Source organism: Acinetobacter sp. YH01022 (assembly GCF_013420235.1).
In the GTDB taxonomy this organism is placed as follows: Bacteria; Pseudomonadota; Gammaproteobacteria; order Pseudomonadales; family Moraxellaceae; genus Acinetobacter.
Genome location: NZ_VOYP01000025.1, coordinates 1 through 45,440, shown reverse-complemented (window position 1 = coordinate 45,440; position 45,440 = coordinate 1). Strand labels below are relative to the sequence as shown.

At 42.7% G+C, this 45,440-nt stretch carries 48 protein-coding genes and 2 pseudogenes; 22 read left to right on the top strand and 28 right to left on the bottom strand.

Features of this window, described 5'->3' with window-relative positions; translation table 11 throughout:
- Positions 1-104: pseudogene (locus FTT87_RS10415) on the top strand (IS5/IS1182 family transposase); the annotation flags it as partial.
- A gap of 81 nt (positions 105-185) precedes the next feature.
- Here FTT87_RS10415 and FTT87_RS10410 read toward each other — a convergent pair.
- The 11 genes from FTT87_RS10410 to FTT87_RS10360 form a co-directional block, all read right to left on the bottom strand.
- Positions 186-839: a tRNA-(ms[2]io[6]A)-hydroxylase gene (locus FTT87_RS10410; RefSeq protein WP_180082531.1), complete on the bottom strand. Its 654-nt coding sequence runs from the start codon at positions 837-839 to the stop codon at positions 186-188.
- Positions 840-857: 18 nt separating this feature from the next.
- Positions 858-1,583: a pyridoxine 5'-phosphate synthase gene (gene pdxJ / locus FTT87_RS10405; protein WP_180082529.1), complete on the bottom strand. Its 726-nt coding sequence runs from the start codon at positions 1,581-1,583 to the stop codon at positions 858-860.
- A gap of 25 nt (positions 1,584-1,608) precedes the next feature.
- Positions 1,609-2,313 (bottom strand): DNA repair protein RecO, encoded by a 705-nt coding sequence (gene recO, locus FTT87_RS10400; protein WP_180082527.1) that lies wholly within the window; start codon positions 2,311-2,313, stop codon positions 1,609-1,611.
- 12 nt (positions 2,314-2,325) lie between these two features.
- A complete protein-coding gene (locus FTT87_RS10395) occupies positions 2,326-2,517 on the bottom strand; it encodes an NF038104 family lipoprotein (RefSeq protein ID WP_166167159.1) in 192 nt (63 codons plus the stop codon).
- Positions 2,518-2,547: 30 nt separating this feature from the next.
- Positions 2,548-3,576 carry a GTPase Era gene (gene era / locus FTT87_RS10390; RefSeq protein WP_180042271.1) on the bottom strand — a complete coding sequence of 343 codons (1,029 nt, stop codon included), beginning with the start codon at positions 3,574-3,576 and terminating at the stop codon, positions 2,548-2,550.
- Positions 3,576-4,274: a ribonuclease III gene (gene rnc, locus FTT87_RS10385; protein ID WP_086196140.1), complete on the bottom strand. Its 699-nt coding sequence runs from the start codon at positions 4,272-4,274 to the stop codon at positions 3,576-3,578. Before rnc ends, era begins: the two co-directional genes overlap by 1 nt.
- A complete protein-coding gene (locus tag FTT87_RS10380) occupies positions 4,246-4,620 on the bottom strand; it encodes a DUF4845 domain-containing protein (RefSeq protein ID WP_166167165.1) in 375 nt (124 codons plus the stop codon). Before FTT87_RS10380 ends, rnc begins: the two co-directional genes overlap by 29 nt.
- Positions 4,621-4,642: 22 nt before the next feature.
- On the bottom strand, positions 4,643-5,470 hold the full coding sequence (lepB, locus tag FTT87_RS10375; protein WP_180042269.1) for a signal peptidase I: 828 nt from the start codon (positions 5,468-5,470) through the stop codon (positions 4,643-4,645).
- A 20-nt stretch (positions 5,471-5,490) separates the two neighbouring features.
- Entirely contained in the window at positions 5,491-7,308 is a 1,818-nt protein-coding gene (gene lepA / locus FTT87_RS10370; RefSeq protein WP_086196143.1) for a translation elongation factor 4, read from the bottom strand.
- Positions 7,309-7,481: 173 nt separating this feature from the next.
- On the bottom strand, positions 7,482-7,943 hold the full coding sequence (locus FTT87_RS10365; protein WP_180042267.1) for a thioesterase family protein: 462 nt from the start codon (positions 7,941-7,943) through the stop codon (positions 7,482-7,484).
- Positions 7,944-8,080: 137 nt separating this feature from the next.
- Positions 8,081-9,463, bottom strand: coding sequence for a Do family serine endopeptidase (locus FTT87_RS10360; RefSeq protein ID WP_180042265.1), 1,383 nt, complete (start codon positions 9,461-9,463; stop codon positions 8,081-8,083).
- 226 nt (positions 9,464-9,689) lie between these two features.
- On the opposite strand from FTT87_RS10360, the gene nadB reads away from it, so the two are divergent.
- Complete coding sequence (gene nadB, locus FTT87_RS10355; protein ID WP_166167177.1) at positions 9,690-11,333, top strand: L-aspartate oxidase; 1,644 nt, start codon at positions 9,690-9,692, stop codon at positions 11,331-11,333.
- A 67-nt stretch (positions 11,334-11,400) separates the two neighbouring features.
- Here nadB and FTT87_RS10350 read toward each other — a convergent pair.
- The 4 genes and pseudogenes from FTT87_RS10350 to pabC all read right to left on the bottom strand — a co-directional run bounded on the left by FTT87_RS10350 (position 11,401) and on the right by pabC (position 14,366).
- A pseudogene (locus tag FTT87_RS10350) lies at positions 11,401-11,815 on the bottom strand (PaaI family thioesterase).
- 75 nt (positions 11,816-11,890) lie between these two features.
- Entirely contained in the window at positions 11,891-12,496 is a 606-nt protein-coding gene (tmk, locus tag FTT87_RS10345; RefSeq protein WP_180082229.1) for a dTMP kinase, read from the bottom strand.
- 9 nt (positions 12,497-12,505) lie between these two features.
- Positions 12,506-13,552: an endolytic transglycosylase MltG gene (gene mltG / locus FTT87_RS10340; protein WP_180082230.1), complete on the bottom strand. Its 1,047-nt coding sequence runs from the start codon at positions 13,550-13,552 to the stop codon at positions 12,506-12,508.
- Between the two features lies 1 nt (position 13,553).
- The gene (pabC, locus tag FTT87_RS10335; protein WP_180082231.1) at positions 13,554-14,366 is read right to left on the bottom strand and encodes an aminodeoxychorismate lyase; all 813 of its coding nucleotides are present in this window, start codon (positions 14,364-14,366) and stop codon (positions 13,554-13,556) included.
- A 160-nt stretch (positions 14,367-14,526) separates the two neighbouring features.
- Here pabC and FTT87_RS10330 point away from each other — a divergent pair, with 160 nt between their 5' ends.
- The 7 genes from FTT87_RS10330 (at position 14,527) to FTT87_RS10300 (ending at position 21,215) form a co-directional block, all read left to right on the top strand.
- Positions 14,527-15,531, top strand: a complete 1,005-nt coding sequence (locus FTT87_RS10330) for a sulfate ABC transporter substrate-binding protein (RefSeq protein WP_180082232.1) — start codon at positions 14,527-14,529, stop codon at positions 15,529-15,531.
- Between the two features lie 178 nt (positions 15,532-15,709).
- Positions 15,710-16,723 (top strand): sulfate ABC transporter substrate-binding protein, encoded by a 1,014-nt coding sequence (locus FTT87_RS10325; RefSeq protein WP_180082233.1) that lies wholly within the window; start codon positions 15,710-15,712, stop codon positions 16,721-16,723.
- Positions 16,724-16,750: 27 nt separating this feature from the next.
- Positions 16,751-17,356 carry an alpha/beta hydrolase gene (locus FTT87_RS10320; protein WP_180082234.1) on the top strand — a complete coding sequence of 202 codons (606 nt, stop codon included), beginning with the start codon at positions 16,751-16,753 and terminating at the stop codon, positions 17,354-17,356.
- 85 nt (positions 17,357-17,441) lie between these two features.
- Positions 17,442-18,275, top strand: a complete 834-nt coding sequence (gene cysT / locus FTT87_RS10315; RefSeq protein WP_180082235.1) for a sulfate ABC transporter permease subunit CysT — start codon at positions 17,442-17,444, stop codon at positions 18,273-18,275.
- Positions 18,272-19,165, top strand: a complete 894-nt coding sequence (gene cysW, locus FTT87_RS10310; RefSeq protein ID WP_086196155.1) for a sulfate ABC transporter permease subunit CysW — start codon at positions 18,272-18,274, stop codon at positions 19,163-19,165. Before cysT ends, cysW begins: the two co-directional genes overlap by 4 nt.
- A gap of 11 nt (positions 19,166-19,176) precedes the next feature.
- On the top strand, positions 19,177-20,238 hold the full coding sequence (locus FTT87_RS10305; protein ID WP_180082236.1) for a sulfate/molybdate ABC transporter ATP-binding protein: 1,062 nt from the start codon (positions 19,177-19,179) through the stop codon (positions 20,236-20,238).
- Positions 20,239-20,291: 53 nt separating this feature from the next.
- The gene (locus FTT87_RS10300; RefSeq protein WP_086196157.1) at positions 20,292-21,215 is read left to right on the top strand and encodes a CysB family HTH-type transcriptional regulator; all 924 of its coding nucleotides are present in this window, start codon (positions 20,292-20,294) and stop codon (positions 21,213-21,215) included.
- A 772-nt stretch (positions 21,216-21,987) separates the two neighbouring features.
- Here the strand turns inward: FTT87_RS10300 and carO are convergent.
- A complete protein-coding gene (gene carO / locus FTT87_RS10295) occupies positions 21,988-22,740 on the bottom strand; it encodes an ornithine uptake porin CarO (protein ID WP_180082237.1) in 753 nt (250 codons plus the stop codon).
- Between the two features lie 302 nt (positions 22,741-23,042).
- Here carO and dapD point away from each other — a divergent pair, with 302 nt between their 5' ends.
- From dapD to FTT87_RS10270, 5 genes are all read left to right on the top strand, one after another.
- Complete coding sequence (gene dapD, locus FTT87_RS10290) at positions 23,043-23,864, top strand: 2,3,4,5-tetrahydropyridine-2,6-dicarboxylate N-succinyltransferase (protein ID WP_180082238.1); 822 nt, start codon at positions 23,043-23,045, stop codon at positions 23,862-23,864.
- A gap of 130 nt (positions 23,865-23,994) precedes the next feature.
- On the top strand, positions 23,995-24,705 hold the full coding sequence (gene queE, locus FTT87_RS10285; RefSeq protein WP_180082239.1) for a 7-carboxy-7-deazaguanine synthase QueE: 711 nt from the start codon (positions 23,995-23,997) through the stop codon (positions 24,703-24,705).
- Positions 24,706-24,744: 39 nt separating this feature from the next.
- Positions 24,745-25,416, top strand: coding sequence for a 7-cyano-7-deazaguanine synthase QueC (gene queC / locus FTT87_RS10280; RefSeq protein WP_086196161.1), 672 nt, complete (start codon positions 24,745-24,747; stop codon positions 25,414-25,416).
- A 13-nt stretch (positions 25,417-25,429) separates the two neighbouring features.
- Positions 25,430-25,843, top strand: a complete 414-nt coding sequence (locus FTT87_RS10275; protein WP_166167210.1) for a hypothetical protein — start codon at positions 25,430-25,432, stop codon at positions 25,841-25,843.
- Between the two features lie 155 nt (positions 25,844-25,998).
- Positions 25,999-26,457, top strand: a complete 459-nt coding sequence (locus FTT87_RS10270; protein WP_180082240.1) for a peroxiredoxin — start codon at positions 25,999-26,001, stop codon at positions 26,455-26,457.
- A 76-nt stretch (positions 26,458-26,533) separates the two neighbouring features.
- Here the strand turns inward: FTT87_RS10270 and FTT87_RS10265 are convergent, their stop codons facing one another.
- Positions 26,534-27,133: a LysE/ArgO family amino acid transporter gene (locus FTT87_RS10265; protein WP_180082241.1), complete on the bottom strand. Its 600-nt coding sequence runs from the start codon at positions 27,131-27,133 to the stop codon at positions 26,534-26,536.
- Between the two features lie 119 nt (positions 27,134-27,252).
- Between FTT87_RS10265 and FTT87_RS10260 the strand changes: the two genes are divergently transcribed.
- Complete coding sequence (locus tag FTT87_RS10260) at positions 27,253-28,143, top strand: LysR family transcriptional regulator ArgP (protein ID WP_180082242.1); 891 nt, start codon at positions 27,253-27,255, stop codon at positions 28,141-28,143.
- Positions 28,144-28,184: 41 nt separating this feature from the next.
- Here the strand turns inward: FTT87_RS10260 and FTT87_RS10255 are convergent, their stop codons facing one another.
- Both FTT87_RS10255 and FTT87_RS10250 read right to left on the bottom strand, forming a co-directional pair.
- Positions 28,185-28,754 carry a YceI family protein gene (locus FTT87_RS10255; RefSeq protein ID WP_180082243.1) on the bottom strand — a complete coding sequence of 190 codons (570 nt, stop codon included), beginning with the start codon at positions 28,752-28,754 and terminating at the stop codon, positions 28,185-28,187.
- Positions 28,755-28,805: 51 nt separating this feature from the next.
- Complete coding sequence (locus FTT87_RS10250) at positions 28,806-29,381, bottom strand: nicotinate-nicotinamide nucleotide adenylyltransferase (RefSeq protein ID WP_180082244.1); 576 nt, start codon at positions 29,379-29,381, stop codon at positions 28,806-28,808.
- A 104-nt stretch (positions 29,382-29,485) separates the two neighbouring features.
- On the opposite strand from FTT87_RS10250, the gene FTT87_RS10245 reads away from it, so the two are divergent.
- On the top strand, positions 29,486-30,286 hold the full coding sequence (locus tag FTT87_RS10245; protein WP_086196168.1) for an enoyl-CoA hydratase-related protein: 801 nt from the start codon (positions 29,486-29,488) through the stop codon (positions 30,284-30,286).
- Between the two features lie 103 nt (positions 30,287-30,389).
- Positions 30,390-31,151, top strand: coding sequence for a nitroreductase family protein (locus tag FTT87_RS10240; RefSeq protein ID WP_180082245.1), 762 nt, complete (start codon positions 30,390-30,392; stop codon positions 31,149-31,151).
- A gap of 196 nt (positions 31,152-31,347) precedes the next feature.
- Here the strand turns inward: FTT87_RS10240 and FTT87_RS10235 are convergent, their stop codons facing one another.
- Positions 31,348-31,665 (bottom strand): NGG1p interacting factor NIF3, encoded by a 318-nt coding sequence (locus FTT87_RS10235; RefSeq protein ID WP_180082246.1) that lies wholly within the window; start codon positions 31,663-31,665, stop codon positions 31,348-31,350.
- 398 nt (positions 31,666-32,063) lie between these two features.
- On the opposite strand from FTT87_RS10235, the gene FTT87_RS10230 reads away from it, so the two are divergent.
- From FTT87_RS10230 to FTT87_RS10215, 4 genes are all read left to right on the top strand, one after another.
- Positions 32,064-33,208, top strand: a protein-coding gene (locus FTT87_RS10230; protein WP_180174823.1) for an IS3-like element ISAba14 family transposase whose coding sequence is annotated in 2 segments (ribosomal slippage) — positions 32,064-32,328 and positions 32,328-33,208 — 1,146 coding nt in all. Because the reading frame shifts where the segments join, the coding sequence is not laid out codon by codon here.
- Positions 33,209-33,340: 132 nt separating this feature from the next.
- Positions 33,341-34,201, top strand: a complete 861-nt coding sequence (gene aac(3)-IId / locus FTT87_RS10225; RefSeq protein WP_000557454.1) for an aminoglycoside N-acetyltransferase AAC(3)-IId — start codon at positions 33,341-33,343, stop codon at positions 34,199-34,201.
- Positions 34,202-34,213: 12 nt separating this feature from the next.
- Complete coding sequence (locus tag FTT87_RS10220) at positions 34,214-34,756, top strand: AAA family ATPase (RefSeq protein WP_000587837.1); 543 nt, start codon at positions 34,214-34,216, stop codon at positions 34,754-34,756.
- Positions 34,757-34,965: 209 nt separating this feature from the next.
- Positions 34,966-35,670 (top strand): IS6-like element IS26 family transposase, encoded by a 705-nt coding sequence (locus FTT87_RS10215; RefSeq protein ID WP_180174822.1) that lies wholly within the window; start codon positions 34,966-34,968, stop codon positions 35,668-35,670.
- A gap of 370 nt (positions 35,671-36,040) precedes the next feature.
- On the opposite strand, the gene FTT87_RS10210 is transcribed toward FTT87_RS10215, so the two are convergent.
- The 7 genes from FTT87_RS10210 to FTT87_RS10180 form a co-directional block, all read right to left on the bottom strand.
- Complete coding sequence (locus tag FTT87_RS10210) at positions 36,041-36,607, bottom strand: recombinase family protein (protein WP_004812033.1); 567 nt, start codon at positions 36,605-36,607, stop codon at positions 36,041-36,043.
- Positions 36,608-36,792: 185 nt separating this feature from the next.
- Positions 36,793-37,692, bottom strand: a complete 900-nt coding sequence (locus tag FTT87_RS10205) for a cation diffusion facilitator family transporter (RefSeq protein ID WP_005028603.1) — start codon at positions 37,690-37,692, stop codon at positions 36,793-36,795.
- An 86-nt stretch (positions 37,693-37,778) separates the two neighbouring features.
- Positions 37,779-40,919, bottom strand: a complete 3,141-nt coding sequence (locus FTT87_RS10200; protein WP_096902762.1) for an efflux RND transporter permease subunit — start codon at positions 40,917-40,919, stop codon at positions 37,779-37,781.
- Positions 40,909-42,138: an efflux RND transporter periplasmic adaptor subunit gene (locus tag FTT87_RS10195; RefSeq protein WP_180097451.1), complete on the bottom strand. Its 1,230-nt coding sequence runs from the start codon at positions 42,136-42,138 to the stop codon at positions 40,909-40,911. Before FTT87_RS10195 ends, FTT87_RS10200 begins: the two co-directional genes overlap by 11 nt.
- Before the next feature lies 1 nt (position 42,139).
- On the bottom strand, positions 42,140-43,465 hold the full coding sequence (locus tag FTT87_RS10190; protein ID WP_035269736.1) for a TolC family protein: 1,326 nt from the start codon (positions 43,463-43,465) through the stop codon (positions 42,140-42,142).
- Between the two features lie 48 nt (positions 43,466-43,513).
- Positions 43,514-43,924: a cation efflux protein, CzcI-like gene (locus FTT87_RS10185; protein ID WP_197704863.1), complete on the bottom strand. Its 411-nt coding sequence runs from the start codon at positions 43,922-43,924 to the stop codon at positions 43,514-43,516.
- A gap of 136 nt (positions 43,925-44,060) precedes the next feature.
- Entirely contained in the window at positions 44,061-44,324 is a 264-nt protein-coding gene (locus FTT87_RS10180; RefSeq protein WP_180097448.1) for a hypothetical protein, read from the bottom strand.
- 380 nt (positions 44,325-44,704) lie between these two features.
- Between FTT87_RS10180 and FTT87_RS10175 the strand changes: the two genes are divergently transcribed.
- Positions 44,705-44,818 (top strand): hypothetical protein, encoded by a 114-nt coding sequence (locus FTT87_RS10175; RefSeq protein ID WP_180174821.1) that lies wholly within the window; start codon positions 44,705-44,707, stop codon positions 44,816-44,818.
- Positions 44,819-45,174: 356 nt separating this feature from the next.
- On the opposite strand, the gene FTT87_RS10170 is transcribed toward FTT87_RS10175, so the two are convergent.
- Positions 45,175-45,440, bottom strand: a 266-nt coding sequence (locus tag FTT87_RS10170; protein ID WP_009517034.1) for an integrase core domain-containing protein, incomplete at its 5' end; no start/stop codon positions are given.

Sequence of the window (45,440 nt, the reverse complement as noted above, 5' to 3'; positions counted from 1 at the left end):
AAACATTTAGAATATTAAGTGAACGCTATCGAAATAGACGGAAAAGATTCGGTTTACGCATTAACTTAATCGCTGCACTGGTAAACCGGATAAATTTTCAATAATGACTTTCGCAAGAGATCTAATAAATCATAAGATATAAAAAATCCTCTATTTGAATAGAGGATTTGTTAGATCAAAAGTATTTAAACAGCTTGACGCGGCACACCACTATGAAAACGGAAAATATCATCTTCGGAGAAGATTAAATTCTTTTCTACTTCACGAATATGCTCGATGCGCCCCTGAATGTCTTCTTCCGGATCTTTCATTTTAGATGTTTTGGCAACATCTAAGGCCAGTGCCAGATAATCTTCATAATGGCGTGATTCAGATTTAAGCAGGTAGCGATAATAGCGTCCTAACTCTTCATCAACCAGTGGCGCAAGTGCATAAAAACGCTCACAGGAACGTGCTTCCACAAAAGCACCGATAATCAGCACATCGATTAAAGCTTCAGGTTCATAAGTACGGATTTCCTTACGCAACATGCCTGCATAACGACCTGCACTCACTGCTTTCCACTCCTGCCCGCGTTTGGACATAAATTCCAACACCTGCTCATAATGCAGCATTTCTTCACGTACCAGTTGTGCCAGCTTGACCTGCAAATCGGTAAAAAAGCTGTAGCGGAACATCAGGTTCATGGCTGTGCCAGCGGCTTTTTTTTCACAATTGGCATGATCCTGCATGAGCAACTCTAGGTTATTCACAGCTTCATCTAGCCACGCTTTTGGCGTTTCACATCCCAGGAAACCAATCACAGGTTTCATGAGATCATCATAATGGGTTGTCGACATAACTTTTAAACTTAAATCTTAACGTGCTGCTTTAATCACAGCTTTCATTTGTTGAACAGCTTGGGCCAAACCGACAAATACTGCATCGGCAATAATGGAATGACCAATATTGAGCTCATGAATTTGTGGAATTGCAGCAATTGGGGTGACATTTTTCAGGTTCAAACCATGCCCGGCGTTCACAATTAAACCTTTAGATGCAGCATATTCCGCACCTTTAACAATACGCTCAAGTTCATACTGCTGAGCTTCTGCAGTTTCAGCATCGGCATAAGCACCTGTGTGTAACTCGATGGTAGGTGCACCGCAAGCGACAGCTGCATCAATTTGGGCAAAGTCAGCATCAATAAATAAAGACACTTCACAGCCAATAGCAGACAAGGCCTGAGTCGCTGCTTTAACATCTTCAAAATGACCCACCACATCAAGACCGCCTTCAGTGGTCACTTCCTGACGCTTTTCTGGAACGAAGCACACATGATGAGGCTTGATTTCCTTGGCAAATTCCACCATTTCAGCCGTCACAGCCATTTCCAGATTCATATGCGTTTTCAGCACAGGACGCATACGACGTACATCATTATCCTGAATATGGCGACGGTCTTCACGTAAATGCAGGGTGATACCCTCTGCACCGGCCTGTTCGCAAATTAAAGCAGCATTTACCGGATCTGGATAAGTGGTTCCACGCGCCTGTCGCAAAGTCGCCACATGGTCAATATTTACACCAAGTAATGCAGCCATAACAATTACCTAACTATGTTTAAAATTAAGATTGAGTGTTTTGAATCCACAATTGACGGCTTTTCAGCGGTCGGTCGCCCAAAAGTGCAGTGATGATCTGCCGATACAGCTTAGTCAACAATTGTAACTGTTCAGGATTAAAATCCCTACCCTTTTCATAATCACGCATCGAAAGAATCTGCTGTCCAGATAAAGTCGAACGTGATTGTTGTACTGTAGGAATAAAACCATCATTGAGCTGAAACAGATAAGATTGTGATTCCTGAATTTTATGTTGCTGTGCATCCACTGTAAAATCAAGTGCATAGCCCAGTTCTTCTAAAAGTGCATGCTCGAACTGACGTAAGATTTGTCTTAAAAAAAGATCAGGATACTCCTGCTGTGCCAATTGTTGCAATTGCTGCAAGGTCTGATGATATTGCACAAAGGTTTGTGGCATTTCCACTTCAACCGGGCACAAGCGCAGGATAATTTCATTCAGATAGAAACCGGAAAAGAAGGCATCGCCAAAAAAGAAAATCGGCTGATTGACAATTTCTAGTTTGGTAAAATTTTTCAGCTCAGATTTACCCGAAGCTTGCAGGCAAATCGGTTGATATTGTGGCGGCGGCGTTTGTCTTAATATTCCATCCACGCGACCATGCTCCTGAGTAAACAGATACACAATATGGCTGCGCTCACGGTATTTACGATGATGGATTAAATAACCATGCAAGGTTTCATTGCGCATACAGGCTTAAGTCTAATCCTTTTTCTTTTCAGAATCAGATTCTTCATCATCCCCATCTGGAATGACGGCACCCACCACAGCTGCCGTACCTTTAACCACGCCTTTAGTGGTTTTATAAGCCACTTTGACAGGAACCGTAACAATCTTGTAAATACAGCCTTGCAGGAACAATACACATGCCACAACAGTCAGTACTTTCATCATTACAGCTCCTTTCAAAGTAAAACCTAGATTTTAGATATCACTATAACCCAAGCTTTTTAATGCACGCTCATCATCAGACCAGCCACCTTTAACTTTCACCCAAAGGGTCAGCATGATTTTCTGTTCGAACATTTTTTCCATATCAGCACGCGCATCCATACCAATTTTTTTCAGCTTAGAACCTTTTTCACCAATTACGATGGCCTTTTGACCAGGACGGTCAACAAAAATGGTGGCATCAATATAGGTACACGCCGCTTTTGGACGACCTGTTTTCGCATTAATGGTCGCTTCTTCAGTCTTGAAAGATTCAATTTGCACGGTCAAATCATACGGCAGCTCTTCACCTAACTGACGCATGATTTTTTCACGAATCACTTCCGAAGCAAGGAAGCGTTCTGAACGGTCGGTGATTTGATCCAGTGAATAGAGTGGCGGCTGGAATGGCAAATACTTTTCGATGGTATTACGCAAATGTTCCAGATTGGCACCACGTAAAGCCGATACCGGTACGATTTCGGCAAAATTCATTAACTTTGCACGTTCCTGAATCAAGGGTAAGGCCTGATTCTTGTTTTCAAAAGTATCCAGCTTGTTGATGACCAGAATCACCGGCATTTCTGCATTTTGCAGTTTTTCCAGCACCAGTTCATCGTTTTGCGTCCACTTTTGCGCGTCAACCACAAACAGCACCAGATTGACATCACGAAGTGCAGAATGAGCGGCACGGTTCATCATTTTATTGATGGCACGTACTTCTTTTTTATGCATCCCCGGCGTATCCACAAAGACTGCCTGAGATTTTTCTCGGGTATCAATCCCCACAATCTTGTGGCGCGTAGTTTGTGGTTTACGTGAAGTGATTGAAAGCTTTTGACCCAGCAAATGGTTCATCAAGGTAGATTTACCCACATTCGGGCGTCCTACAATCGCAACAAAGCCACTTTTAAAGTCCGAAGGAATCGTCGTTCCTTGTAAACTGAAGAATTGATTAATTAAATCGTTACCGCCGTCTTGCGGTTCGTGATCAGCATCGATGTGATCGGAATGAGTAGTCATTAAGACTTTTGCTCCAATTGTTTTAAGATATCTGCCGCAACTGCCTGTTCAGCAAAGCGACGACTTGAACCCTCACCACACAATACAGGCAAGCCTTCAATCGTACATTCCACCTTGAAATGCTGATTCGGAGCATCGCCTTGAATATCTACAACGTCATAAACAGGGAGAGGTTTTTTACGTGCCTGTAAATATTCCTGTAAGCGTGATTTAGGATCTTTCAGCTGGTCTGTAGGTTCTATATGGTCTAAATATGGCGTGTACCATTTTAGCACGATGTCTTGCAAGACATTTAAATCGTGACAATCAACATAAATTGCACCAATAATCGCTTCCACAGTATCAGCAAGAATAGATTCGCGATGATGTCCACCCGATTTCAACTCACCCGTGCTGAGAATTAAACACGAACCGAGTTTCAAATCGTTTGCAATTTTGCCTAATGCTTCCTGACGAACCAGTGTGGCACGCATACGCGTTAAACGCCCTTCATTTTCATGCGGATAGGCTTGATACAAATAATGGGCAATGATCATCCCCAACAATGAATCGCCTAAAAACTCCAGACGTTCATAGTTAGTTTTATGACTAACCGATCGGTGGGTCAGTGCAAGCTGCAATAATTCAGGTTGTTTAAACTGATAACCGATACGGTTGACTAAGCGCATATCACTTAGTTTGGACTGACCTTTGATCAAAACTTTTCTCGAACTTTAACACTAAATCTATATTGAGTAAGAACGGCTTTCTTATCTCATACTCTTTTTTCACTTGCAGTCCATCAATATTGGTCACCTGAGCGATTTCATCAAATTTAAGATCGCGAACATTGTTCATCTCTAAACGTTGACTCATCTGACTTGCAAACTTTGAAGGATCGGTATCGGCCGGGCTACTTTGCAGCAACTCTGTAATCTGGCTATCTACAACCCGATCATCCCAGTACGGTGCCCAAACAGCGATGGCAATTTTTGCTAAGAAAGCAAAGCCAATGATTGCAATTAAAACTGCAATATAAGATGCCCCTTGTTGATTTTTACGCATTTGTTATTTTTTCCAATCATGCTCAATCAATTGCACCGTTGCGCTTAAACGACGGTAATTTAAATCCAGGTTCTTTATGCATCCAGATATAAAATGCACGACCTGTTAGATTCTGTTCCGGAACGAAGCCCCAAAAACGGCTGTCAGCACTCTGATCACGATTATCCCCCATCGCGAAGTAATGACCTTCAGGTACTTTCACTTCCCAATATAAACCATTTTCAGATGAATATTTACCATTTTCAACATAGTTGATAAAGGGGGCCTGACGGGCCACATTTACACCTTCAAGCTCACGCATTTTAAAGGTATGCTTGCCTAATGTTTCTTGATGGTAAATTGAAGTTGGTGTATCGAGAATATCTTTTTCTCGGCTAAATTCCACTGGAACTTTCGCCACTTTTTGTCCATTGATAATCAGTTGTCCATGATCATAAACAATATGATCTCCCGGCAAACCTACTACACGTTTGATATAACTGATGGTCGGTTGTGGCGGATAACGGAACACAATCACATCGCCACGTTCCGGTTCACCAACGTCAATGACTTTGGTATTGACAATCGGTAGACGCACACCATAGTTAAACTTATTGACCAGAATATAATCCCCCGTTTCCAAGGTCGGAACCATAGAATCGGACGGAATGTTAAACGGCTCATACAGGAATGAACGCAGCACCAGAACCACTGCCAGGACTGGCCAGAAGTCATATGCCCATGTGATAATGAAATTTTCATTCCCCTTACCTAAGGTTTGTCTTTGTTTGAAAACAAACTTATCCAGTAGCCACACCAAGAAAAAAATCAGCGTGACGGGAACGAGAATTAAATTAAAATCAAAATCCATGAGCTATATGACCTCTATTATTATCTTTCTACTTTCAACACAGCAAGGAACGCTTCTTGCGGGATTTCAACACTACCCACCTGCTTCATACGCTTCTTACCTTCTTTCTGTTTAGAAAGAAGTTTTTTCTTACGTGATACGTCACCACCATAACATTTCGCCAATACGTTCTTACGCATCGCTTTTACAGTTGAACGGGCAATAATTTGCGCACCGATGGCAGCCTGAATCGCCACATCAAACATTTGACGCGGAATCAGGTCTTTCATTTTTTCAACCAGGGCGATACCACGGTGACGTGCATCCTGACGGTGACAGATCATGGCCAAGGCATCAACTTTATCGCCATTAATAAGGACGTCAACCTTCACCAGCGATGAGCTTTCAAAACGGATAAAGTTGTAATCGAGTGAGGCAAAACCGCGCGAACATGATTTCAATTTATCAAAGAAATCCATGACCACTTCGGCCATTGGAATTTCAAAGGTAATTGAAACCTGGTTCGCCATGAACTTCATGTCTTTTTGTACACCACGGCGTTCCACGCACAAGGTCATCACGTTACCCAAGTATTCTTGTGGTACAAGGATATGACATTCTGCAATAGGTTCACGCAAATCTTCTACCGTTGAACCATCTGGCATTTTTGATGGACTGTCGATATAGATCGTTTCACCATTCTTCATCACGGCTTCGTAAATTACGGTTGGCGCAGAAGAAATGAGGTCAAGATCGTACTCACGCTCTAGACGCTCCTGTACGATTTCCATGTGCAACATACCAAGGAAGCCACAGCGGAAACCAAAACCTAAGGCATCTGAACTTTCAGGTTCAAAGAATAATGCCGAGTCATTGATTTGCAGTTTATGAAGTGCTTCACGGAACGGTTCAAAATCGCTTGAATCAATCGGGAATAAACCCGCATACACCTGCGGTTTAACCTTTTTGAAACCAGGTAAAGTTGCAACATCAGGAGTAGTCGCAAGGGTAATGGTATCACCGACAGGCGCACCAAAAATATCTTTAATCCCTGCAATGATAAAGCCAACTTCACCCGCTTCAAGCATGCCTGTTTCAGTATGTTTAGGATTGAAGATACCGACCGAGGTAATGATGTGCGATTGGCCAGTTGATTTAATCAACATTTTATCGCCCTTACGCACACGCCCCTGTTTGATACGCACCAAAGACACTACGCCGAGGTAGTTATCAAACCATGAGTCAATAATCAAGGCTTGTAGCGGTGCTTCACGATCACCTGTAGGTGCAGGAATAACATTCACCAGCGTTTCAAGTACGCCTTCAATGCCAAGACCTGTTTTCGCTGAACAGGTCGGTGCATCAGTTGCTTCAATCCCGATGATGTCTTCAATTTCTTGGATCACACGCTCAGGTTCAGCTTGCGGCAAGTCAATCTTGTTGAGTACTGGTAAAACTTCGAGTCCCTGTTCAATCGCGGTATAGCAGTTTGCTACAGACTGGGCTTCAACCCCTTGCGCAGCATCAACAACCAGAAGCGCACCTTCACATGCTGCAAGCGAACGTGATACTTCGTATGAAAAGTCCACGTGTCCTGGAGTGTCAATAAAGTTTAATTGGTATTCTTGACCGTTCGGATGAGTATAATACAACGTCACTGATGCCGCTTTAATGGTAATACCGCGCTCACGTTCCAATTCCATAGAATCCAGAACCTGAGCCTGCATTTCGCGATCTTGCAAACCTCCACAGGTTTGAATAAAGCGATCTGCCAGTGTCGATTTACCATGATCGATATGCGCAATAATCGAGAAGTTACGAATGTTTTTAATATCAACAGATTTTTTAGCTTGCGCCATGGGCTACCTTGAGAAAAAAACACGCCATGCAACCAATAGTTAATGCATGGCAAAAGCTGAATAGAAATTGCGTAGGATTATAGCAGATGGATTTTTCAATGTATCCTAAATAATGAGTTCGTTTTTCGCTTTGACAGTTATTTTCAAAATAAAACCGGATTGTAGTCATGTACTCAATTTGAAGCCATCGCATCATACTGACTAAAATCCAGCGGATTCACCTGTTCCGATATCGGCTGGTAGGCTTGGCTAAAAGTGGGAGACATGCGTTTTGGCCGACCTGTGGCAATTTCCACACAGGCCCATTTGGTATTCCCCATAAATAAAACGCTTTGGTCTTGGGGACGATAAAACACATATTGCCGGAAAGAATACAAGGCATTGATATCATCCAGCCAGGTACGCAAGATAATCTTTTCGCCTTCAAATGCCGCTTTACGGTATTGCACATGGTGCTCTACCGCAACCATGGCATGCTTCAGTTCCATGTATTCATTCAGCCCCAAACCCAGGGCCTCAATATGTGCAGTAGCGACATCCTGCATCCAGTGCATATACACTACGTTATTTACATGTCCCAGACTGTCAATATCTTTTGCTTGAACGGTGATTTCCAAATCAAAAACTGTGCTCATCTATTTTACCGACCCTTACACTATGCAAAAAATGACCTTCAAGGCTACACAGTCTACGTAATTTTGTATCGCAGTAAAATTGCAAAATATAAAAAACCACTCAGCTGTAGAGTGGTTTTCTGTTCGATGGATTCATGCTATTCAATACGCATGCCTAAAATTGCGCGCTGATCTTGACGAATAATAGAAACACGTGCAATTGAACCTTTTTTCAGTTCGGATACTGTCTTAATAAAGTCATTACTATTCAAAATGGTTTTATTATTGATTTGAGTAATGATATCACCTACAGCGATACGGGATTGTGATGCGATCCCTCCCCGTTTGACTTCTTGAATCAGAATACCGCCTTTAAGATTCAGTTGGGATTGTTCACTGGCAGTCAAATTACGAATCGTCACCCCCAAAACAGGACCTTTATTTTGTGCTGCCTGTTCCACCGGTGCCGGTGTGTCGTCCGGTGCAGTCATCAATGTTGCCGAGATATTACGAGTCTTATCATCCCGCAAAACTTGCAATTGAATGTTTTGATTTGGTGAAGTCCGGTTTAAGTAGTTGAGCAAATCAGAGGTTCTGGAAATAGGCAAGCCATTATATTTCAGGATCACATCACCCGCCTTAAAGCCAGCTCTGGCTGCCGGGGAATTGGGAGCGACCTGGGTCACCAATGAACCTTCAGGCTTGGACAGGTTATAAGATTCAGCAAGGTTACGGTCGATGTCTTGCAACATCACTCCCAAATATGAACGGGTGACCTTGCCATTCTTTTTCAGCTGCTCTGCCACATCCATCGCCACATCGATCGGAATGGAAAATGACAGGCCCATATATCCGCCAGTACCGCTGAAGATACGCGAGTTTACCCCAACCACTTCACCATTCTGGTTAAACAAGGGACCGCCTGAGTTACCCGGATTCAACGCCACATCGGTTTGAATAAAGGGCACCGAGGTTTCGCCCATCATGTTACGCATTTTCGCACTGACAATACCGGCAGATGCAGAATAGTCAAAACCGAAAGGTGAACCAATAGCCAGTACCGGCTCACCGACTTTCAGCCGGTCTACATTGCCTGTACGCAGTTCAGGGAAATTGGAACCATTGACTTTCAGTAGCGCCACATCGGTACGCGCATCACTTCCAACTATGGTGGCATCAATCTCACGGCGGTCATTAAACATAATGGTCACTTTAGATGCATCTTCAACCACATGATGATTGGTTAACAGATAACCATCCTTACTGATAAAAAATGCACTGCCGTAAGCGGTTTTCTCTTGCTGAGCCTGTTGCTGTGGAACAATCACCTGATTGCCAAAAAAGCGTTTCAAAATTTCAGGAATTTGCTGTTGAATCAGCTCTTCCTGAGTCATTTTTTTAACGACACTGACACTCACTACAGCAGGGCTGACCTGTTCAACCAGATTGGAAAAGTCTACCGAAGAAGCTGCTTGTGTTTGCATCGCTGCCATGGTGAATACAGCAGCATACATTCCTTTTTTTATATAGCGATTGTTCATATAAAGCATTCACTCCATTCATTATAAGTATGCGTAAACAGTATTTAGCATAAAACATGTCTGTCTTGGGTAATAATATGTTTGATTATATTTGTATAAACAACAGCTTAAATCTTTCTTAAAAGTTTGTTGCTTTATTACTTTTTCTCATCATACATTAGCATATTAGCTCTTGTTTTTTGATGAAAAAAGGGGTGTTATTAGCAAACTTTTTTCAAATTAGCTGATGAACATGTCTAATTTAAATACAACACATCATTTTGACGTGATCATTGTAGGCAGTGGTGGTGCAGGTTTAAGCCTGGCTTTATCATTACCAGATCATTTCAATATTGCTGTTTTGGCCAAATCGGCACTCACCGAAGCCAGTACTTTTTATGCACAAGGCGGTGTCGCGGCGGTTTTAGATGAAACTGACTCAATTGAACAGCATATTGATGACACCATGATTGCAGGTGCACATTTATGTGAGCGTGAAGCGGTCAAGCAGACTGTAGAAGGCGGCAAACCTTCGGTCGACTTTCTGCTAAAACATGGCGTGCAATTTACCTTAGATGAACAGGAACAATTGCATTTAACCCGTGAAGGTGGTCACTCCCAACGCCGTATCATCCATGCTGCAGATGCGACAGGTCGCGCCATTTCAACCACTTTGGTGCAACGTGCCCGTGAAAAGCAAAACATCACTATTTTTGAAAATTATATTGCCATTGATTTAATTACTTCAAAAAAACTCGGCCTGAAAGATCAAGAAAATCGTGCGTTGGGTTTATACGCGCTCGATGAAAAGACTGAAAAAGTCCATACATTCTTGGCACCCTCTACCGCTTTGGCATGTGGTGGGGCAATGAAAGCCTATCTGTATACCTCCAATCCGGATATTGCGACCGGTGATGGTATCGCCATGGCTTACCGTGCCGGTTGCCGGGTTGCCAATATGGAGTTTAACCAGTTCCATCCAACCTGCCTGTATCATCCGCAAGCACGCTCCTTTTTAATTACCGAAGCCATGCGTGGTGAAGGGGCTTATTTACGCTTGCCTGATGGTGAACGTTTTATGCTGCGTTTTGACGAACGCGCTGAACTGGCACCGCGTGATATTGTGGCACGTGCGATTGACTATGAAATTAAACGTTTGGGTATCCGTCATGTCTGGCTGGATATCACGCATAAACCAGCCGAGTTTGTGAAAGAACATTTCCCTACCCTGTATGCCCGTTTACTAGAACTTGGCATCGACATTACCAAAGACATGATTCCTGTGGTTCCTGCGGCGCACTATACCTGTGGCGGTGTGGTGGTCGATGAAAACAGCCAGACCGACCTTCAAGGTTTATACGCTATTGGTGAAACCTCTTATACTGGCTTACACGGTGCTAACCGGATGGCGAGTAACTCACTTTTAGAATGTTTTGTCTACGGCATGAGTGCAGCCAAACATATAGAAAGCCTGTTCAATCCAGATTATGTTTCTCCTGATGCACCAAGCTGGGATGATTCCCAAGTGATGAATCCGGATGAAAATGTCGTTATTCTGCAAAACTGGGATGAACTGCGTCAGACCATGTGGAACTATGTCGGGATTGTCCGGACCACTAAACGTCTGCAACGTGCCTTACATCGTATCGAAATGTTGAAGCGTGAAATCACTGAATATTATCAGGATTACCATGTCAGCAAAAACCTGATTGAACTGCGTAACCTGGTACTGGTTTCAGAGATGATTGTGCGCTGTGCCATGGCACGCAAGGAATCACGCGGTTTGCATTACACTCTGGATTATCCGGAGCTTGGGCCTGAATTGCGTAAAACGGTACTGACTCCACCCAACTTCCAGGTGGAAACTCCGTTGGTCAATGTAGATGCTTAAACCCGTGTAGACTAAATAAAAAAGCCGGACATCTTTGTTCGGCTTTTTCAATTGGCATGATATCTGTTTATTGCCGGGGTGGGATGGAATAAGTCCCCACTGCATGTGCAATCGGCTCATCTAACTTGATGGAATATAACCATACATCACCCACAATGAGAGCCTTGCCCACTTTCATTAATTGACAGACCGCACGAATATCCTGTGCTGCCGTCGGTTTTCTTAAAAAATTGATGGATAAACTGGTCGTGACAGCCAAGGCCACAATACCGATTTCACCCAGTATGGCAATATACAGTGCATAATCAGCAGCGGTCATCATGGTCGGCCCTGATACCGTTCCACCCGGTCTTAAATCAGCAGTATTCATGATATAAGATGGTGGCTCCTTTTTCAGTGACTGTTTCTATTTCGCATTTTTCCAGGCTTTGCGGAAATTCACATTGCAAAAATTCAATAATTTCGACTTTATTACTTTTCATTGTTTATAAAAAAAATCTTCCATAATGTTAGCCACTATAGAAGATTTTTCATTTAAACCCAATTGCTGGGGATGACTACACCGATTGCAAACACGCGAGTGCCTGAGTGAATACCTGTTCTGGTGTTTGGGTGGCATCCAGACGTTTAATCCGTTCCCCCTGCTGTTGCCAAAGCTCCTGATAGCCTGAACGTACTTTCTCAAAGAATGTGGCTTTCTCCTGCTCAAAGCGATCTAATGCACCCCGTGCACGCGCACGTGACATTCCCAACTCAGTCGGGGCATCCAGCCAAAAAGTAACGTTCGGCATATGCGAGACAAAGTTGGCATTCAATAACTGTAATTTTTCTTTACTTAGGCCGCGGCCTGCACATTGATAGGCAAAACTGGCATCAGTAAAACGGTCACACAGTACGGTCTTACCTGCCTTCAATGCCGGAACAATCACCTGCTGTAAATGCTGTGCACGTGCCGCATACATTAAAAGCAGTTCTGTGTCATTCGACATGCTTTCTTCATGGTTGACTGACAACAGCAGGGAACGGATTTGTTCTGCCATTGGTGTGCCACCCGGCTCACGCGTCAGTACCACTTCATGACCTTGCTGTTGCAGATAATCATAAATTTTACCAATGAGTGTGGTTTTCCCGACACCTTCAGTGCCTTCAAAACTAATAAACATCCCCACTCCTTAATTTTTTGAACGAATGACAGTTAGATATTCTTGCACAGCACGATTATGCTCATCCAAAGTTGCGCTAAATTTATGCCCACCATTACCCGTGGCGACAAAATAGATATTTCTGGAATTGTCCGGGTGCATGGCAGCTTCAATCGCTTTTTGACTTGGCAATGCAATCGGCGTTGGTGGTAAGCCATTGTTGGTATAGGTATTATATGGTGTAGGTGTACGCAAATCGTTACGCGTGATATTGCCATTATAACGGTCGCCCATACCATAAATCACAGTTGGATCGGTTTGCAGACGCATCCCCTGTTGCAGACGACGGATAAACACCCCCGATACCTGATTTAACTCATGATCCAGACTGGTTTCTTTTTCCACAATAGAAGCCATAATCAGCGCTTCATATTTATCCTTATAAGGTAAACCACTGGCACGATTGGCCCATGCAGTATCCAAAGCCTTCATTTGGCGTTTATATAAATCAGTCAAAATCTTTTTATCAGTTTCACCCTTGGCAAAGAAATAGGTATCTGGTGCAAACAGCCCTTCGGGATGGTTAAATGGAATACCTAAGGCTTTTAGCATTTGATCTTGCGGAAGATTCAACACTTCTTTAGTGACTAAATCATCTTTCTTTAGAAGTTCAATTAACTGTTTAAAGGTCGTACCTTCAATCACCAGAATGCGGTTCATCTGTGCATTTTCAGCATTCGAGACCAGTTCCAGCACTTCACGTACCGACATGCCTTGACGAATTTCATAAACGCCAGCTTTCATGCTGTCATGAATCATGATTTTTTGATAAAGCTTCAGGATAATAGGAAAACTGACTTTATCTTGCTGAGCTAGACGGTCAATAAAGCCTGAATAACTGTCACCCTCTCCAATCGCCAGCATTTGCTTTTCACCTTGCACCGGATAGGACTTGAACAAGCTGGCACCCAAGATAACTGCAAATAATACCGTCAGACCTGCAATTAAAATAAGGATGCCTTTTAAAGGAAATCCTGATGCAGTTTTATTTTTCGATTTTTGCTTTTTGCTAGACATATTAATGAATCTGATTCAATTGAAGGATATTAAAGAGTTCAATACACGGCTGAATATTCAACGGTTGCCGGTTAAGTTCAGTCACAGCTTTCATGGGACTTAAGGCATTACAAAAAAACAGGCTTTCAAATTTTGCAATGTCTTCCATTTCAATAAACCGCTGTTCACAGTGAATACCATGCTGCTGCATTCGGGACAAAATTTCGGCCCGCATCACCCCATGCACGCCATTATAGCGAAGTTCTGGTGTAATCCAGATATTGTTTAAACGAATGAAACAATTACTGCTTACGCCTTCAACAACACTGCCTTGTACATCGGTCACTAAAGCTTCAGCCCAGCCATGTTGATCGGCTTCATGTTTTAATAAGACCTGTTCCAGACGGTTCAGGCTTTTTAATCCCACCAAAGCCGGCATGCTCAAGCCCAAGGCTTGCTGTAACACCCCAGATTTAATTTTCTCTATCTGAAAATCATCGACTGCTTGGGGATAAAAAAACACCCAGACATCTGCCGGATGCTCAGGCAGGCTATAGCCGCGTTGTCCCTCACCGCGACTGATGATGATTTTTAATGTGCCATTTAGTTCAAGAAACTGCTGCTGCAATACAGCCAAAGTTTTTTCAATGCAGCTTAAATCTGCCTGCAACATCAGCCGTTCACAACTTAACTGTAGCCGTGCCCGATGCAGGCTTTCAAGTTCAATTTTGCCATGCCGAACACATGCCGTGGTGAAACAGCCATCTCCGTAATGAAAAGCACGGTCCTGTAATGACACTTCATTTATTTCCCGTGCATTCTTAAAACATGGCATAACAAACATCCTGCAAATGATGACCTAGTTTAAAAATAGTGGCGCTTAATTGATAGCTTTTTTATTCATATCAAATTCGTTTCTTATTATTTTTTCAACAAAAAAGATGACGCTATGCTTGGCTCCGTTACAAAACATTAATAATTCAAAGGATAGCAAAATGCGCTCACTAAAAATCGGGGTTTTAGCAGCTCTTATTTCAGCAACGTCTTTTACTGCACTGGCAAAAGACTTTTTAAACGTTTCCTATGATCCAACGCGTGAATTGTATGAAAACTACAATAAAGAGTTTGCTGTATACTGGAAGAAAACCACAGGCCAAGATATTAATTTTAAACAGTCACACGGCGGTTCTGGCAAACAGGCACGTGCCGTGATTGATGGTCTGGGTGCCGATGTGGTGACGTTGGCACTTGCAGCAGATATCGATGCGATTGCAGCAAACTCAAATTTGCTTCCAAAAGACTGGCAGAAAAAATTCCCGAATAACTCTACCCCCTATACCTCTACCATCGTTTTTTTGGTACATAAAGGCAACCCGAAAGGCATTAAAGACTGGGGCGATCTAGTCAAAAATAATGTCGGCATTATTACCCCAAACCCTAAAACCTCTGGTGGCGCCCGCTGGAACTATCTGGCAGCATGGGCTTGGGCGAAACATCAGCCAGGCGGTAACGATGCCAAAGCACAGGAGTTCGTACGTCAAATCTATAAAAACACCAAGGTCCTCGACTCTGGTGCACGCGGTGCAACCACGACATTTGCTGAACGTGGCATTGGAGATGTATTGCTGGCCTGGGAAAATGAAGCTCATTTAGCGATTCGTGAACAACCGGGCAAGTTCGAAATTATCACACCGTCTTTGTCTATTTTGGCTGAACCCCCTGTGGCGATTGTAGAGAAGAATGCACAGAAAGACGGCAACCTGAATTTAGCCAAAGCTTATCTCAACTATTTATATTCACCTGCAGGTCAAACCATTGCTGCCAATAACTTCTACCGTCCGCGCAATGCAGCAATACTGGCAAAACATAAATCCGTATTCAAACCCTTGAAACTGGTCACCATTAATAAAGAATTTGGCGGCTGGAGCAAAGTTCAAAAAGCACATTTTGAAAATGGCGGCGTATTTGACCAGATCGTAAAAGCCAATAGCACCAAATAATCTCAGTCAAGCAAACAAAGCATCAGTTTTATTCATAAGGCTGGTGCTTATTTTATGAATCCAGCCCTATTTATCTTTTTTATTCATATAAAATTCATTTTTTATTATTTTTTATGCATAAAGAATATAGCTATTCTGTACCCCTGTAATGAAACACATTAAGAATATTGAGGTTCGCATGAGCATTTCGGCAAAATTGAAACTTGGAGTTTTAGCAGCAGTTATATCTACCATTTCTTTAGGTGCTGCAGCGAAAGATTTTCTCAATGTCTCTTATGACCCAACACGCGAACTTTATGAAGACGTGAACAAAAATTTTAGCAAATACTGGGAAAGCCGTACCGGACAAAAAATTAACTTCAAGCAGTCACACGGTGGTTCTGGCAAACAGGCACGTGCGGTCATTGATGGGCTGGATGCCGATGTGGTGACTTTGGCACTTTCTGCCGACATTGATGTAATTGCGGAAAAAACCAGACAGTTACCTGCAGACTGGCAAAAGAAGCTGCCACATAACTCAACGCCATATACCTCTACCATCGTATTTTTAGTACGTAAAGGCAACCCAAAACACATTAAGGACTGGGGTGATCTGGTTAAGCCGGGGGTAGGCATTATTACACCAAATCCTAAAACCTCTGGCGGTGCACGCTGGAACTATTTAGCGGCATGGGCCTGGGCAAAACACCAGGCGGGTGGCAATGACAAAACTGCCCAAGAATTTGTGCGTAAAATTTATAAAAACACCAAGGTTCTCGATTCTGGCGCACGCGGTTCAACCACAACATTTGCAGAACGTGGCATTGGTGATGTGCTGTTGGCCTGGGAAAACGAGGCTCACTTAGCCCTTCGTGAACAGCCAGGAAAATTTGAAATTATCACGCCATCTCTGTCTATTTTGGCTGAGCCACCCGTGGCGATTGTAGATAAAAATGCAGAGAAAAAAGGCAATAAATACCTGGCTCAAGGTTACCTAAATTTCCTTTACTCGCCACGCGGCCAGCAACTTGCGGCTGAAAACTTTTACCGTCCACGCAACGCAAAAACACTGGCGCAATACAGCAAGGTATTCAAGCCCTTAAAACTGGTCAGCATCGATCAGGAATTTGGCGGCTGGAGCAAAGTTCAAAAAGCGCACTTTGAAAATGGCGGTGTATTTGACCAAATTGTTAAAGCCAATAGTGCAAAATAATCGCATTCGATAAACAGGAGCATCGACATGATTCATACCGTAATTGTTCCAGGCGTAGGTGGCAGTGAACACGCACACTGGCAGTCGTGGCTACAACGACAACTCATGTCATGCTCCCGTGTGCAACAACAGGACTGGAACACCCCTGTGTTACAAAACTGGATTGCCGAGTTTGTAAAGACCGTGACGCCTATTCAGGGCAGCATCCAGATTGTCGCGCATAGTTTTGGTTGTTTAACTACTGTGGCAGCTTTAGCCCAGCACCCGGAACTCAATCAAAAAATTAAAAATTTGATTCTGGTTGCACCTGCCAATCCTGCCCGTTTTGGCGAAGCCGGTTTTTCACGTGATAGCCAGCAAGATTACCAATGCTATTTTCATCAGCTGAAAATTGCCGTGCCAACGACTTTACTGATCAGTGAAAACGATCCCTGGTTAAATTTTGAAGATGCCCAGCAACTTGCAAAGGCGTGGGAACTTAATCCGGTTAATCTGGGTCAGGTTGGACATATTAATGTTGCTTCCGGTTTTGGGCCTTTTCCTGAAATTTATGATTATTTAATTTCAGAAAATGTGCTGCAACATATCAATTTTACTGATGATAGCAAGTGCTTTTTCAAATTTGCAATTTAAACCCTGCAAATTATGCTTGTGCCGAATTAAACTTTTATTTTCGCTGACTTTATTGGTCAGTAGTCGCTCTTTTTAAGGAATCATCATGTCGCAGCGATCCCGAGTGCTGCCAGGATTTGGTCTTTCTCTAGGCTTTACCCTAGCGTATCTATCATTAATCGTGCTTATTCCATTATCTGCGGTGTTTATCAAATCGCTAGGTATAGGCTGGGACGGTTTATGGGAAATTTTAAGTTCAGAACGTATCTTAAAATCTTTGCAGTTAAGTTTTAGCGCTGCCCTAATTGCAGCCTTAGTCAACGTGGTGTTTGGCTTGTTACTGGCATGGTGCCTGGTGCGTTACAGTTTTCCCGGTAAACGCATTATTGATGCTTTGGTCGATTTACCCTTTGCCCTGCCTACAGCGGTGGCGGGTATTGCCCTAACCTCATTATATGCACCTACAGGCTGGATCGGTCAGTATTTGGAACCAATCGGAATTAAAGTAGCCTATACCCCGATCGGGATTACTCTGGCACTGATCTTTATTGGTATTCCTTTTGTGGTACGTACCGTACAGCCTGTACTGAGTGATCTTGAAACCGAACTTGAAGAAGCAGCATCGGCATTGGGTGCGAACCGTTTTCAGATTATCAGCAAAATTATCCTACCCATTCTGTTTCCAGCACTACTGACTGGTTTTGCATTGGCATTTGCACGCGGTGTAGGTGAATATGGTTCCGTGATCTTTATTGCAGGTAACCAGCCATTTGAAACTGAAATCGCGCCATTGATGATTATTTCCCGTCTGGAAGAATATGACTATGCCGGTGCAACCACCATTGCTGTGGTAATGCTGGTCCTGTCATTCGCGATTTTATTCCTGATTAACTTGCTCCAAGCATGGGCAAGCAAACGTACCGGGAGAACAGCACGATGAGTTTAATCACCAACAGCAATGCTTTGGCTGAGAAATTACAGTCCCGCGATGCGACGCGTGAACCGGTCTGGGTTCGTTATTTACTGCTTACGATTGCGCTGATTTTCTTTTTAAGCTGCTTGATTCTGCCTTTAATTCTGGTCTTTGTTGAAGCATTTAAACAGGGGGTTGGTGTTTATTTTCAGGCACTGGTGCATCCAGACACCTTGTCTGCGGTGAAACTGACCTTATTGACCGCTGTAATTGCCGTGCCATTAAACGTGGTGTTTGGCGTAGCAGCCGCATGGTCGGTGGCGAAGTTTAATTTCCGTGGCAAATCCATTCTCACCACCATTATTGATCTACCTTTCTCGGTTTCTCCAGTTATCGCAGGCATGATGCTGGTGCTGATTTTCGGTACTCAAGGCTGGCTTGGCGGCTGGCTGATGGACAATGACATTAAAATTTTGTATGCCGTTCCTGCCATTGTACTGGCAACCGTATTTATTACTGTGCCTTTTGTGGCGCGCGAACTGATTCCCCTGATGGAAGCGCAAGGGACCGAGGAAGAAGAAGCGGCAATTGTACTGGGTGCTTCAGGCTGGCAAACTTTCTGGAAAGTGACCTTACCCAACATTAAATGGGGTCTGATTTACGGCGTGATTCTGTGTAATGCCCGTGCCATGGGTGAATTCGGTGCAGTATCGGTGGTGTCGGGTCACATTCGTGGTGAAACCAATACCCTGCCGCTACATGTTGAAATCCTTTACAACGAATATACCTTTAGTGCGGCATTTGCAGTGTCATCGCTTCTGGCTTTACTGGCAATTGTGACCCTGATCTTGAAAACATGGGTAGAAGTGCGCCAGGAAAAACAAAACAAACGTAATGAAGATTCAACAGTTTCTTAAGGAATGACATCATGAGTATTCAAGTTAAAAATATTGAAAAACACTTTGGTGCATTCCATGCACTTAAAAATATCTCGCTCGACTTTCCCGATGGTCAGCTGGTGGCATTACTCGGCCCATCTGGCTGCGGTAAAACCACCCTGCTGCGTATTATCGCAGGGCTGGAATCGGCAGATGGCGGTCAGGTGATTCTTGAGGGCGAAGATGCAACCAATGTGCATGTACGTGAACGTGAAGTCGGCTTTGTATTCCAGCATTATGCCTTGTTCCGTCATATGACGGTATTTGACAACATTGCCTTTGGTTTACGTGTGCGCCCTCGTTCTACCCGACCATCAGAAGCTGAAATTAAAAAACGTGTGACCCGTTTGCTTGATCTGGTTCAGCTGGGCTTTTTGGCCGACCGTTATCCTGCACAACTCTCGGGCGGACAACGTCAACGTATTGCCCTGGCACGTGCTTTGGCGGTTGAACCTCGTGTATTATTGCTGGATGAACCTTTTGGCGCACTCGATGCCAAAGTGCGTAAAGAGCTGCGTCGCTGGTTACGTACTTTGCATGATGAATTGCATATCACCTCAATTTTCGTGACTCATGATCAGGAAGAAGCTCTGGAAGTAGCCGATCAAATCGTGGTGATGAACAAAGGCAATGTCGAGCAAATTGGTTCACCTCGTGAAGTTTATGAAACACCGGCAACACCGTTTGTATTCGACTTCCTGGGTCAGGCCAACCGTTTCGAAGGTCAAAACCAGCAAGGCATTATCCAGATTGGTGACGACCGTCTGCAACTACCGCAGGTGAAAGATGCTCCGCAAGGCAACGTGATTGCCTTTGCCCGTCCAAATGAATTACGCATTCATGCAACACCGCAAGAAAATGCCATTCAGGCCACTTTCCTGCGTGAAATCTGGATTGCCGGCAAGGTTATTGCTGAACTTCAAGATCGTCAGGGCAATTTAATTGAAATTTCGCTTAATTCTGAAGAAGCGAAGTTACATCAATTTAAACCAAATCAAACAGTGTGGTTAAGTCCAACGGGATTGCACCTGTTTGCCAATGACGTCGCTTAATAACAAATAGATGGGGCAAAAACAGCCCCATCCTCTTTAGGGTAAACAGCATTATGAATTTCCAACAATTAAGAATTATTCGAGAAACTGTTAGACAAAACTTTAATTTAACTGAAGCTTCGGCAGCACTTTATACGTCACAATCTGGCGTCAGTAAGCATATTAAAGATTTAGAAGATGAACTGGGCGTACAGCTGTTTATCCGTAAAGGTAAACGTTTGCTGGGCTTGACCGAACCTGGCCAGTCTTTACTCGGGATTGTGGAACGTATGCTGGTTGATGCAGACAATATTAAACGTCTGGCAGATGATTTTAACCGCGTCGATGAAGGTACGTTGACCATTGCAACCACGCATACCCAGGCGCGTTATGTCTTGCCGCCGATTGTGAACCAGTTTAAAAAAGAATTTCCAAAAGTTCATTTGATTCTGCAACAGGCCAGCCCGGTTGAAATTACCGAAATGTTGCTGCAAGGTGAAGCAGATATTGGTATTGCAACCGAGTCGCTAACTACTGAGGAGAACCTGGCCAGCGTACCTTATTATAATTGGCAGCACAGTATTATTACCCCGCAAAACCATGCACTTGCCAACAAGACAGACATTACGCTGGAAGACTTGGCGCAATATCCGATTATCACCTACCATGGCGGTTTCACAGGTCGTTCTAAAATTGACAAAGCCTTTGAAGAGGCAGGTATTGATGTTGATATTGTGATGTCAGCACTGGATGCAGATGTCATCAAAACCTATGTTGAATTGAATATGGGCGTCGGTATTGTCAACAATGTCGCTTATGATGCTGAACGTGACTATCGACTCAAACAGATTCCAACCGATATCTTTGGGGTAAATACTACCTGGATTGCAGTGCGCAAAGGTCATTTGCTGCGCGGTTATGGTTATGAGTTTATTTCACTCTGCTCGCCAGAAGCCGACATTAAGGCCCTGAAAAAAGTAGCTTATCCAGAAGAATAAGCATTTCATGATTTTTTTAAATAAGGGATATAAAAAATATCCCTTTTTAAATTCATCTGTCGTTGCAAAACTAGATTTATAAAAATAATTTAATTTTTCAATCACTTAAACATAAAAACCTCACATAATACTTGCTCATTCTATATAAAATCACAAAAGAAAAAATTGAATGGGGATATCTATATAAGCTAAGGCATTTGGTCTCAGTATTGGTGTTTTCATGACTAGCGACCTCTACATACTGCAGCACTGGAAAGCTCTAACCAATCCATTACCTCTTTTTTACAGCCGGATTATTAAGCCGAGTTCTCAACGGCCATTGTAGATGCCAATATTTCAGGTAAAACACTTCAGCCAAACCAGAATACCCCCCTCAACATTTACTTAAATTTCTACCCCAAATTTTGCCCATTCTTTTTATATTTCAAATGTTGCATTTAAATTGCAAACTCACACTCACTGGTCTTTTGGGCTCATCTACGATCAAGCTTTTGCCACAGATGTCAGCTATGCTTTATAGTTTGGGTATCGGTAGTTTTTATCCTATGTACTCTAATGTATTTATTGTCGCGGGTATAAAGACTCAACAAAGCCAAAGTTAAGCAAAATCAATAGGGTTCATGCAGTCTGTTTGGTATGTTATCTTCAGTAAACCATAACAAGGCTGTTGCTTATGGCCTTAAGCTCCGTTACCGCTTCTAGCAAAAATAGCTGCATTGTCTAAAAATAAAAAAACGAGCCGAAGCTCGTTTTTTTAAAGACTACTATTTTATTACCAATGATAACTTACACCGATTTTACCTACAGGAAGCCATTTGTGTTTGTCATCAGTCGCAATTTTAGTTTCATCAGCTGCAATATTGTCAACCAGTGAACCGCGTGTTGGGTTATCAGCCGCACCACCACTGACTAACTGTAAGTTAACATCTGGATTATCGGCATAGTAAGCACCGACTTCACCAAATACGCCCCAATTTTTATTAATCTTAGGCGCCCATCCTAAGCCTAAATATGGAGCAATGTCATTTTTGTAATCCATGGTCCCTTTAATATGAGCGCCATCTGCACCCGCTACAAAGTCTGTATGGTTAATGGTAAAACCTTCTCCCGCACCTACACGGCGATCAAGTTCATACTCATTATCTAAATAGGCTACACCAGCGGCCATATATAGACCTTGCACCCATCTATTTTCACTTGCACCCCAAGGACGAATTTCAGCATTCAAATAGGTATTTTTATTCTCCATATCAATGTCATAGTCTGAACCATTGACCGAGATATCATCAGACCAAGAGATATCGCCGCCATTATAACCCAATGCCAAACCGACATATGGGTTTGCAGTCCACAGTAATGCACCACCATAACCGGTTGTACCTACTTCAGCACGGACACTAGTTGGAATAAGCTGGTTACGTTCAAATGCATAACCATCTTGAACGACTGCATCATCAGCTGCCATGACTGTTCCGGCGACAGAGGTCAATACCGATACTGCTAAAAGCGTAGCTAAAGTTTTCATTGTAGATCTCCTCAAAAAGGTTTCTATTTCGTCATTAGTGCTTTTCTATCTAATAGTTAGAACTATAAAATATTAATTGCTCAACTTTTATTCGAAATTTGCTTAGTTTTTGTTATTTTTTGATACATTTTCTATTTGTTTTTGATTATTAAATCATTTTTTTGTTTATTTATCTGTGTAGCCGATTTTCGCTCCCATTTTGCCCATCTTTCATAATTAATTCCGATCCAAAGCCACTTTTTCATCTATTTATATCTCAATATAGTGTAAAATCTTAAAAATTTTTTTCTGGAAGGAAGATCATGTCTCAGCTTTCAACAATCATTGAACAAGCGTTTGAAGACCGTGCGAATTTCACAGCAGCCGATTGCTCTGCTGAAATCCGTCAAGCAGTTGAGGAAGTCATTGCTGGCCTGGACAATGGTACTTTACGTGTTGCTGAAAAAATCGACGGTGAATGGGTTGTTCATCAATGGATTAAGAAAGCGGTATTGTTATCATTTAAATTAAACGACAACAAACCAATGGAAGCTTGTGATCTTCGTTTCTATGACAAAGTCGATACTAAATTCTCTGACTGGACTGAAGAACAGTTTAAAGCTGCTGGTGTACGTGTAGTACCTCCTGCTGTTGCTCGTAAAGGTTCATTCCAGGCGAAAAACGTGGTCTTGATGCCTTCTTATGTGAACATTGGTGCTTATGTGGATGAAGGTACCATGGTGGATACATGGGCAACTGTTGGTTCATGTGCACAAATTGGTAAAAATGTTCACTTGTCTGGTGGTGTAGGTATTGGTGGTGTACTTGAACCGCTTCAGGCCAACCCAACCATTATTGAAGACAACTGCTTTATTGGTGCACGTTCTGAAATCGTGGAAGGCGTGATTGTAGAAGAAGGTTCTGTGATTTCAATGGGCGTATTCATTGGTCAATCCACCAAAATTTATGACCGTGAAACTGGCGAGATCCATTACGGCCGTGTACCTGCAGGTTCGGTAGTTGTTTCTGGTAGCCTGCCATCTAAATGCGGTAAATACAGCCTGTACGCAGCTGTAATCGTGAAAAAAGTAGATGCGAAAACCCGTGCCAAAACTAGCCTGAACGATTTATTGCGCGAAGACTAAGATGTAGTCTTTTGCGGAACATTGATTGTTCCTCGGAGCTTCAGCCGCTCCTCGTCTCTACGGTTAGCAATAGCCGTAGGGATTTTTATTTTTATACTGTGTTATTTATCCTGAGCTGGATTATGTTGTTATGAGTACTCTTCGATCTTCCGCTATTCCTGTTACCGATCCGTCTGCGGGGTTACGTATTACGGAGATTTTCTATTCATTACAAGGTGAAGCCAACGCTGCAGGATTACCGACCGTATTTATCCGTTTAACCGGTTGCCCGTTACGTTGTACTTATTGTGATACTACTTATTCCTTTGAAGGTGGCGAACGCCAGTCCTTAGACGACATTATTCAAACTGCACTCGATTTTAAAACACCCTATATTTGTGTGACCGGTGGTGAACCATTGGCACAGCCTAACGCCCTGCCCCTGATGCAGCGTTTAGCTGACTTAGGCTGTGAAGTGTCGCTCGAGACCAGTGGAGCTTTGGATGTATCCAAGGTTGATCCGCGAGTTTCCAAAGTACTGGATTTAAAAACGCCAACTTCTGGAGAAGTTGCACGAAATTTGCTTAGTAATCTTGATTCTTTAACCCCACACGATCAGATCAAGTTTGTAATTTGTAACCGTGAAGACTATGAATGGTCAAAACAGCAGGTTGAACAATTCCAGCTTGCCGATAAAGTCAGTAACGTCTGGTTCTCTCCTGCTTTTGCCATAGAAAAAGGTGCGGTGAAATTACCTCAACTTGCACGTGATTTAGCTCAATGGATTTTAGATGACCATCTCCCTGTCCGTTTCCAGCTACAGTTACATAAACTGCTCTGGAATGATGAAACCGGTCGTTAATCCATTTTTGTTGTTACTTATTTTTTTGGAGACTTTAATATGCGCCCTCGTGCCATAGTTTTATTATCTGGCGGCTTAGACTCAACGACTTGTTTGGCTTGGGCGCAAGCACGTTATGAATGTATTGCTTTAAGTTTCATGTATGGGCAGCGTTCAACCACTGAACTCGATGCTGCTCGAGCATTAACCCAGCGTGCTGGTGTAGAACATCGTGTGATTAATATCGATTTGGGTAACTTGGGTGGCTCTGCGTTAACAGACCATAGCATTGACGTACCAGAACATGAACAAGAAGGTATTCCTGTAACTTATGTTCCAGCACGTAACACAATATTTCTCTCCTATGCGCTCGCAGCGGCCGAAGTTTTTGGTGCAGAAGCCATTGTGATTGGCATCAATGCCGTTGATTATTCGGGTTATCCAGACTGTCGTCCTGAATTTATTGAGGCTTTTGCCAACATGGCACGTCTGGCCACCAAGGTTGGAGTAGAAGGTAAACCGCTTAAATTTGAAACACCTTTGTTACATTTATCCAAAGCAAATATCATTCGCTTAGGTATAGAACATGGCGTAGACTACAGTCAAACAGTGTCTTGCTACCAGGCAGATGACCAAGGACGTGCATGTGGCAAATGTGATAGTTGCCGCTTACGTAAACAAGGTTTTGCTGATGCAGGTATCGTAGATCCGACACGTTATATACCGTCATAATAGGGTACAGTAAATGAAAAATTTGAAATCAAACATTATTCTTTCTACATTGGTTTCTGCAGTCGCATTGATGGCGACTGCTGCAAATGCAGCCGAAACAAATAAGCTTCAGGAAGCTTATAAAAGCACCAATGTAAAATCTGCGTTAATTAATGTTTGTAAAGAAGAAACTGCTAAAGGTAAAAAACTTACTTCTGCTGAAGTAAGCAAATACTGTACATGTGCAGTGGAAGCAGATGGTAAATTAACCAACGCACAAAAATGGGAAATCCAAAGCACCATTAACCAGAAGAAAAGTCCTGCAACTTTAGCTTTTGTGCAAAAACAAAATAAAGATCTGCAAGCGTGTTTTGGACCAGAACTTACTGGCAAGCTTAAAAGCTTAAGTGAAGCGGCAATGAAATCTGCTCAACAACCTAAAAAATAAGTTGATTTAGATTGAATAAAAGCCTGCATAATTGCAGGCTTTTTTATTTGTGAAAATTACCTTTCCTACTTCAGCATAAACATCGTTAAATTCGCTATCATGGCAGCATAAACTTAAGATCAATATGACAAATTCGACTTTATAAGGATGAAGCCATGTCTGCTATTACGCTGCCGAATCAAGCCTTCCCGACCACAACCGGTGAAATTAACCTGACTGAAATATCAACCGAATGGCTGATTATTTATTTTTATCCTAAAGATTCTACTCCGGGCTGTACTACACAGGCGATCGGTTTTTCATGCCTGAAAGACCAGTTTGATGCCTTAAATACCACCATTCTTGGGATTTCACGTGATTCGGTGAAAGCTCATCAGAACTTCACTGAAAAACAAAATCTGACTATTAACCTGATTAGCGATAAAGAAGAAGTGCTGTGCAATCTTTTTGACGTGATTAAAGAAAAGAACATGTATGGTAAAAAAGTGATGGGTATCGAGCGCTCCACCTTTATTTTCCATAACGGTCAACTGGTCAAAGAATACCGTAAAGTAAAAGCTGCAGGACATGCCGAACAGGTACTGGAAGACTTAAAAGCACTTCAAGCAGCTTAATTTTTCATTATTAAAAGGCATGATTTTTAACTAGAAATAGTATTGCTCATGCCTTTTTCTTTTGTGTTCCGCTCACTTATTTTAATAGGGAAATGGCAATAGACCACATCACACAGCCAATCAACATATCCAGTATTTTCCAGGCTTGTGGCCGTTGGAAAATCGGTTGCAAATAGCGTGCTGCATAGCCCAAGCTAAAAAAGAACAGGAATGAGGCACTGATTGCTCCCAAGGTAAAATACAGTTGCGTGTCTGGATATTGTGTCGAGATCGAGCCTAATAATACCACCGTATCCAGATAGACATGTGGATTCAGCCAGGTTAAGCCTAAACAGATGAACAAGATCTTGCATAAAGAAGGTGCTTCGTTTTGACTGACATCTAAACGCTGCTCACCCTTCCAGGTCTGATAAAAATGTTGTGCTCCATATATCAGCAAGAAAATTGCACCGAAATACTTGGCAATATTCAGCCAATACGGATGCAACATGACCAGCTCTGAAAAGCCCAGCACTCCGGATGAAATCAATATCGCATCAGACAAGGCACAACACAGGCAAATGGCAAACACATGTTGCTGTTTTAAACCTTGTTTCAACACAAAAGCATTTTGTGCGCCAATCGGGACGATCAGGCTTAAACCCATAACAAAACCATGTAAGGCACTATTTAACATACACAATAAAACTTAAAAATCATTCAAAAATCGTGTCTTGCATTATCCCAGCTTGAAGCATAAATTAAGTATGATTAAGAAAATATCAATTTAATTCAGTTTTTCTTAGGTAGCACCCTATGCTTTCAAGTAAATCCTGCGAAGCTTTTCTTGCTGTGGCAGAATCCGGCAGTTTTGATGAAGCTGCACAGCGACTGTGTATTACTGCATCAGCGGTAACCTTAAGGGTGCAGGCTTTGGAAAAAGATTTGGGACAGATTTTATTGCTGCGCGAACGTCCTTGTCGGGTCACGCAAGCCGGTCAAAAGCTGCTGGAACATCTACAGCATCAACGTCTACGTGAACAGAATCTTTTACAACAATTTATGGGGCAATCCAGCCAGCATGAGTTTCATCAATTCAGTATTGCCACCAATGCTGACTCTTTATCAACCTGGCTGCTCAAAGTTCTGCAAAGCACATTAATCAAGCATAAAATTGCTCTGAAGTTGTCTCTGGATGACCAGACCCAAACCCATCAACTGCTTGAAACCGGTTTGGTTAATGCCTGCATCTCGACTGAATCCACAGCCATGAAAGGCTGTGAAGTACATTATCTGGGACAGATGACTTATCGCATGGTCGCAACACCTTCCTTTGTAGAAAGGTGGTTTAAAAATGGTATTCACCGCGATGCCTTAAGACATGCCCCAGCCATTATTTTTAATGGCAAAGATCTGATGCATCATCAGGTGATTCTGAACTTGTTTGGATTAAATCAGCAAAGTTATCCGCATTATTTTATTCCCTCCTCCACTGCATTTGTAGAAGCAGTACATTTGGGTTTAGGCTTCGGTTTGGTGCCGGAATATCAAATTGGTGATGATCTTCAAACCGGGAAACTGGTTGAAATTATGCCAAATGCTAAAACCGAGATGAAATTGTATTGGCATCACTGGAAGCAGCAATCTGTGCTACTGCAACAATTGACGATTGACCTGCTGGAAAAGGCTCAACATCAGATGAATTAAAAAATGGAAATCAGCAGATATTTTGTGGCAAATCCTACTGCTCATTTGCGTTGCCATTGCCCAGATACTTCAATATTGACTTTCTCCCCGATGCCGCCAAATGCCTTTTTCATGCCAAAATCACTACGCTTAACCATAGTTGTAGCTTCTACATTCATAAGTTGTGGATCAAATGGATTGGCTTCTAGGGACGCATCAAGGATCACCGGCCGGGTAATACCGCGCAGGGTCAGATCACCTTTGATCTTGTATTGATAATTCCCCAAAGCGAGAAATTCATGACTGTTAAAAGTCGCTGTTGGGTACTTCTCTGCATAAAATAAATCTTCACCTAAAATCATATTTTTCAGTGAAGGCTTGCTCAAGCTTAGGCTATTTACTTGCATCACAAACCGTGCCGAGGCATTCTGAGGTGCTGCAGGATCAAAGCGCATACTGGACTGAACCTGTTCAAACTTGCCTTTTACGGTTGAAAAGCCCATCGACTTTACCTCAAAGCCCACATAGCTTTGTGGAGTCAGTGTCCATTCCTGTGCATTGACCTGTGCGACGATACCCAAAGGGATTACACCGACAATCAGGACACTGTGCAATGTGGTTTGGATATTCATCTTATCCACTCCTGCATCGTGGCAATGTTCTGCCTCGACCTAGTAGCTTACTTAAGATTGTTCCAGATTGGTTTTATCTTGTGTCAGGTATTTGTGCTGCAATTGTTGATAAGTGGAGGTATTCTGAAATTTGTGTAAAAACTCACTGGTGCCGAGCGGCAAAGCAGATTCGATAATTTCACCACGATAATAGGCTTCACGCAGCGGCGTTGCTGAAATTGCCCCGACCAGGCTGGCAAGTTCCACCATCTCCCACTCCGGGAACAGCTTCAGATAATAAGAAGATTCATCTTTAAAGTGACCGATCAAACCGACTTTGGCTTCTGGTTCAGCAACTTCTTTTACTAGAGATTTAACCAGTTGTTGCCATTTTTGATCATCATAAACATCAATCACATGCACAAACTTGATCCGCTGCTGGTCCGCTTCTGAAAAATTGGACAAGATCATCTGTTCACGTTCAGCAGCACTAAACGGATTTTTAATATTGCGTTCATTTTGTGCTGAACCTAAGGCCAAAATCACCTTTTGGCTTTGCTGCAATGCAATTTTAATCGTTTGCATATGTGCCAGATGAAAAGGCTGAAAGCGACCAATGAAAACCAGATAATCGAATGTATAGTTCATAACAAATCAAGTTTTTTATGACTCGTGAGTTGTGCCGCCAAAATAAATATGCGACATAATAACTGCCATAAAATCAAATTAAATTTTAAAGCAAGGATAGTACGATGACACTGAGCTGTATTCAACAACCACATCAACATTTAAATGCGAATTTAGACAATGGCGTACTGACCTTAGCCATTCATCGTCCTGAAGCTAAAAATGCGTTATACGGTGAACTGTATCTAAAAATTGCCCAGGCACTGGATGAAGCCGATCAGGATAAAGACGTTCGCGTGGTGATTTTACGTGGTGAGGATGCCGACTTCAGTGCCGGTAACGATATGCAGGATTTCATGAAGTTTATTCAAACTCCACTGGCAGGCAAAGCGGGTGATGCGCCTCCATTTGTGGTTTTAAAATCTGCGGCAAAATTTTCCAAACCGTTAATTGCTGCTGTTCGTGGTGTGGCGATTGGCATTGGAGTAACGATTTTGCTGCATGCTGATCTGGTGTATAGCGATAACACCGCCCTGTTCCAGATTCCATTTGTGAGCTTAGGTCTATCGCCTGAAGGCGCTTCGAGCAAATTGCTGATTCAGCAAGCGGGTTACCATAAAGCGGCTGAGCTGCTGTTTACTGCACAAAAGTTTAATAGCGACAAAGCCTTAAGTGCTGGAATTGTGAATAGCATTGAAGATGATGTATATGCAACTGCATTGAAACAAGCACAAACTTTAGCAGCACTGCCGCTCGCTTCGATCAAGCAAACCAAAGCCTTAATGAAACATAATCTGCAGGAAATTATTGACTGTATTGATAACGAAGCCGAGATTTTTATGAAGCGCGTAACTTCACCGGAAATGGCAGAAGCTGTCGCAGCATTTATGCAAAAGCGTAAACCGGATTTCGCTCAATTTAATTAATTGAAAGATACATAAAAAACCACTAAGTAATTTACTATTGCTTGGTGGTTTTTTTCATTTCTACCCCAACATCAAATAAAAATTGTTACGGAACGCACTATCTATGACCAGCCAAGTCAAGACTGAAAAGAAACGCTACTTTGAGCCAGCCCCACAAGATATTGATGTCGAAAACTTTAAGAAAGTCGTGCAGAGTCGTCGTTCAGTACGAAAATTTACTGACAAAGCCATTCCTGCTGAAGTGCTAGATGAATGTTTAGATCTGGCTTTACTTGCACCGAACTCATCCAATTTACAGCCTTGGACCTTTTATGTGGTTCAAAACCCTACCAAGAAAAAGCGGTTGGTAAAAGCCTGTCTAGGTCAATTGGCTGCAAAGACTGCGGCTGAACTGATTGTCTGCGTGGCAAGGACCGACCGTATTGAAGAGATGGCAAAGAAAAATATCAGTGAGTTTCCATTTTCTGAAGTGCCTGCTGCTGTGCAGAAGTATTACAAATTTATTCCCTACAATTATAAAACTGGTTACTTCAATGCAATAGGTAACTTTAAGAAAGTGGCTTTCAAAGTTGTACGTACACTAGACAAGCAATTGCCAGTGACTGCTTTTAACCCGGCAGATGCAAAACTTTGGGCAAGCAAGACCACGGCTTTGGCATGTGAGAACCTGGTTTTAGCTTTACGTGCTTATGGCTTTGACAGCTGCATGATGGAAGGCTTTGATGAACCGATGGTCAATAAAATTTTAAATCTGAATGATCAGCAATATCCAGTCATGGTGATTGCTGCCGGTGAACGTGCAGCGGATGGTGTGTTCTTCCCGCAGTATCGCTTTGATCGTGAGCTGTTTGTTCAGAAGGTTTGATTTTAATTGCAAATCGGCACAGCCTCGTAAGCTGTCATAACTCACTTTTAATTTGTGTAGGCGTTTACGCGTTACTTTGAAAGGTGAGGAATATATTCCGTAAGGTAACCAAAACCCTTTGCTAGCCAGAAGGTTCATCCCTGAACCTCTGGCTAGCGGGTGACATCCATGTCACCCTTTCACAAATCAAATATCGTCAATAATTTATAGCTACTATCTGAACAAACTCAAATGCAGGCTCTTCATACGGATGGCTGGCCTTAAGTGCTTTTGCCACATTAGATGCCTGATCTTCAGTCACAATCGTTTCTACCCGCCATTCTGCTACCTGTTCTAGGCTATCCAGTTCACCAATAAAGGGATTCGCCCCTTTCACTGGCTTAAACTGTCCGGTACCCAAAACCTGCCAGGCACAATGCTCATAGTTACCTATACCCCCTGCTCCTGCTTGAAACACGGCATTTTTGGTGGAGTCAAGATGAGATTCAGGAACGTAATAGATCAGTTTAAGCATGCTATCAATAAACAGAATAAAGATAGGATTATCTTAGCGCTTAAACCTGAATTAATCTCTATCAGATTTCATTGAGCCCTTATCAGAACATCAAAAATTAAAATCATTTTAAATACAATTACCTATTACCTTTCTTGACATTTCTCTGACAGTTCAATATTTTAAATTGCTCAAAAAACGATCTGTTTTTTAGTTCTAACCCTTCGACTTCGATTTTTCCTTTTCATCTCGGTCACCATTATCACCTTAGAATTTCAGCAATAAAAACGGCTGATTGAGGCCGTTTTTTTATAAGCTAATGATGAAACTTAGAACAAAATTTAGAGATGGATCCGTAAATTTGAACAACTCCTATAAGTGATATTCTGCTCCTCAAATGATGTTATAAACATCAATATATGGAGTATTTTATGGCACGTAGACCAAGAAGAAATCATTCAAATGATTTTAAAGCTAAGGTAGCACTTGCTGCGATTAAAGCAGAAAAAACACTTGCTGAATTGAGTGCTGAATTTGATGTTCATCAAAACCAAATTATTGACTGGAAAAATCAATTGATCTCAGCTTCCTCGCAAGCTTTCGATCAATCAAAAGCTCCATCAGAACCCCCCATTGATCTTAAAAAGTTACATGCAAAAATCGGTGAGCAGGCATTAGAAATTGATTTTTTAGAAGGTGTGTTGAAGAAACTGGGCCGCTTCAACCACAAAAGTTAATCGACGACTCACTTCAGATTTCAGTATCTAAGCAAGCTCAGCTGCTGAAAGTCTCCCGTGGTTGTTATTATTATCGCCCAAAACCTGTTAGCTCATCAGATCTGAAGCTGATGCGATGTATTGATGAATTACATATGCAATATCCTTTTGCAGGCAGTCGTATGATGCGTGATTTGTTGAATCGTCAAGGGCATCATATAGGACGACGTCATACACGTACTTTAATGAAGAAAATGGGTATTCAGGCGTTATATTGCAAACCAAATTTAAGCCAGGCTAATCAAGCTCACCGTAAATATCCATATCTGCTCAAAGGGTTGGCTATTCAGCGCAGTAATCAAGTGTGGTCTACGGATATAACGTATATCCCTATGGCAAAAGGCTTTGTTTATTTATGTGCTGTGATTGATTGGCATAGCCGCAAGGTACTTGCGCATAGGGTATCGATTAGTATGGAGGTGGATTTTTGTATTTCGGCTTTAAATGAAGCGATTGAAAAATATGGATCACCTGAAATATTGAATACAGACCAAGGCAGTCAGTTCACCAGTGATGCATTTATTGATGTATTGAAATCAAATGGCATTCAAATCAGTATGGATGGTAAAGGTCGATGGGTAGATAATGTGATGGTTGAACGATTATGGCGGAGCGTTAAATATGAAGAGGTGTATCTCAAAGCTTATAGCAGTGTCACAGATGCGAAAAAGCAATTAAGTGCATATTTTGAGTTTTATAATTTGAAACGACCTCATTCGAGTCTAGACAAAATGACACCAAATGAGTTTTACTATGATCAGCTACCCCAACAAAACAAGGTGGCTTAACTAGAGCGGAATATCACTTATAAATACGCTTTTAGTTGTTCAAACAAGTGGGACCACCTCTATATCTCGATAGGTATAGTAGAGTGATATCTCGATAGGTATAGTGTTTTGCAGTTTAGAGGAGATATCGCGATGCATACGCGGAAGGCAATAACGGAGGCGCTTCAAAAACTCGGAGTCCAAACCGGTGACCTCTTGATGGTGCATGCCTCACTTAAAGCGATTGGTCCGGTCGAAGGAGGAGCGGAGACGGTCGTTGCCGCGTTACGCTCCGCGGTTGGGCCGACTGGCACTGTGATGGGATACGCGTCGTGGGACCGATCACCCTACGAGGAGACTCTGAATGGCGCTCGGCTGGATGACGAAGCCCGCCGTACCTGGCTGCCGTTCGATCCCGCAACAGCCGGGACTTACCGTGGGTTCGGCCTGCTGAATCAATTTCTGGTTCAAGCCCCCGGCGCGCGGCGCAGCGCGCACCCCGATGCATCGATGGTCGCGGTTGGTCCGCTGGCTGAAACGCTGACGGAGCCTCACGAACTCGGTCACGCCTTGGGGGAAGGATCGCCCGTCGAGCGGTTCGTTCGCCTTGGCGGGAAGGCCCTGCTGTTGGGTGCGCCGCTAAACTCCGTTACCGCATTGCACTACGCCGAGGCGGTTGCCGATATCCCCAACAAACGGTGGGTGACGTATGAGATGCCGATGCTTGGAAGAGACGGTGAAGTCGCCTGGAAAACGGCATCGGATTACGATTCAAACGGCATTCTCGATTGCTTTGCTATCGAAGGAAAGCCGGATGCGGTTGAAACTATAGCAAATGCTTACGTGAAGCTCGGTCGCCATCGAGAAGGTGTCGTGGGCTTTGCTCAGTGCTACCTGTTCGACGCGCAGGACATCGTGACGTTCGGCGTCACCTATCTTGAGAAGCATTTCGGAACCACTCCGATCGTGCCTCCGCACGAGGCCGTCGAGCGCTCTTGCGAGCCTTCAGGTTAGAGGCCGTCGACAATGATAATCTGGATCAACGGACCTTTCGGCGCCGGAAAGACGACGCTCGCTAAGCGGCTGCGCGATCGGCGTTCCAAATCGCTGATCTTTGACCCCGAGGAAATCGGGTTCGTGGTGAAAGAAACGGTCCCCATGCCAGCGAGCGGAGACTATCAGGATCTCCCCTTGTGGAGGGGACTTACGATCGCGGCGGTCAGGGAGATTCGAAGGAATTACTCGCAGGACATCATCATCCCAATGACGCTCGTGCACCCGGACTATCTGACTGAGATACTCGACGGGGTAAGGCGGATCGACGATCAGCTGCTGCACATCTTTCTGACGCTCAACGAGGACCTATTGCGTCACCGGATCGCGAACCAGACCATGCATCCTGACCCGAATCGAAATGCGGAGATTCGAGAGTGGCGATTAGCGAATGTCGCCCGATGCTTGGCCGCAAGGGAACGGCTTCCATGCACAACCCGTGTTCTCGATAGTGGTGCACACACCAGCGATGAACTCGCAGCGATGGTGCTCGACGGAATCGATGGGCGCACCTGATCGCCTTCGACGCCTGCGCAAAGCGTAGCGCGAGGGTGGCGGGCTCACGACCAAACGCCCAGAGGTCGATCATCGCAGGGATGTTTGGCTTTGTGGTGCGGACGACGGGACTCGAACCCGTACTCTCACAGAGAAGCAGATTTTCGGGCACTGTTGCAAATAGTCGGTGGTGATAAACTTATCATCCCCTTTTGCTGATGGAGCTGCACATGAACCCATTCAAAGGCCGGCATTTTCAGCGTGACATCATTCTGTGGGCCGTACGCTGGTACTGCAAATACGGCATCAGTTACCGTGAGCTGCAGGAGATGCTGGCTGAACGCGGAGTGATTGTCGATCACTCCACGATTTACCGCTGGGTTCAGCGTTATGCGCCTGAAATGGAAAAACGGCTGCGCTGGTACTGGCGTAACCCTTCCGATCTTTGCCCGTGGCACATGGATGAAACCTACGTGAAGGTCAATGGCCGCTGGGCGTATCTGTACCGGGCCGTCGACAGCCGGGGCCGCACTGTCGATTTTTATCTCTCCTCCCGTCGTAACAGCAAAGCTGCATACCGGTTTCTGGGTAAAATCCTCAACAACGTGAAGAAGTGGCAGATCCCACGATTCATCAACACGGATAAAGCGCCCGCCTATGGTCGCGCGCTTGCTCTGCTCAAACGCGAAGGCCGGTGCCCGTCTGACGTTGAACACCGACAGATTAAGTACCGGAACAACGTGATTGAATGCGATCATGGCAAACTGAAACGGATAATCAACGCCACGCTGGGATTTAAATCCATGAAGACGGCTTACGCCACCATCAAAGGTATTGAGGTGATGCGTGCACTACGCAAAGGCCAGGCCTCAGCATTTTATTATGGTGATCCCCTGGGCGAAATGCGCCTGGTAAGCAGAGTTTTTGAAATGTAAGGCCTTTGAATAAGACAAAAGGCTGCCTCATCGCTAACTTTGCAACAGTGCCCATATTATTGAATCTAATCATATCTTGGACCAAAAAAATCTTTACTTATAATAATGAGTAAATATATACATCCGAATGACGACAAAATTACAAACTTGTAATTTTGTTAAGGTTTGTTCTCAAAAAAATAAATTAATACTATTTTAAAAAAGATAAATCGTTGCTGAAAAAGCTAGATTGCAATCGAGTTAATTAATTATAAATCAAAAACTTATATTGTATAAAATTAGTAACTCTTTGCTTTCTGCACTTATTATTTAATCAACGTTTCACGATTTTCATAAGCTAAACTAAATATAGTCGCCAATTTCAATTGAGTTATTTCCCGGCTTTTAAATACCGATATACCGCTTGGCGACTAATTCCAAATGCCTGGCCTAATGCCATTTTTGAAGGGTACTTCCCTTCCTTCCAGTCTTGTCGCAAAGCTTCAGCCTGATCAGGTTTCAATTTATGTACCCGGCCTTTGTACTTCCCTTGAGAAGAGGCAAGTTTAATTCCTTCCTTTTGCCGCTCTAAAATGATCTCACGTTCAAACTGTGCAAAAGCACCCATCAGTTGCAGCATCAAATTATCCATCGGGGTGGATTGGGCCGTAAAAGTAATATTTTCTTTTACAAACTGGATGGCAATCCCTCGTTTGACCAGTTTATCCACTTCAGTCACCAAATCTTTTAAGCTTCGCGCAAAACGATCCATGGAATGTACTATCACCCGGTCTCCTTCCCGGACATAATTCAACATTTCCTGAAATTTCGGTCGGTCGGTATTTTTACCTGAAGCACGGTCAACAAAAATCCGGTCGACTTCAATTCCCTCAAGTTGACGTCCCGTATTTTGCTCGACCGAACTCACTCGCACATAGCCTACTTTTTGGCCTTTCACTTTTTACGCCCCAATTGGATAAAAATGAACAATTTCGTAAATTATAAATCTTTAATACCAAAGTTACATGTTACTTATGATTAAAAAACATTTAAATGGTACATGTTTTTAAGAACTTTTAAAATGTAATTTTAGGGTATACTTTAAAGTTACACAAAACATCTATATGAAGACTAAAGTCCAAATTAGTGTTTATGTTGGTTCAATGTATTACATTTCGTATTTTCTATTTGTAACGTAATTTCAGTAATATTATGATTATGTTTTAGAACTTCTAAGGCCTTTTGATAGAGTTGATCTGTATTGCTATTCGGAGCAACCAAATGAGCAGTTAAATGAATATTTCTTGAGGATATAGCCCAGACTTTCAACTGATGAATCCCTTCAACGCCCTCTAGCTTCAATAAATCATTTCTTAACGACTCAATATCAATCTCATCAGGAACTCCTTCAAGCAGAATATGAATACTTTGTTTTAATAAAATCCAAGTTCGAGGTAAGACCCAGAAGCCAATTAACACAGCGATTACGGTATCAACCCACATCCACTGGGTAAAATAAATAACTATTCCTCCGATAATCACGCCTATCGATCCTAGAGCATCACTAAGAACTTCTAAATATGCACCTTTTATATTTAGACTTCCTTCAGCACTAGCAGAAAGGATTTTCATTGAAATCAAATTTATGACCAAACCAATGACCGCGACAATCATCATTCCAACACTTTGAATTTCAGCAGGATTCGTAAAACGTTGATAAGCTTCATATACAATATATATTGCTACCACAAAAAGCATCACCGCATTAAACAGAGCCGCTAAAATTTCAAATCGCTGATAGCCAAAAGTTCTTTTATCATCTGCGGCTTTTTTACCAATTTTGATAGCGGCAAGAGCAATAGCTAAAGCGGCTACATCAGTAAACATATGAGCTGCATCAGATAACAAAGCCAAACTTTGGGTAATAAAAGCAGCGACAACTTCTACTATTAAAAAAGTAGTCGTTAAACCTAAGGCAACCATTAACTTCTTACTATTTTCTTCAGTAACAACCGCATGGCTATGATCATGATGTTCTGACATAAAATATTTTCCTTATTCTATTTATGATGAGCAGAGATATTGGATAACAGCCAATATCTCTGCTGTAAATCGACTAATCTATTGGATTAAGAAACTTTCTTTTCATTTATCCAACGATAAAGCACGGGTAACAGCACCAAAGTTAGTAATGTTGAAGAGATAATCCCGCCAATCACTACGGTTGCCAGTGGCCGTTGAACCTCAGCCCCTGTTCCGGTTGCCAGCGCCATTGGTACAAAACCCAGTGAAGCCACACAAGCTGTCATCAACACTGGTCTTAAGCGCAAAATAGCCCCTTGCCACACGGCTTTATGCACTGGATATTTGTCCCTTAATTCCTTAATAAAGGTCAGCATTACCAGTCCATTGAGGACTGCAACACCAGATAAGGCAATAAAGCCAATTCCAGCTGACATCGATAATGGAATATCCCTTAGCCAAAGGAACAGCACACCACCGGTCAAGGCAAAGGGTACCCCGGTAAAGACCAATAGACTTTCTTTGACATTGTGAAAGACCGCCATCAGTAAAATAAAGATAGTGATTAAAGCCAGTGGAATCACGATTTGCATCCGTGCTTTGGCTGAAGCCAAATTTTCAAACTGACCGCCATATTCTATCCAATAACCACTTGGCAAAGTGTATGCTTTGAGCTGTGTCTGTACATCAGAAACAAAAGACCCTAAATCACGCCCTTCAACATTCGTTGTAACCACAACTCGGCGTTTACCATTTTCTCGACTGACTTGGTTGATTCCTTCAATGGTCGAGACTTGCGCGACATCCGACAATAAAATACTGCCACCATTTGGAAGCTGAATAGGTAACTGAGAAACAGATGCGACACTACGGTCTTGCTCTCCAAGACGGATAACAAAATCAAAACGACGATCGCCTTCTAAAATCTCTCCCACGCTTTGTCCACCAATACTTGCAGCCACCACATCCTGAATAGATTTCACACTCAAGCCATACTGGGCAGCTAAAGCTTTATCAATCTCTACATTGAGTAAAGGCAGACCCGAAGTTTGTTCAACTTTCACCGCACTGCTACCTGCGACTTGCTGAATGATTTTCGCGATTTTTGCAGCCTCAGTATTCAAAACCTGCATGTCATCACCAAAAACCTTCACCCCCACATCACTGCGTATACCTGAAATCAGTTCATTAAAACGTAGCTCAATAGGCTGAGAAAACTCACTGTTATTGCCGGGAATTGTCGCAAGATAAGCTTCCATTCGGGTTCGAAGTGCATCTAGGCTTTCTTTTGAATCTGGCCATTCCTCACGTGGTTTCAGCATGATATAACCATCGGAAATATTCGGTGGCATCACATCTGTCGCCACTTCAGCAGTCCCGGTACGGGCAAATATAGCTTTAATTTCGGGAAAGTTTTTCAGTAAAAGCTTTTCGGTATTTTCCTGAATACGTAAAGACTCTTCCAAGCCTGTGCTTGGAGAACGTAATTGCTGTACCGCAAAATCACCTTCACTCAGCTGGGGTGCAAACTCACTGCCAATCTTCGTGCTGAGCAGACCCGTAATGACCAGGAGACAAATGGCAAAAGTTAAAACCACCGCTTTGTAATGATAGGCTCCATCCAATATCTGTTGATATCGGGTTTTGAGCCAGATCATCCAACGGCTTTCCGTTTCTTTGATCTCCCCTTTAACCCATAAAGCAACTGCAGCGGGCACAAAGGTGATCGATAAAATAATAGCTGCCACCAGTGCGAGAACAACGGTTAAAGCCATCGGATGAAATAGTTTTGCTTCTACACCACTTAAAGCAAAAATCGGCAAATACACCACCAAAATAATAAGCTGACCAAAAATAAGAGGACGACGTGCTTGGCGGGCAGCCAGAAAAACTTCCTTAAAGCGTTCACTTTGTGTGAGAGGTCGTTTTAACAGTTGCTGTGTATGGGCTAAACGCCGGATACAGTTTTCGACAATCACCACAGCACCATCGACAATGATGCCGAAATCGAGTGCACCTAAACTCATCAGATTGGCACTGATATTTTTCTGTGCCATCCCGGTTAAGGTAAACAGCATAGAGAGTGGAATGACACAGGCAGTAATCAAGGCAGCACGGATATTCCCTAAAAACAGGAACAGAATGATGATGACCAGGATTGCTCCCTCTACCAAGTTTTTCTGAACGGTTTTAATCGCCTTCTCAACCAAGGTAGTACGGTCGTACACCGTTTCAATCACTACCCCTTTAGGCAAACTATTCTGAATATCTTGAAGCTTGGCATCCACAGCTTTAGAAACAGTCCGGCTATTTCCACCCATCGCCATCATGGCAATCCCTAAAACGGTTTCTTTGCCGTTATAGGTTGCCCCACCGGTTCTTAAATCATGCCCAATAGAGACTTGCGCAATATCACCAACCCGAATTGGGCTGCCATTTGGGCTACCCAGCATGGTGTTCTCAATATCAGAAAGCCCATTGAATGTACCCGGTACACGTACCGTCAGTTGCTGACCATTGTCTTCAATATAACCTGCACCTCGGTTCTCATTATTTTGCGCTAAAGCCTGTTGCAGTTGTTCTAATGAGATATTCAGTTGCTGCATCCGGTTTAAATCGGGAGAGACCACATAGGTTTTTTCAAAACCACCAATACTGTTGACCTCTGCAACTCCCTTAACACGTTGCAGTTGAGGACGCACAATCCAGTCCTGAATCTCACGCAAATCCATCGGCGTGTATGCAGTTCCATCCGGCTTTTTCGCATTCGGATCTGCCTTCAGTACCCATTGATAAATCTCACCGAGACCCGTAGAAACGGGGGACATCGTCGGTGCGATTTGTGCAGGCAACTCAGATTGCGCCTCCTGTATCCGTTGGTTAATCTGCTGACGGGCCCAATAAATATCAGTCCCATCTTTAAAGACAATGGTGACTTGAGAGAGTCCATAACGGGATATGGAACGGGTAAGCTCCAGATCCGGAATGCCAGCCATGGCATTTTCAATGGGATAGGTAATCCGCTGTTCGACTTCAAGCGCAGTAAAACCCTTGGCTTGAGTATTAATCTGGACTTGGGTATTGGTAATATCGGGTACAGCATCAATCGGGAGTTTCTGATAGCTATACACCCCGACCGCAATCCAGGTACAGACAAAGAGCAACACCCAAATCGCATTTTGTATGGAAAACTGAATGATTCGTTCGAATAAACCTTCTGGTTTTGGCAGATCAGAATTAATGTTCATGGCCTGCCTCGTCTTTTTCTAATTCAGATTTCAACAAGAAACTGCCTTGAGCGATATACTTCTGCCCTTCAGTCAGCCCAGAAATCACTTCAAGCCATTGTCCATCACTTGAAGCCTGCCCCAATTGCACTTTCTGTGCTTTTAAGTGGACTTGACCTTTTTGTTCTGAATCTACGATGAAAATACTGTCTTCACCTTCAATACTTTGCAGCGCAGACTTTTGAATCCGAAGGGCTGATTTTGCTGTAGCTTCCGGAATCAACACTCTCACTAACACATTAGAACGCAACTCAGTAGCTTGCGCATCGAGTTTTGCGCGCACCACCAGACGCCCTGTTTGTACATCTGCCTGAGAGGTTAAGCTTTGTACAGTAGCTTTATAGATTTGATCTGAATCATTCACTTTAAAGTCAATTTTTTGCCCGGCTTGCAGTTGACCTGAGAATTGATTCGGCAAATTAAACTCAAGCCATAAATCTTTCAGCTGTTCAATGACAAAGAGCTGATTAGCCAGTTGCACATTTTCACCGACCACAATATCTTTTTGACTGATCACCCCAGAGATCGGTGCTTTAATCAGAAAACGCCCATTGTTATTGCCACTTGCACCTAATGCATTTAAACGTGCTTGTGAGGACTGGACAGTAATCTGCGCTTGACGGTAGGCATTTTCGGCACGCTGGTAATCCTGTTTGGCAGAAATCCCCTGTGACCAGAGTTGCTGTTCGCGCTGGTAATCTTTACGGGCCAAATCCAGATTCACCTGTGCCATACGCAGATTTGCCTGTTGGTCGATCAGTTCAGGCACGATTAGTACAGCCAGCGTTTGTCCTTTTTGCACGCTCTGTCCTAAAGCCACATTGACCTGCTCGACATGACCACTAAAATTAGGCGATATATGCGCTTGTTGATCGGTATTCACCACCAATTTACCTGGCAGGGTTGTCAGCTTTTCAACCAATCCTGTGGATGCAACAGCAACTTTTAAACCTTGTTCAACCATTTGTTGGCTGGTCAGTTGTATTTCGCCTTCTTCAGCATGTCCTTCTTCAGAACTATCTTCATCAGAATGTTCGGCATTTCCCTCATCATGACCATGCCCCTCAGATTCAGTTTTTTTTGAACTTAACCAAATAACCAGACTGACCAAGACCGTAATCATAATCAAAATTGCAATCATGAGAGACTGGGATATTTTTCCGTTTTGCTTGGCGTTCATTTTATCGTGCTCCCCCATTGATTAAATTTTGCGATGCTTCGACTGCCTTTTTATTCAGTTGTGTATAGGCATCCGAACGGCTAATTTCTTCATAACTTGTGCCAATACTGAGTGCCTCAGCTGCGAGGGCAGTTTGCCAAGCTTGACGTAGAATTTGTAATTGACCCAATCGAAGATTCTGCAGTTGGGTGGTTGCTTGCTGAACGTCGGTAATGGACAGTTTCCCTGCCTGAAACCCTTGTAAAGTACGGCTCTGAACTTTGGTCGCCAAAGTAACTTGTGCTGTTGTGGCATCGAACTGGCTACGTAAACCTTTGAGCTGATGCATGCTGTTGGCAATATTGAGTATTTGTTGCTTCAGCTCACGCTGCTGCTGTTGGTTCAGCAATATTTGCTGTTGCTGGACCATCGGGATCGCATATTGCTGGCGGTTGAAAATATTCAGTGGAATAGCCACGCCGATTGCCAAAGTCGTATCGTTGCTTTCATTAGGGGTTTTGCTACGTTTCATGCCTACATTTAAAGTCGGATTGGGACGTGCCTGAATTCTTAAATTTTCAATTTGATGATCCGATTGCTGAATGTTCAAGGCATAGAATTTTTCTAGCCACCCTTCAGCAATATACCGTTGCACAGTTTGGAGACTTTGCTCTGGCCAAGGGATAGCGGTTTTATTCAATTGAAGATGTGAAGATGTTTCTCCCCCCCACAAATTAGACAGCTGACGACCGGCAGCTTGTTTATTCAGCATCGCTTGCTGATAAAGTCGTTGGATTTCTAGCGCTTCAATTTGGGTACGCTCAAAATCAACCAGGGCAATACTGCCTGCCTGATAGCGTTTCTGGGCACTGTCCAGATTGGCTTTACTTGTTTTTAACTGTACTGAATAAGCAGACTGCTCAACCTCAGCAAGTGCAAATTGCGACCATGCAAATTTAACAATCAGTTGGCTTTGTGCCTTCCATAATTGCTGTTGCAATTGGATTTGTTGATTCGAGGTATTGGCAATCACCCGGTTCAGCTTACGCTGACCAAATAGATCTAGAGGTTGACTAACGCCAACATTGAATTCCTGTTCTTGACCTGAGCCAAAGCCAGACTGTTCTAAACTTATACTTGGATTCTGCCATAACCGACTTTGCTGAATATTCAATTCAGATATTTGCTGAACTTGTTGCCACAGCTTGTCTTGAGTCTGGTAACTTTGTACTTTTGCTAAAGCGGATTCAAAGCTGGTAACGTTTTCAGCATAGCTATATTGCATAGCCGCTGCACATATACAAGCAACCAAGCTATGACGCAAGAGTATAATTGATTGTGAAGACATGATTTTTCCCACTTATTTAAATAATAAAAGTGGTGGGAATGTTTTAGGCTACCCCACCATGAGCGGGGAAAATTCGGGAGGTGGGCTTTGTTGAAACAGGTCAGGAGCCTGATAGCTGTTTTTCCAATGAAATTGTGGATTCACTTTAACTTCAGAGCTTGGATGAAACACATCTACTTTTTCATTTTGTACAATCAAATGCGTCATCGATGGTAGATGATCTTGATGATCTTCACCGATTTCTAAATCGCTACTGAATGTTTTTATGTTTTCTGACTGTCCATTATGATCGTGTTGACGACTATCGCTGGCACACAAGGTATTTTGGTGATGACCAAAATGATAACTCTGCTGTGATTGAGGCTGTTGTTCATGGACACAAAAGGCCGCCGCCACATTCCAAAAGCTTTGGAACATGAACAATCCAACCAAGACTGTAATCCATGTAGTAGAACGCATCATCATAACAATCGAAAAATTTGTACCAAGTATAAGGCTTAGAGCCACTCCAAGGTCAAGCTTAATAAATTAAATTAAACATTCAATGAACACTGAATAGCCGGCACTTTTGCAAATTTACCTTGTCTCTATAAGCTCACATCAATTTCAGGTAAGAATAACAATAGATTGACCAAGGTAATGATGGATTTCTGGATAAATTAGACCAATCCCATTTATGCTCATATTCTTTAATTAACTCAACAGACCAATCAATAGAAGTTAATGATGATATTAATTTTTGCATTGCTTCTGGGTTTAACTGATTAACAATACTCGTTAAACGTGATTCATCTAACAGATGAATTGCACTGATACCACAAGAAAAGTTCATTCTAGTCTCTAATAAAATACTATTCATTATTTCTTCTATTAATACAAAAGTTAAATCTAAAAATTAGTTAATATACAATAAAATCAGAAGACTATGTTCGATTAGATAGTGGTTTAACCCTCAACTTTTGATAAGATTTTCATATAGAATTAATCATGTCAGAAGTCATAAACTGAAATTTGCAACTAAATAATCATCTATTTAACATAATGGCGGTTATGCGAAATTCCTAGTGTAACTCCAAAATAGAAATGTCCGGTTTCTCCAAAGTAAAAATGTCCGCTTTTAGAATATGCACTTTTACAATTGAAGGTGCTTTGTTATATTTTTTCTTTGAAAACTGTACCTACACTTCGTAAATGTAAAACTTAAAATATTCATTTAATATGAGTTATGAGTAAGCATCGATGAATTTTTTATTTAAAAAAAATAAAGCATGGTTTGTATTTTTTATCATCACTGTATATTCATTTCTGGGTTTTTTTATTGGTTTTGTGATCTGGGAATACTTTTTACAGTAGAATAGAAGACATATAAAAAACAGGATAAGAGCAAAGAAGTCCGTTTCAGTTAGATGTTACTTTAATCAAAGCGTGTAGCCTCAGATTTAGAAAGCTTTATTGAAAATAGCGACATTCTGATGATTAAGCTCGTTACTACATCTCAGAGATTTGTTCAATCAAGAGCTTGAGTGCTTGGATCATTGTTTCATTCATTTCAAAGGAACAGTTGATACGGATGTGGTTCTGCTTTTTATTCTTGCGATAAAAAAGAATACTTGGGGCAATCCCAATATCATTCTGGATCATTTTTTCATAAATGTTGCTGCTGTCCACTTTGAACCGTACCGGGTTTGTCGGAGACTTTTTTATTTAAGTTAGGCCACCTGACCTAACGGGTTAATCTTATCATAGTACATTGCTTCAAACTCAAAAGGTGATACATAACCCAGTGCACTGTGTACACGCTTTTTATTGAACCAATCTACCCAGTTTAGTGTCGCAAGTTGTACATCTGCTAAACCTTGCCAATCTGCTTTTAGATATTCAATCACCTCTGTTTTGTATAAGCCATTCACCGTTTCAGCCAAAGCATTATCGTATGAATCACCAGTCGTACCGACTGATGCTCGTAAATTTGCTG

Bases quoted from the DNA above. Each gene is read 5' to 3' on its own strand.
- FTT87_RS10300 (WP_086196157.1), top strand. From the start codon at position 20,292: ATGAATTTCCAACAATTAAGAATTATTCGAGAAACTGTTAGACAAAAC.
- queC (WP_086196161.1), top strand. From the start codon at position 24,745: ATGCGCCCTCGTGCCATAGTTTTATTATCTGGCGGCTTAGACTCAACG.
- pabC (WP_180082231.1), bottom strand. From the start codon at position 14,366: ATGCCATGTTTTAAGAATGCACGGGAAATAAATGAAGTGTCATTACAG.
- mltG (WP_180082230.1), bottom strand. From the start codon at position 13,552: ATGTCTAGCAAAAAGCAAAAATCGAAAAATAAAACTGCATCAGGATTT.
- FTT87_RS10305 (WP_180082236.1), top strand. From the start codon at position 19,177: ATGAGTATTCAAGTTAAAAATATTGAAAAACACTTTGGTGCATTCCAT.
- pdxJ (WP_180082529.1), bottom strand. From the start codon at position 1,583: ATGGCTGCATTACTTGGTGTAAATATTGACCATGTGGCGACTTTGCGA.
- FTT87_RS10380 (WP_166167165.1), bottom strand. From the start codon at position 4,620: ATGCGTAAAAATCAACAAGGGGCATCTTATATTGCAGTTTTAATTGCA.
- era (WP_180042271.1), bottom strand. From the start codon at position 3,576: ATGACTACTCATTCCGATCACATCGATGCTGATCACGAACCGCAAGAC.
- dapD (WP_180082238.1), top strand. From the start codon at position 23,043: ATGTCTCAGCTTTCAACAATCATTGAACAAGCGTTTGAAGACCGTGCG.
- cysW (WP_086196155.1), top strand. From the start codon at position 18,272: ATGAGTTTAATCACCAACAGCAATGCTTTGGCTGAGAAATTACAGTCC.
- FTT87_RS10255 (WP_180082243.1), bottom strand. From the start codon at position 28,754: ATGAATATCCAAACCACATTGCACAGTGTCCTGATTGTCGGTGTAATC.
- FTT87_RS10175 (WP_180174821.1), top strand. From the start codon at position 44,705: ATGAATTTTTTATTTAAAAAAAATAAAGCATGGTTTGTATTTTTTATC.
- cysT (WP_180082235.1), top strand. From the start codon at position 17,442: ATGTCGCAGCGATCCCGAGTGCTGCCAGGATTTGGTCTTTCTCTAGGC.
- FTT87_RS10270 (WP_180082240.1), top strand. From the start codon at position 25,999: ATGTCTGCTATTACGCTGCCGAATCAAGCCTTCCCGACCACAACCGGT.
- FTT87_RS10180 (WP_180097448.1), bottom strand. From the start codon at position 44,324: ATGAATAGTATTTTATTAGAGACTAGAATGAACTTTTCTTGTGGTATC.
- FTT87_RS10185 (WP_197704863.1), bottom strand. From the start codon at position 43,924: ATGCGTTCTACTACATGGATTACAGTCTTGGTTGGATTGTTCATGTTC.
- FTT87_RS10250 (WP_180082244.1), bottom strand. From the start codon at position 29,381: ATGAACTATACATTCGATTATCTGGTTTTCATTGGTCGCTTTCAGCCT.
- FTT87_RS10195 (WP_180097451.1), bottom strand. From the start codon at position 42,138: ATGAACGCCAAGCAAAACGGAAAAATATCCCAGTCTCTCATGATTGCA.
- FTT87_RS10265 (WP_180082241.1), bottom strand. From the start codon at position 27,133: ATGTTAAATAGTGCCTTACATGGTTTTGTTATGGGTTTAAGCCTGATC.
- queE (WP_180082239.1), top strand. From the start codon at position 23,995: ATGAGTACTCTTCGATCTTCCGCTATTCCTGTTACCGATCCGTCTGCG.
- tmk (WP_180082229.1), bottom strand. From the start codon at position 12,496: ATGTTTATTAGTTTTGAAGGCACTGAAGGTGTCGGGAAAACCACACTC.
- FTT87_RS10320 (WP_180082234.1), top strand. From the start codon at position 16,751: ATGATTCATACCGTAATTGTTCCAGGCGTAGGTGGCAGTGAACACGCA.
- FTT87_RS10240 (WP_180082245.1), top strand. From the start codon at position 30,390: ATGACCAGCCAAGTCAAGACTGAAAAGAAACGCTACTTTGAGCCAGCC.
- FTT87_RS10330 (WP_180082232.1), top strand. From the start codon at position 14,527: ATGCGCTCACTAAAAATCGGGGTTTTAGCAGCTCTTATTTCAGCAACG.
- carO (WP_180082237.1), bottom strand. From the start codon at position 22,740: ATGAAAACTTTAGCTACGCTTTTAGCAGTATCGGTATTGACCTCTGTC.
- FTT87_RS10410 (WP_180082531.1), bottom strand. From the start codon at position 839: ATGTCGACAACCCATTATGATGATCTCATGAAACCTGTGATTGGTTTC.
- lepA (WP_086196143.1), bottom strand. From the start codon at position 7,308: ATGGCGCAAGCTAAAAAATCTGTTGATATTAAAAACATTCGTAACTTC.
- FTT87_RS10205 (WP_005028603.1), bottom strand. From the start codon at position 37,692: ATGTCAGAACATCATGATCATAGCCATGCGGTTGTTACTGAAGAAAAT.
- FTT87_RS10395 (WP_166167159.1), bottom strand. From the start codon at position 2,517: ATGATGAAAGTACTGACTGTTGTGGCATGTGTATTGTTCCTGCAAGGC.
- FTT87_RS10360 (WP_180042265.1), bottom strand. From the start codon at position 9,463: ATGAACAATCGCTATATAAAAAAAGGAATGTATGCTGCTGTATTCACC.
- FTT87_RS10365 (WP_180042267.1), bottom strand. From the start codon at position 7,943: ATGAGCACAGTTTTTGATTTGGAAATCACCGTTCAAGCAAAAGATATT.
- FTT87_RS10220 (WP_000587837.1), top strand. From the start codon at position 34,214: ATGATAATCTGGATCAACGGACCTTTCGGCGCCGGAAAGACGACGCTC.
- FTT87_RS10245 (WP_086196168.1), top strand. From the start codon at position 29,486: ATGACACTGAGCTGTATTCAACAACCACATCAACATTTAAATGCGAAT.
- nadB (WP_166167177.1), top strand. From the start codon at position 9,690: ATGAACATGTCTAATTTAAATACAACACATCATTTTGACGTGATCATT.
- recO (WP_180082527.1), bottom strand. From the start codon at position 2,313: ATGCGCAATGAAACCTTGCATGGTTATTTAATCCATCATCGTAAATAC.
- FTT87_RS10260 (WP_180082242.1), top strand. From the start codon at position 27,253: ATGCTTTCAAGTAAATCCTGCGAAGCTTTTCTTGCTGTGGCAGAATCC.
- FTT87_RS10200 (WP_096902762.1), bottom strand. From the start codon at position 40,919: ATGAACATTAATTCTGATCTGCCAAAACCAGAAGGTTTATTCGAACGA.
- lepB (WP_180042269.1), bottom strand. From the start codon at position 5,470: ATGGATTTTGATTTTAATTTAATTCTCGTTCCCGTCACGCTGATTTTT.
- FTT87_RS10215 (WP_180174822.1), top strand. From the start codon at position 34,966: ATGAACCCATTCAAAGGCCGGCATTTTCAGCGTGACATCATTCTGTGG.
- FTT87_RS10325 (WP_180082233.1), top strand. From the start codon at position 15,710: ATGAGCATTTCGGCAAAATTGAAACTTGGAGTTTTAGCAGCAGTTATA.
- FTT87_RS10190 (WP_035269736.1), bottom strand. From the start codon at position 43,465: ATGTCTTCACAATCAATTATACTCTTGCGTCATAGCTTGGTTGCTTGT.
- FTT87_RS10235 (WP_180082246.1), bottom strand. From the start codon at position 31,665: ATGCTTAAACTGATCTATTACGTTCCTGAATCTCATCTTGACTCCACC.
- FTT87_RS10275 (WP_166167210.1), top strand. From the start codon at position 25,430: ATGAAAAATTTGAAATCAAACATTATTCTTTCTACATTGGTTTCTGCA.